This is a genomic window from Prosthecobacter vanneervenii (genome assembly GCF_014203095.1).
Lineage (GTDB): Bacteria > Verrucomicrobiota > Verrucomicrobiia > Verrucomicrobiales > Verrucomicrobiaceae > Prosthecobacter > Prosthecobacter vanneervenii.
Genome location: NZ_JACHIG010000006.1, coordinates 1 through 57,671, shown reverse-complemented (window position 1 = coordinate 57,671; position 57,671 = coordinate 1). Strand labels below are relative to the sequence as shown.

Sequence of the window (57,671 nt, the reverse complement as noted above, 5' to 3'; positions counted from 1 at the left end):
GCAAGTTTCAACTGACTTCTATTGGTCTTAATCAGACAACAACTGAAATTAAACAATGAAAAAGTTTCTATTTTTAGTTAGTAGCGCACTAGTCTTCGCGGCTAGTTCGCATGCAGCGACAATTAACTGGGGGGCCCAGAACACCGTAGGTTTGGCAGATGCAAGTGGTGCAGCTCTAGCGCAAGGCAGTCTTGTTCGCCTTGGATACTTCACAATCACGGATTCGGCAATCTCAACCGCTGTAGCTTCAGGTAACATGAGCACACTGACTTCTTCATGGGTTTCCGTTGCTGACACCACAGTAGGCACTGGAACTGGGGTTGCAGGTTCATTCACTCTCACCTCCACTCCAAGTTTGTCTGGAGCTAGTTTGGGTCACCAGATTTATCTTTGGGCGCTAAACGCAGCAACTGTAGGCTCTGCAACGCAGCAGGCTATTTTTTACGAACCCTCAACAACAAATTCCAGCTGGAATTTTCCAGGCACAAATCTTACAAGCACATCGATAGATATTGAACAAGCCAAGGCCTCTCTGGGAGGAACATATTTGGCCGGCAGCTTCCAAACAAGTAATGCAGCACTCACCGCTCTTTTCAGTGCTCCAACAGGCGCTGTTCAGCTCCAGTCTATCTCAGTCGCTCCTGAACCTTCACGCATGTTTCTCATCTTCGCTGGTGCAGGAGCTTTCCTGATTCGTCGTAGAAGGCTCTAAGCGATAGCCACAGATTTGAATTTACTGAAAGCGGCTGCTATGCAGCCGCTTTTTTGATATCAGGCAGCAGGTTATTGAATCGATTACGCACAATTCCCCGCTGTATGACTAAATGTGCAGATTTTCAAACAGACTTAGTTATGCCATTTGACAGCACGTTCACATTTTCACAGGCGCTTGCTTTGAGCTGAAATTTTTAGGCGCCGTAACAGCACAGCGAGCGTCCCCTTGGATGCTGAGCCAACCAAATAATAAAAAAGCATCTATCCTAACCGCCATAGAATTTAGGATGCAAACACTCTCACATCAAAACGCCAGCTTCAAAAGTACTTCTTCTTCTGGCAGCAACACCTGAGACGGTACTTTTTCAGCGATTGGAAAGGCACGAATTTGATCCCCTTGGAAAGCAAGCAATCCGGCACACACAGCCCTTTCCCCCAGCGTAAATCCCTCTAATGTTTTGATTCTGCAGAGATTGGCAGCGACTTGAGCCTTGTCATTGAGACGATAAGCTTTCAGAGCACAAAGCAGTTCATAAACATTGCCGGGCCTGTTTCCCAGATCGTTCTTGGCCGCGGTCAGAAGGGTGGTTTCAATCTGCTCCCCCCTCAATAACCGAAGATAGTCGTATCTCTGGGCAAGAATTTGATTCGCTGGTCGAAGGCTCACAAGCCGTTCGGCGACTCTCAAAAGTTGCCCGGAATCTTTGAGGATTTCAGCCATTTTCCAGCATTTGTCCATCATCTCGAATTCACGCCCAAACTCAGGAGCCGCCAGAAACTGATAAGCTTGAAAGGCCAGATCAGACATGTTCCCCTCCTCCGCCATTCGGGCCACCAGGTTCAACACAAAAACATCTTTGCTGATCTTTGCCTCCCGAAAGGCCTCTTCCAAATGAGCCCTCGGCTCCAGTGCATCGGATGGATTGAGATGGCTGGCCGCCAGAGCCCGCCATGTACATGCCAGCCCATTGGCTACCGGCAGTTTTTTACCTTTCGGAATCAGAGCCAGCATTTCTTTCCATCGGCTTTCCGCAGCCAAGCCCTGGATAGTCATGGTAAAAACCTCCGGTGAACGCATCAAAGCTTCCTTGGAGACCGCAGGAGCAGACATGACGAGTTCCATAGCTCGTCGATGTTCCTTCTCTTGCGCGAGCCACAAAGCCAGTTGCACGGCCGTCTGGGCACCATCCTGACGATATTGATCGACTGCTTTCTTCAGAATGACTTCGCGCTGTTCTGGATCAAGCCGCAGGATCATCGAAACAATTTGCAGCTTATCCGTGGTGCCAACGCCAGACTTGTCAGCAAGCTCGAGCAGACGCCTGGCCTCGTTCAAGGTGAGCTTTGACTTACCAAGAAGCACAATGGCTTTTTGCCCATATTCACCCTTTTCTCCGGCAAGCTTCCAGAGCTTCTCCATGGCGGCAGTTTGCAGCTCTGGAAACGATGCCTGCAGGTCGGCGGAGGCTTGGAGCAAAATCACCTCCGGATTGCCCGGAAACATCTGCGCCATGTGATGTTCTTCCATCTTGGCTTCACGCATGTGACCTTCCTCTTTGAGAGTCTCGATGTTGAGCCTCATGTACTCCACGGTTTCACGTTTCGCCGCAGGAATACTCTCCAGTGCTCTGCGAGCTGCAGCTACATTGCCCACAGCCAAACGCATTCTTGACCGCCAAAGATAATCCACAGGCTGCATTAATCCTTTTGCATCCAGTTTGTCCAAAGTACTGTCCAGCAATGCTGGCTCTACACGGGCACCTTCCAGAAAGTCTGCCACCACACGCAGATACTCAGCCTTGTCCTGATCCTTAGCATTCACATGTCTCAGAGCCTCGACGGCAGCCGGCCAGTCTTTGGCGGAAATGGCCTGCCGGGCCTTGCCGATCCAGTGGTCTGATCCGCGCAGGCGGGAGAAGTCAAACTTGAGGGCAACCATGGAAATGACTCCGATAAACACCGCGACGATGGAAAACCAAGTCAGCATCGCGAAGGGGGAGATCACCCCATGCTTTGGGGGCACCAGTGAATCGCTGTGGTATTCAGGCATTGAAGTATTAGCTGGAGGAGGGAGGCTATCAGAACCTTCAGTCAGGCACGTCGGCAGTATTATGTAGCCGAAAGCCGGGCTGTTATCAACGACCGCCCTTGCGTATGCTGGGCTATGATGAGTGGCCCTCAGCCCCCAGTGTTGTCTATCGCCGTTCATCTCGATGCGGAATCTCAGAGTATCGCCAGCTCGGAGCTGTCGTGTGCAGCCCCCCTGGCACACGGCAAGCTCGGTCTGACCATCGCTGCAGGTTCGGTCCTTTGGCCCGCCGCCAACGTCACCATTGGCTCGAATTCCAACACCAGCGGATGCGGAACGACAGCATGCCGTGTTGGAAACCTCAAGACCGCCCAACGGGGAGCCTGCCAACCTCACCAAAACACAGGAACCCGGCACTGATGTATCAACATGGCCTGTTGCATGCCGCCCGGCTCCGCCTTCCATGAGGCAACCATGGAACCCACCATCAAGATCGCCCTTGTCGGCGCCGGCATGTTCGGCGGAGATGTGCACGCACGTGCTTACGCAGACCTTCAGCGCTTTGGCATCGCCGGCCAGCTCGCCCGCGTGGGACTGGACAAATACTCCCGCGAACTCGCCGGAGTGAAGTTTGACCTCGTGGCTGTGGCCACCCGCAGCGAGAAATCCGCCCGCAAAGCCGCCGCCGCCTTCAAGGATATCACCGGACACGAGCCACAGGCATTCCACGGCGATGAACCTTGGAACGACATCCTGGCCGCCTTCCCCGATCTGGATGTGATGGCTGTGGCCACGCCTGACCACTTGCACACCCAGCCCATCCTCGCCGCCCTGGCCAGAGGCGTACACGTGCTGACGGAGAAGCCCATGTGCCTCTCCATTCAGGAGTCCGACGAGATCATCGAGGCAGCCAAGGCCAAAAACCTGATCGTGGCCGTGGACATGCACAAGCGCTACGACCCGGACCACCTGCGCATCCGTGATGACATTCAGAACCGCATCGGCGCACCGCTCTACGGCACCGCCTATCTTGAAGAGCCGCTCGAGGTCAGCACCAGCACCTTCAAGTGGGTGGAAAGCAGCGACCCCTTCAGCTATGTGGGCCCGCATTGGACGGACCTCATCTGGAGCTACTACAAGAGCAAGCCCGTCTCCCTCACCGCCGTGGGTCAGAAAAAGCGTCTGGTACGCGACGGCATCAACGCCTTCGACGCCGTTCAGGTGCGCGTGGACTTCGACAACGGCATGTCTATCAACTTCCACAACAACTGGGTGACGCCCGCCGACTTTGAAGGCCCGGTCAATCAGGGCCACGAGATCGTAGGCGCAGACGGCAAGGTGGAAAGCGACCAGCAGTACCGTGGATTCCGCTGGTGGAATCAAGGCGGCGGCTCCCGCACCAGCAACAACCACTTTACCCGCGAAGTACTCCGCCCGGACGGCAGCAAAGGCTACATCGGATATGGTGTGGATAGTCTCACAGTCGGCCTGGTCGCTATCTGCCGGGTCAAGTTTGCCAAGGAATCGCGGGATGCTGTGGCGGAGCTCTATCCTACCGCTGAAGAAGCTCGAATTACCTGTGCCATTGTGGATGCAGCAGCCCGTGTAAGGGACCTGAACTGGAAATACATGCAGGAGGGCAAAGGCGCCACAGTCACAGCACGTTTCGGGAAAGACGGCATCACTGTTATTGATCCTAACTCATCTGAAGTCTTCCAAAGTATCTATGACAAAGCACTCTAAATGCTTATGTAATAGGCATTTGACTATATGTTCTTTACTTGACTTCATGCTAAGCCTTTTATAAACAAGCCTTTGCAATCCAACAATTAAAAAAAATCATGCTCTCCTCCTCCCAACTGCGCCGCGCCGCCAAGCTGCAGGAAAAAATCGAATCTATGCAGCAGGAACTGGCCAGCCTGCTTGGCGGTTCTTTTTCTGCCGGATCTTCTGAGGCCAAACCTGCCCGCAAGAAGCGCGAAATGTCCGCCGCCGCCCGCAAAAAGATCGCTGATGCTCAGCGCAAGCGCTGGGCCAAGCAGAAGGGCGAAACCCCCGCTGATAAAAAGGCCAAGTAATTTCCTGCTACGACTTTCATCGTAGATAACAAAAAAGCTCCAGTTCGGAAGAACTGGAGCTTTTGTTTTTCAGATTAGCATTGCCGCTTACTTGGCAAACATGGGATCCTCAGGATTGCCCTTGCTGAGAAGATAAGCCAGCAGATCGAGGATATCATCTTCCTTGAGCATGAAGAGAAGCCCCATGGGCATCATGCTGATCTTGCTCTCCTCCGTTTTCACCACCTTGCGGGCATCGACATTGGTAAAGTTGTTGGGGTCCATCATGTTGGTGCAAACCATCATGGTGTTTTCCTTCATGTTGGCGATTCGGCCCACCACCGTGCTTCCATCCTGCAAAGTGAAGACTGTGCTGCCGTACTGGTCGCTGATCTCCTTGCTCGGGTTGAGGATATGCTCCAGCAGATCGCGCGGGCTGTACTTGCCGGCCACACTGGTCAGGTCCGGCCCCACGGCACCTCCTTCATTGTTGAAGCGATGGCAGGCAAAGCAGGTGGCAGCCCCAAACATGTTGCGGCCGTTGGCAAAGTTGCGGTTGCCCTCCAGCCCGACGCCGAGCGACTTGCTCAGCTCCTCCAGCGTCCAGGCTTTCACGAACTGCATCGGCTTGGCCGTAAAGGTCGGAGCCTTGGCCTCCGGCTTGGCATCCAGCACATCCTTGATGGCCAGCTTTTCCTCCTCAGACATCGTGGAGAGGGCATTGGTCTTGATCTCGCCAATGAAGAGGTCAAATGAGGCACCACCTTTATAGTTCGCCGCACGCAGGAACCAGTTGAAGTAGTCGGCTCGCAGCTCCTTCGTCCAGCCAGCTTTGGCAAAGCGAAGGATACGTGCGTAGTCGATCTGCTCCTCTTGGGTGGGAGAGCCATTCACCAGCGGCTCGGCTTTGGCCACGATGCTGGAGTCTCCCAGATAGACGAGCACCTCGCAGAGATCACGGTTCAGGGCAGGATCATTGGTGGGAAAGAGCGGGCTCAGGTGCTTGACCAGAGCCTCCTTCGTCGCTGCATCCGGCTCGCCCATGCGGGTAAAGGCCAGCATGTAATCACGGATCAATGTCACACGGTCGAGGCCCTTCAGCGCTTTGAAGTCGATCTTGTTGAGCGCGGCCAGGATGGGCTGCTGCAGCGCCTTGTCTCCACCACTGCTGCGCGCCAATGCCATGAGCGCCGTCAGAGCAGCACGCGGATTGGATTCGCCCAGCGCCTTGTCTTTCCACGTGGCGATTGGCTGATGCTCCAGCGCGATGCGGGCTGCGAAACGAAGACTGCGGTCTGAAGAGGCAAGATGCGGCCAGGCAGCCTCAACAGCTTTGGGATCTTGTGTGCCGTGAAATGCTTCGAGTCCGGAGCGGACCAGCGGCTTTTCTTCAGGCTGCACTGCAGGGGTCAAGGAGTCATTACCCGTATAAGTCACGCGGTAGAGTCCGGACTGCACCTTGCGACCGCCCACACTCACATACATGGCCCCGTCCTTTTTCGAGACTTCGATGTCCGTCAGCGGCAGCGGCGAGGCGCTCATAAACTCCTCGGCAACTCCAGTATAACCACCGCCGTTGGGTGAAAGATGCACGGCATACATTTTGCCATAGCTCCAGTCGCAGATGTAAAGCGCCTCCTGATACTTGGCGGGAAACTTGGCTCCATAGCCAAACGCCACACCCGTGGGCGAGCCTGGGCCGATATCCACCACAGGCGGCAGGCTGTCCTCCCAGCGTACGGGCCATTTCTTGCTGCAGGTGCGCCAGCCGAATTCGCCACCGCTCTGCATGAAGCACACACGGGTGGGGCGGTACCAAGGCATGCCGGTGTCCCACTCCATGTCCGCATCAAAGCCAAAGATGTCGCCCTTATGATTCATGGCGATGTCGTAGGTGTTGCGGGTGCCTGTGTTCACCAGCTCCCACTTCTTGCCATCGAGATCCGTCTTGGCCATCCAGCCGCCGGGAGCCAGCACATCACGCATAAAGCCACGGCCGAGCAACATGGGGTAAAGCTGGTCTTCAGCCCAGTGGCGCGGCACCCTGCTCGTCTCGCAGCTTGGTTCAGGCGTCTGGTTGCCACACATCACATAGAGGCTCTTGCCGTCTTGGGAGGCAATCACGCCATGAGGGCCATGCTCGCCGGCTTTACCGGGGAAGGAGCGAAGCTGCTCCACCGTGTCAAACTGGTCATCCCCATTCGTGTCCTTGCAGCGGTAGAGGCCGCGGCCCTGATAGGCTTCGTCATTCACCACACCGTAAAGCGCTCCCGCATGGTAGAGCAGCCCCTGGCAGTGCCCGAAATCCACGGCCAGCTTTTCCACCTTGGTTTCCCTAGGGCTGCCATTCAGCGCCGGCGGAGTGATGCGGTAGAGCGCGCCATACTGATCGCTGCAAATCATGCGGCCTTTGTCATCCTGCGTCATGGATACCCAGGAGCCTTCCTGCTCCTTGGGCACGGAGTAGAGAAGCTCCACCTTGAAGCCTTTCGCTATTTTAACCTTGTCCGCCGGTGTGGCCTGGTCAGCCATCTGGGCGAATGACGCGGCCGCAGTGAGCAGCAGAGGAATGAGAGTGTATTTCATGGTTCGGAAAAAAGAACGGACAGCAAGGCGAGTGAATTGCGCAGGGCGTGGGAAAAAGAAAAAGCGGGGACACCCAGTCCCCGCTTTCCTTTGTTATGTTTACTTCATGAGTTCTTTGACCTTGCTCTCGATGGCATCGGCCCAGAGCTGGTAACCTTTGGCGTTGAGATGGAGCAGGTCGGGCATGATCTCCTTGGGCAGGGTGCCGTCTGGCTGCAGGAAGGTGCTGCCAATGTCCATGTAGGAGATGCGTTTGCCGTCAGCAAAGCCGGAGATGAGGTTGTTGGTGGCGGCGTTCTGCTTGCGCATCGGATCGTCCTTGGTGGCTCCACGGGGGAAGATGCCCAGCAGCAGCACCTTGGTCTGTGGCATTTTTTTGCCCAGGATGTCGAGGATCATCTTCACCCCCTCGGCGGTCTGCTCAGCGCTGCTGACATAGGCCACGTTGCCATGCTCCTTGGCCGGGCGGCCCTGATGGCCGGTGTTGTTGGTGCCGATCATGAGCACGATGAGCTTGGGATTCAGGCCGTCAAAGTTGCCGTTCTGCAGGCGCCAGATCACGTGCTCGGTGCGGTCGCCTCCGATGCCGAAATTGGCAGCCTTGTGAGGTGCCCAGGTCTTGGCCCAGACTTCCTTGCCATTGCCTTCCCAGCCCTGAGTGATGGAGTCTCCCAGAAACACCAGCTGGGCCTCGCCCTTCTTGGAGATTTCGTTGAAGCTCTCGTGGCGTTTCACCCAGCCGCCTTCACGGGGCTTGGGGTCGATGGCAAGATTCTTGGCCTCGTCAGCAAAGCTGGCGGTGGCAACACAGAGGGTGGCAAGCAGAAGGGTGTGCAGTTTCATGGTCGGAGGCGGCGATGATGCCGGGAAGCCATGAAACAGGCAAGTCGTGATTCTTATTTCACGCCTTCAGTGCCCAGTCCAGCAGCGCCTGCGCGTCACGCCAGACACCCTCGTGGCTGTCGTTGAGAATGACTACAATTCGGCGGCGGCCATTGCGCTCTCCGGTGGCCACGAGGCAGTAGCCGGCGGCTTCGGTAAAGCCAGTCTTCATCCCATCGCAGTAGCTGGCGGTGCGCAGCACGCGGTTGGTGTTGGCCAGGTCAATGGATTTGCCATCCGGCTTCACAAACTTGTAGCTCTGCAGCTTCACGATGGCTCGAATGTCCGGCAGCTTGTCAGCCGCCTTGGCGATCACTGCCAGATCTCGCGCGGTCGAGTAGGGATCTTCGTCAGTGAGAGATGGAAGTCCGTGCGGATTGACGAAATGGGTGTTTTGCAGACCGAGCTGACGTGCGCGATCATCCATCTTCTGGGCAAAGGCGGCCACGCTGCCAGCGTTGTCACGCGCCAGCGCCTGCGCGATGTCGTTGGAGCTTTTCACCAGCATGGCGGTCAAGAGCTGGCGGCGCGTGTACTGCTCGCCCACCTTGAGGCCGATACGCACCGGGGCACACTGCGTATCCGCAAGCTCCACCGTGACCACCTTGTCCAGATCCCCCGCCTCGACGACGAGCAGGCCGGTCATGATCTTTGTGGTGCTGGCAATGGCGCCACGTTGGTCGGGGTTCTTTTCAAAAAGCACGTCGTCTGTTTCAGGATCGATGACAATGCAGCGCCCTGCGGTGATCTGGGGGATGGAGCCACGCAGGTTTTTGATCTCGATTTCGCGACGGACTTTCTTGGTCTTTTCGATCTCATCGGCCAACTGCGTCTCGAGCTTTTTCTTCAGCTGCTCCACAGCGGCCTCACGCGCGGCGATGTCCGCCTTGGCCTGGGCGAGCATCTGCTTCTCGGCGGCAAATTCCTTCTCCCGCTTGGAGATGGCAGCCGACTTAGCCTCCACCTCCTCCTCGCGCCACTGCAACTGCTGCTCACGTTTGGGATCGTCGCAGCCGGTGATAGATGCGCAGAAAAGGCCGGCCAGCATGGCGCGGCGGAGATAGGGGGGCTGGCAGCGGAAGATCATTTCAAATTTTAAAGTTCAGCGAGGAGTTCCTTCAGGCGGGCGACAGGCCACTGGCCAGGAGCATTTGAGACACCAATAAAGCCGTAATTCAAGAGGCTGCCACATTTAGCCAGCACCAGACGTGAAACACGCCCCCACGGCCCCATGCCCATGGCGGAGAGCCGCAGGCGGTGGGTCTCCCCTGCCAGCTTCATGAGGCGCGCCAGATCGTCCTGGGAGTTCAGGTAGGTGGCTATTTTGACGGCATCCACCCCGGCCTGCTGGGCGAAGTTCACCGCCCCACGCAGCACCTCGTCGGCGGGCGTGGCCTGAAAGTCATGGAAGGAGCCCACCACCGGCACACCGGCGGCCCGCGCCTTCTGGATGGTGCCCTGCATCTGCGCGGCGCTGCGCAGCTCCAGATCGATCAGCGTGGCCAGATCCAGCAGGGGTTCTATCATCGCCGCGCGGGCCTTGGGGTCCTCAGGCCCCTGACCTCCCTCGGCGGGGTGACGGGCCGTCAGCAGCAACGGCAGGCTGTTTCCAGCCAAGGCGGCGCGCAGCTCATCTGCGGGCACCTTCAGCTGATCGAGACGCAGTTCGGCCAGATCGCACAGGTTGGCACGGGCGGCATTGTCCAGAGAGAGCAGATGCTCCAAGGCAGCCGCATCAGACACCACTCCAACCGCGAGGGGCTTGGTGGAGAAAAGCAGGTTTTTAGAGGAAACGAGTTGAGCCATTGACTAGGCGGAGTATATTTTTAATAAATGTAAAGAAGTTTTATCGTTCTACGCGCCATTATGCTGGGCCGGAAGCAAGAAATCAATTTGCAGCTTACTGAACTGCTCGACAGCGCCTTGCTGGCTTTCTGCCTGTGGTTTGGTCACTTCCTGCGTGCAGACTTGGTTCCAGTGTTTTTCCCTGACGCGGTGACCATCCCGGCGATGGACAAATTTTACTGGGTGGTGGCTGTAGTGGCCCCCTTCACTCCTATCGTGCTGGAAGCTCGCGGCTTTTACTCAAACATCCACAACAAGACGCTCGGGCGCTCCATCCGCCAGCTGATCGAGGCACTGACCATCATCGGCATGTGCATCGCCTTCTGCATTGTGTTCTTCAAATGGGCGGTGGAAAGCCGTGCGGTGGTGGTCTTCTCCGTGGCGCTCGGTGCGCTCGCCCTGCTGCTGCGCGAATCCTGGCAGCGGGATATCATCCGGCGGCAGATGGCCTCTGGGAAAGGCCGCGAGCGCGTGCTCATCGCTGGCGCACAGGCGGACATCGAATCCTTCATGACTGGCATGACCACCGAGCAGCGTGCCGAAGTGGAGGTGCTGGGACAGATCGACATCATGCAGCGTCCCATTTCAGATCTCGTCGCTGCTCTGCACGAGCACAGCATCAGCCGCGTGCTTTTTGCCGCTCAGCATGTGCATTTCAGCAAGATCGAGGAAGCCGTGCAGGCCTGTGAGATGGAAGGCGTTGAGGCGTGGATTGCGGCGGATTTCTTCCAGACCGCCATCGCACGGCCCACTTTTGATGTGCTGGGCGGCCGCCTCATGCTGGTCTTCCATTCCACGCCGCAGGCCTCCTGGGAGCTGCTTTTCAAAGGCATCGTGGACCGCGTGGGGGCGCTCATCCTGCTGCTGCTCTCCCTGCCTCTGTGGCTCGTCGCGGTCATCGGCATTCGAATGGGTTCTCGCGGGCCAGTCTTCTTCAAACAGGAGCGCGCAGGCCTCTACGGCAAGCCCTTCACCATGTGGAAATTCCGCACCATGCACCAGGGAGCCGAGGCCAAACGTGGCGAACTGGAGGCGCATAATGAAATGGCCGGCCCCGTGTTCAAGATCACCAACGATCCACGCATCTTCGCCTTTGGCCGCTGGCTGCGCCGCACCAGCATCGACGAACTGCCGCAGCTCATCAATGTGCTGCGCGGCGAGATGAGTCTGGTAGGGCCGCGACCTCTGCCGGTATACGAAATCCAGCGCATCGAAAAGCATGCCCAGCGCCGCCGCCTTAGCGTGAAGCCCGGGCTGACCTGCCTCTGGCAGATCACGGGCCGCAACGGCATCAAGAACTTTGAGGAGTGGGTGGCGCTGGATCTCAAGTATATCGACAACTGGTCCCTCTGGCTGGACCTGCAGATCCTCGCGCAGACCCTCCCCGCCGTGATCCGCGGCATCGGTGCGAGCTGAGTATCAGGATTGGTGTCTTTTGCACCGCATGAGTGTGAAACGTGCCATGCACAGAGCCCGTAGTGGCTTGATGCGCCACGCTCTTTTACTTCTCCTGACCGCCTGCGCCTCCCTGCACGCCGCCACTCCTGCCAAGATCGACTTCGGTCCTGTGCGCGAGGAGCATCTCATGATCCCGATGCGGGATGGCAAGAAGCTCTCCGCCTATGTGTTCTTCCCACCAGGAGAGGGCAAATGGCCCGCCATCTTTGAGCAGCGCTATGCAGACATCAGCAGCGCGGGATCGCGCAAGGCAGCGGCCAAGTTTGCCGAGGGCGGCTTTGTCATCGCGCTGGTGAACTACCGTGGCACGCATGAGAGCGAGGGCGTGTACCGTGGCTATCGAGGCCTGCAATGGGGCCCGCTGAAGGACGGCTACGATGTGTGCGAGTGGCTGGCGGCACAGCCCTGGTGTACGGGCAAGATCGGCACCTATGGCGGCTCACAGGCTGGCTATGCGCAGAACTACCTGGCCGTGACACAACCACCGCACCTCGTGGCTCAGTACATGACTGACACCGGCCTGAGCCTCTATCAGGAGGGCTACCGTATCGGCGGAGCTACCAAACCGCAGCGTTTCATCAAAGGCGGTGCGGTGGCTCGCGAACTGAAGGATAACGAAGACATGCTGCGCGAGTGGGACCAGCATCCGGACTACGATGACTATTGGAAGGACGAGGACGCCTCGTTGCATTTCGACAAGATGAACTTCCCCTGCTTCACGATCGGGAGCTGGTTTGACTTCATGTGCCAGGGCAGCGTGGCTAGCTTCATTGGTCGCAATCAACATGGCGGCACCAATTCACGCGGCCAGCAACAGCTCATCATCGGCCCCTGGCTGCATGGCGGCTATCCAAAGTCGAACAAGATCGGCGAACTCGTCTTCCCTGAGAACGCCATGTTTGACGTGTACATGCACATGACCAAGTGGTTCAACCACTACCTCAAAGGCGAGAACAACGGCATCGAGAAGGACACCCCGGTGAAGTATTACGTCATGGGGGCCACCGGCGAGGAAGGTGCACCCGGCAATGTATGGCGCGAGGCCAAAGACTTCCCGCCCGCCAGCAAGGCCGCCGACTGGTTCCTGCAGCCCGATGGCAAGCTGGCCCCCGCCAAGCCCGCTGCAGCTAAGGCCAGCACCTCGTATCTGAGCGATCCTGTGCATCCCATGAGCCTGCCCTATGCTGGATTTCCCGGAGCCAAAGATGCGCGCGGCTTTGAAGAGCAGGCCGAGGTGCGCACCTGGACCACCGAGGTGCTGAGCCAGCCTCTGGAAGTCACCGGCCGCATCAAAGGCGAGGTCTTCGTGTCCTCCACCGCCAAGGACACCGACTTCTTCCTGCGCGTGACGGATGTGTATCCCGATGGCCGCTCGATCCTGCTCGTGGACTACCCGCTGCGCGCCCGCTATCACGAAGGCTTTGACCATCAGAAGCTGCTCGTGCCTGGAGAGGTGACCAAGCTCTCGTGGGACATCGGCTGGGTCAGCATCATCTTCAACAAAGGGCACCGCATCCGCGTCACCATCGCCAGCACCGGCGCTCCGTATTATGAGCCGAATCCGCAGACCGGCGCACCCATCAGCCATTTCATCACCGAGCCCGGCGTGCCTGCCATCAATACCATCTGGCATGACTCTGCGCATGCCTCCAAAGTCATCCTGCCAGTGCTGCCCTGATCTCTCCCCTTCCCCATCTTCATGCAAACACACGCTTCATCCCTTTCCCGCCGCTCTTTTCTCAGCACCGCACTCGCTGCAGGAGCGGCTTTTTCAGCGCAGGCCAAAGATCAGGCTCCGCTCATCGCTTACGTGGGCACCTTCACCTCACCGCTGCAAAACATGAAGGCTACGCAGGTGGACCTCCCTCCCGGAAACGGTCAGGGCATCCACCTCTTCGAAGTGAATCGTGAGACAGGGGCCATGACCCCTTGCGGGCTGTACAAGTCAGGCAGCAGCCCCAACTGCCTGGCCTTCAACGCCACGCGTACGGTGCTGTATTCCACCAACGAAACCGATGCCAACGGCAGCCACGAGGCAGGCACGGTGAGCTCCTTTGCCATCAATCCCAAGAACGGCGAACTGACACTGATGAACACCGTCAGCTCCGGTGGCAAGGGCCCCACCTACATCAGCCTGCATCCCTCCGGCCGCTTCCTGCTGGTGGCCAATTACTTCGGGGGGTCATGCTCGGTGCTGCCGGTCAAACCCGACGGCACCCTGGGCGAAGCCACAGACTTCAAGCAGGACACTGGCACCATCGGCCCCCGCAAGGCCACCAACGCACCTCCCGGCAGCTTTGCCTTCAGCGGGCACGATGGCACGCACTCCCACATGATCCAGGCCGATGCTTCGGGCCGTTACGTCCTGTCCGTGGATCTCGGACTGGACCAGATCCTGGTATGGAAGTTCGATGACCAAAAAGGCACGCTCACGCCAAACGATCCGCCCCATGTCTCCTTTCCTCCAGGAGACGGGCCGCGCCACTTTGCCTTTCATCCCAACAACCACTGGCTCTACTCCCTGCAGGAGGAAGGCTCCACGGTGGTGCTGTTTGACTATGACATCGAGAAAGGCCGCCTCACCTCCCGCCAGACCATCTCCAGCCTGCCGCCTGGATTTGCCGGCAGCAATTTCTGCTCCGAGATTCTCGTCTCAGCGGACGGACGCTTCGTCTATGTGGGCAACCGCCTGCACGACAGCATAGGCATCTTCGCCATCGGCAAAGACGGCACGCTCACCTTTGTGGCTGAGGAGTGGACGCACGGCGACTACCCGCGCAGCTTCAACTTCGACCCCACCGGCGAGTTTTTCTACAGCCTCAATCAGCGCGGCGACAACGTGGCCATCTTCCGCGTAAACCGGAAAACCGGCGTCCTCACCTTCACCGGCCACTACGCAGCCGTCGGCAATCCCTCGAGCATCGTGTTTCTGGATCTGGCGGAAGGCAAGTGAGCCGCAAGTTCTTCATGGAAGGGGATCACCTTGATCCCCTTCCCATCACTCGCACTCGGCCAGCACGCGCTCAATGCGGCGGTCTGGGATGAGCCATACGAGCGCTGCCGCCACGTACAAAAAGGCAGAAATCCAAGCCTGATAAAAGGCGGCAACCATGGCGGCGAGATAGACCAAAGGAGAAAGCTTGCCTTTGAGATCGCTACCCAAGGCGGCGGCCAGTTTGGAATCCCCCTGCCCTTTGAGGATGCAGCCCTGCAGGATGTAGTAGGCGATAGCGGCGCACAGCAGCACCGCACCGTAGATGGCCGTGGGCAGCGGTGCGAGGTGGTTCTCCCCCATCCAGCCCGTGGCAAAAGGGAAGAGGGAGAGCCAGAAGAGCAGGTGCAGATTGGCCCACATGATGGGGCCGGTGACCTTGCGGCAGGCCTTCAGCAGATGGTGGTGGTTGTTCCAGTAGATGCCCACATAGATGAAGCTCAGCACATAGCTGAGAAACACCGGGAGCAGCGGCTTGAGCGCCTCCAGATCGGCGCCATGCGGCACCTTCAGCTCCAGCACCATGATGGTGATGATGATGGCCAGAACGCCATCGCTGAAAGCCTCAAGCCGGTTGGGTTCCATGATCGGGAATTAGGCCAGTGAAGGCACGCCAATGCTGACATCCACCTCGGCATTGTAGTCCACGCCGTCCAAGCCAAAGCCGAAAAGACGCAGGAAGCTGGTCTGGTAGCCTTCAAAGTCGCCCAGCTGCGCCAGGTTTTCGGTGTTCACCTCGGCCCAGCGTTTGCCGACAAGCTCCTGCAGCGCAGGCTTCATTTCCCAGTCGTCCACGCGGATGCGTCCGGCTTCGTCTGGCTGCGGGTTGCCGTTGTAAAGGCGCTCGCGGAAAAGGCGGTCCATCTGCTCAATGCAATCTTCGTGGGAGCCCTCGGCCTTCATGGCCTTATAGAGCAGAGAGATGTACAGCGGCACCACAGGAATCGCAGAGCTGGCCTGCGTGACGAGCGCCTTGTTCACAGAGACCCAGGCCTTGCCCTTCAGGGAGGCCAGCTTGCCATCCAGCACACGCTGCACGCGCTCCAGGTCTTCCTTGGCACGGCCAATGGTGCCGTTCTTGTAGATGGGCCAGGTCACTTCCGGCCCGATGTAGCTGTAGGCCACGGTCTGCACTCCTTCGGCCAGCACGCCAGCGCTCTGAAGCGCATCGATCCACATTTCCCAGTCCTCACCGCCCATGACGGCCACCGTCTGCGCGATCTCGTCTTCGTTGGCGGGCTCGATGGTCACTTCATTGACCACGCCGTTGCCGGTATTGAGGTTCTTGTTGGTGTAGGAAGCGGAGCCAATGGGCTTGAGCACGGACTTGAAGACTTCGCCACTCTTCGGGTGCGTACGGCGCGGGGAGGCGAGGCTGTAGATGACGCAGTCTACCTGACCCAGATCCGCCTTGATGGCTTCGATAACGGTTGCCTTCATGGCATCGGAGAAAGCGTCGCCATTGAAAGAGCGGGCATACAGGCCTGCGGCCTTGGCCTCGGTCTCAAACGCCGCGGAGTTGTACCAGCCTGCGGTGCCGCAGCGCTCGGGCTCGCCGGGCTTTTCAAAAAACACGCCCATGGTAGCCGCACCGGAGCCAAACGCCGCCGCAATACGGGAGGACAGGCCATAACCGGTCGAGGCCCCCACCACGAGCACCTTCTTGGGCCCGTTGGCGATGGGGCCGCGAGACTTCACGACGGCGATCTGTTCAGCGACATGTTTGGCACAGCCGGTGGGGTGGGCGGTGGTGCAGATGAATCCACGGATTTTGGGTGCGACGATCATAGGTAGTTAGTGCGCTGAGCGTTAGCAGCCACAGGGGGGCTGGCAACTTGTTTTCCCACCCGACCTCTGCCACCTTGGGCCATGCCAGCCGCCTCCTCAGCCCCCGAGCAGCGCTTTTCCGACCGTGTGGAAAACTACGTGCGCTACCGCCCCGGCTACCCGCAGGAGATCATTCCTCTGCTGCAGCGCGAGGCCGGGCTCACACCGCAGTCTGTCATCGCCGACATCGGCTCCGGCACCGGCATTTCCGCCGAGCTTTTTCTGAAAGCCGGCTTCAGCGTGCATGCGGTGGAACCCAATGGCGACATGCGCGCCGCAGCGGAGCGGCTGCTGGCACCTTTTCCAAACTTCCACAGCGTAAACGCCAGCGCACAGGCCACCACGTTGCCGGATCACAGCATCGATCTCATCGTGGCCGCACAGGCCTTTCATTGGTTCAACTCGCCTGAGACGCGTTCGGAATTCAACCGCATCCTCAAACCAGGCGGCCACATCGCGCTCATCTGGAACGAGCGCAAACTCGACTCTACCCCCTTTCTTCGCGTTTTCGAGCAGCTGCTTCTCACCTTTGGCACGGACTACACGGCTATCCGCCATGAGAATGTGAATGCTGCTGCACTCGCCTCCTTTTTCAGCGGTCCGTATGCCACGCACACCTTTGCGAATGAGCAACGCTTTGATTTTGAGGGGCTCAAAGGCCGCCTGCTTTCCAGCTCCTACGCACCCGCTGAAGGCCAGCCACGCCATGAGGAAATGATCGCCGAGCTGCGCCGCATCTTCGACGCGCATCAGGTGGCCGGGCAGGTCTGCTTTGAGTATGACACGAGGGTGCATCTGGGACACTGAAGCGCATGAAGATCCCCTTGTTCATCTGCACTCTGCTTCTGACCGCAGTCTCACTGGTGGCACAGCCAAAGGTCGTGGCCTATGTGCCCAACTGGATCGACCTCAAAACCTTCGCGCCACAGATCGACTACGCGAAGCTCACGCACATCAACATCGCCTTCGAAAATCCGGCAAATGCAGAAGGCGCGCTCTCATTCCATGCAGAGAACGATCAGCTCATCCGTCACGCCCGTGAGCATGGAGTGAAAGTCCTCGCCTCCCTCGGCGGCGGGTCCGCTTCAGAAAATAAGTCCATGCGCGAACGCTGGTTTGATCTCATCAGCAACGCCAAACGCGCCCGCTTCGTGACCCGCCTGGCCGAATACACCGGCACCCATGACCTCGACGGCCTGGACATCGACCTCGAAGGCCCGGCCATCAATCACGACTACACTGCCTTCATCCAGGAGCTTTCCGCTGCATTGAAACAGAAAAACAAGCTCCTCACCGCCGCACTCTCCAAAGGCTACGGCGGCAAAGATGTGCCTGATGCTGCACTGACCTGCTTCGATTTCATCAATGTCATGGCCTACGACGCCACCGGCCCCTGGCAGCCGAAGAAACCCGGCCAGCATTCGTCGCTGGAGTTTGCTCAGGCGAATGTGGACTACTGGCTGCAGCGCGGTCTGCCAAAAGCAAAACTCATCCTCGGCGTTCCCTTCTACGGCTGGGGTTTTGGTAAAGCCTTCCGCGACAGCGAGTATCGCTATGCTGACCTGGTCCAGGCCTATCCTGAAGCAGCCACCGCAGATCAGATCGGCGACACCATCTGGTTCAACGGCATTCCAACGATGAAGACCAAGGCCAGGCTCGTGCGCGAGCAAGGTCTCGGAGGCATGATGATCTGGTCGCTGAATTCAGATGCGGCAGGCGCAGACTCTCTTCTCTCTGCGATGCATGCGGAGCTGCAAAGCGTGAAATAAAAACTCATGCCGCGAAGAAAAACCCGCCCCGGCTGCGATGAGCCGAAGCGGGTGCGGTTTTGGGGTGGGAAATCAGCGCCAGTTCAAGCTCAGCGATGGAGGTCAAACCGGTCCAGCTCCATGACCTTGGTCCATGCGGCGACGAAGTCTTTGACGAACTTCTCTCCAGCATCACCACCGGCGTAAACCTCTGCGATGGCGCGCAGCTGGGAGTTGGAGCCGAAGACAAGATCCACAGAGGTTGCCGTCCATTTCACTTCACCGCTCTCACGATCACGGCCTTCGTAAAAGTGCTCGCACATCTTCGACTTGCTCCACTCCGTGCCCATGCCGAGCAGGTTCACAAAGAAGTCGTTGGTCAGCGCACCACGGCGCTTGGTGAAGACACCGAGGTCAGGAAACCCGACGTTGGTCCCAAGTACCCGCATGCCGCCCACCAGCACCGTCATCTCCGGAGCAGAAAGCGTGAGAAGTTGCGCACGGTCCAGCAGCGTCTCCGGCGCCGGGCGGTCAAGCTCGTGGCCGAGGTAGTTGCGGAAGCCGTCCTGCTTTGGCTCCAGCACGGCAAAGGACGCAGCGTCTGTCATCTCCTGGGTGGCGTCGGTGCGGCCAGGGCTGAAGGGCACTTGCACCTCGTGCCCGCCTTTCTTGGCCGCGTCCTCCACAGCCGCACATCCACCGAGCACGATGAGGTCTGCGAGAGACACTTTTTTGCCACCTTTCTGCGCGGCGTTGAAGTCCTTCTGGATCTTTTCCAGCACAGTCAGCACCTTCAGCAGCTGCTCCGGCTGATTCACCGCCCAGTCTTTCTGCGGAGCCAGGCGGATGCGTGCACCATTGGCGCCACCACGCTTGTCACTGCCGCGGAAGGTGGCTGCGGAAGCCCAAGCCGTGGAGACGAGCTGGCCGGTGGTCAGGCCTGAGCCCAGGATGTCTGCCTTGAGACGGGCGATGTCCTGCGTGCCGATGAGTTCGTGGTCCACTTTAGGAACAGGGTCCTGCCAAAGCTGCGGCGGTGCCACCTCGGCCCCCAGCAGACGGGACACTGGCCCCATGTCGCGATGAGTCAGCTTGTACCAGGCTTTGGCAAAAGCGTCGGCAAATTCATCTGGATGCTCCAGAAAGCGCCTGGAGATCTTCTCATACGCCGGGTCTTCACGCAGCGCGATGTCAGTGGTGAACATCATCGGGGCATGGCGTTTGGCGGCGTCGTGCGCATCCGGCACCGCCCCGGCTCCCGCGCCTTTTTTGGGCTTCCACTGCTGCGCTCCCGCCGGGCTCTTGGTCAGCTCCCAATCGTAGGCAAAGAGGTTGGTGAAGTAACCATGGGACCACGCCATGGGGGTGGAGGTCCAGGCACCCTCCAGACCGCTGGTGATGGTGTCTCCGGCGTTGCCTGTGCCATGCTTGTTCTTCCAGCCTAGGCCCTGCTCTTCGAGAGGTGCGCCCTCAGGCTCCGGCCCCACATGGTCGGCGCTTGCGGCTCCGTGTGCCTTGCCAAAGGTGTGACCTCCTGCAATGAGCGCCACCGTTTCCTCATCATTCATGGCCATGCGCGCAAAGGTCTCGCGAATGTCTTTCGCTGCAGCGATAGGATCAGGCTTGCCGTTGGGGCCTTCGGGATTGACGTAGATCAGTCCCATCTGCACTGCGGCCAGGGGCTTTTCCAGTTCGCGCTCGCCCTTGTAGCGTGCGTCTCCCAGCCACTTGCTTTCAGGGCCCCAGTAGATGTCCTCCTGCGGCTCCCACACGTCCTCGCGCCCGCCCGCGAATCCCATCGTCTTGAATCCCATGGATTCGAGCGAGACATTGCCCGCGAGCACCATCAGATCGGCCCAGGAGATTTTCTCGCCATACTTCTGCTTGATGGGCCAGAGAAGGCGGCGTGCCTTGTCCAGATTGGCGTTGTCCGGCCAGCTGTTGAGCGGCGCAAAGCGCTGCGTGCCATAGCCCGCGCCACCACGGCCGTCACTCACGCGATAGGTGCCAGCGCTGTGCCAGGCCATGCGGATAAAAAGCGGGCCATAGGTGCCGTAGTCCGCCGGCCACCACTTCTGCGAGGTGGTGATCACTTCCTTGAGCTCCTTCTTCAAGGCAGCCAGATCAAGCTTCTTGAACTCCTCCGCGTAGCTGAAGCCCGCGCCCATGGGATTTCCCCGGGGCGAGTTCTGGTGGAGGATTTTGAGATTGAGCTGGTTAGGCCACCAGTCTCCGTTGGACATGGCTCCTGCGGCGGTGGTGCGGTTGGGGCCTGCGGCGGCCCCCATGACGGGGCATTGATTCATATCGGGTTTGGGTTGGGTTGCTTTTTCCTGGGCCGTTGCTGGGATGACAGGCGTCAGCATCAGCGCGGCCATCAGGGCCTTGTGTTGCGGTGTTTTCATGGCTTGATGGTTGGGTTCAGGTTCAGTTTCACAAACAAGCGGGAGTCGTAACGCCCTCACAGTGGCCTCCATCAACGAATGCATCCAATGCATTGTCTGAATGCTTGCGATGCACCCTACACATAGCTAATTTGTTCTCATGCGAAGCGAACTAAACCTGCACCTGCTGGAGCAATTCGTGGCTCTGGCTCGCACCAAAAACTTCACCCGGGCAGCGGATGAGCTGCATCTCTCCCAGCCCGCGCTCAGCCGCGCCATCCAAAAGCTGGAGGACCAGCTGGGTGCCCCTTTGTTTGAGCGCAAACCACGTGAGGTGGTGCTGACCGATCTCGGAGAGCTGCTGCTGGAGCGCGCCAAAGAGATCCTCCAGCTCATGGAGGACACCATCTCGGAGCTTTCAGAGGCAGGCCGTCGCGGGCGCATCCGGCTCGGCGCCATTCCCACCATAGCCCCCTACTTTCTGCCTGGGCTGCTGCATACGTTTGCCAAAAAACATCCGGACATCCTGGTGGTCGTTCAGGAGGACACCACGGAAAGCCTCATCAGGCGCTGCAGCCATGGGGAGATCGACCTCGCCATCCTCGCCCAGCCGGTGATCGCGCGGCACCTGGAGGTGGAGCCTTTGTTTGATGAAGAGCTGCTGCTGGTGGTGCCCGTGGACCATCCTCTGGCCTCCGCCAAGAGCGTGAAGATAGAGGCTTTGGAGGGCTTTCCTTTTGTCACCCTCAACGAAGCTCACTGCCTCTCCGAAAACATCGCCTCCTTCTGCCGCAAGCAGTCCGTGCAGCCGGTGATGGTCGAACGCACCAGCCAGCTGGCCACCGTTCAGGAGCTCGTGGCGCTGGACCACGGCGTCTCCATCGTGCCAGAGATGGCGCGCAAGATCGACTCCAGCGACAGGCGCATCTACCGCTCCTTTGCCGGAGAGAAGCCGACGCGGACACTGGCCATGATGTGGAATGCGAGCCGCTTCCAGGGCAAAGCGGTCAAACTGCTGATGGAAGAGCTGCGCAGACTGACGCGGACCCCATCGGCCCCGGTAAACCCGAAGAGCCGTTGAGGCCGCCTTTTCTCATGGTCAGCCCGCCCTAAGACGCGCTCAGGTCCTTGTTATAGTACACCTTCACGTACTTCATGCCCTTGTTGTCGTCGTAGCCACGCTCCAGCTGCGGGTCGGTTTCGCTGACCGCCGGCTTGATGTGGATCTCCACGCCCGTGTCCAGCTTGAGCACGGCTGCAATCTTCTTCTTGGCCTTGGTAAGATCCTTCTTGGAAATCTCAAAACTCTTCTCCAGCGGCTGGCCCTGCTCCTCCTCGATGCGGGCGCGGTGCTCGTCGAACTTGGCGATGACGTCGGGAGATTTGAGCACGGTCTGGCCGAACTCTTCGAGGTCGAATTTCTCGCGGTCTTCAAAGTAGTCGAGCGCATCCTTGGCGGCGGTGGCGGTTTCCCATGGCGGAGTGTCGTCATCAGCGGGCTGCTGCTCTTCCAGGAAGGAAACGGCCATCTTGGCATACGCGTTGGTCAGGAATGCGGAGTCTGGAACGGCCTCCACACCGAGGAATTCGCGCACCCAGAAGCGGGTGTCTCCGCCGCTGCGGTCAAAGGTCAGCACATAGTAGCCCTTCTCCGCCCAGTAGTTCAGGATGAGGCAGCCCTTGTCGATCTTGTCCGGATTGATGCCGTGCTCCGTGCTGAGCTGCAGGTCGCCATTGCGCGGAGTGATGGTGAGGAAGGGCACCACGCTGTCGCTCTTCAGGATGCAGAGCGCATTCACCAGCTCTCCCTCGATGTGCACCTCTTTGAGCATGCTGATGCAGAGATCCCCGGCCTTGATGTTCGGGTGGTTGGACTTGGCGTAGAGGCGCTGGGCGATCTCGACCCCCTTGGGCAATAGCTGATCCTCGTCAGCAAAGATGGCCTTCGCACAGTTGTTAAGCTCATGCTGCTGCAGCGAGGCATGATGCGTGAAGCGGTGGGCGATGCAGGCCTTGAAGGGTTTCAGGAAAAGCCCGGTGAGAGTCTCCTGGTCTCCTTCGGCGATCTGGAACACCTCGCGTGAGGTTTGCAGCGGCTCCTCACGCAGAGGATTGCCGATCTTGGCGAGGACGACTTTGGTGGCGGTGGCGGTGTTAAGGCGGAGTTTGACGGACATGCGGGGCGCGGAGAGTAGAAAGGGAATGCGTTTGGCAAAGGATTAAAAAGAAGAGCGCCATCTGCCATGGCGGACGAGGCATCTTCTATGAAAATAAATAGAAATTTTGTGCCACGACAACTTCCTCGGGGATTCCCCGATGTCACGAACAGGGAGCGGCCAATTGCACTAAAAATTCGTCTGTTCAGAATGCGTGGAAGAGCAAACACGCCCGCTCAGCAGTTCATCAACATCTTAACCTTGAAAAGCCATGAATGCTACAGTGTTCTCATCACCATGCGAGACGTTCAGCTACGGCTCGCACCCTTCGGACAAGGAAATAGCTCTTCTTGCCTTCAAAAATTGGAAAAAAGAGGGCAGCACGCACCTGCGGCCGGAACACTGGATCAAGGCCGAGAGAGAGCTCATGGCTGTTTATGCGTCCCGTAGCGATGACACCGCCAGCGAAGAGTCGGGCCACCTCGATGAATTTTGGGAACGCGAGATGGAGGCCATAGCCTTCCGCTCCACGGACAGCGAAATCGCGCTCACAACAGGAGGCTGGGTATGAGCGAGTCTCTTGCACACCCGGAGAAGCCCTCCCCCGTCAGAGCTGCGCCGGCATCAGCTCCCTACGTGCCCGCTGAAGCTCCACGTGTGCAGCCTCCAGAGGCAGACAGCCGCACCGCGAGCGATGAAATCGCCAGGAGGATAATGCGGCTCACCGGAAACGTGAGGCTGGTTTCACGTGCTGCCCATAGCTGGCACCACTGCGGCATCAACGAATAACTCCAGCAACCGCCACGTTCAGGAGGCAGGCATGAAAAAAAATTTCAGCGCTCCCCGCACTCTCTCAGGAGATTCGCGACATCGCCATTCTCTGCAGGATGCAAGGTATCGCCTGGCCAGGCATGAACGTCGGCGCACACGACGTGCGGCGTCCCAGCAGGGCACTGCAGACTTCAGCCTTTGGATCGAGGAGCCAGTGCGTTTTCATCGGCAGCGCTATCGTCATTTGATTCATCCTCTGCATGGCAAATTCCACCAGACAGCCGCCGTGGTTACCTGCCTGGTGCTGATCCTGCTGGGCTGGCGGGCCGGAGGTGCGTCCTCCATCTCCTCGGAGCGCTGGCTCTACGGCCTCTTCTCAGGCTGGTTCATTGTAGCCATGCTGCGTCTGGGGCTTTTCACCTGCCTCGCGGCGCCTCGCTGCATCAGCTACGCCCAGGGCAGGCTGCACCTCTCAGGCCTGGGCACTCTGCATGCCGGGCAGATCCTGCACTGGAGCATGACACATGGAGTGCGGAGCAGCCCCTGCGCCAGACCAGCACTGCGTCTTGATATCAACTGCCGCTGGCTAGGCTGTGAACGGCACTGGAGCATGCTGCTGGAAGAAGACACGGAGTCAGCTCGTCTGCAGCAGCTCCTTGAGGAGCACTGCCCAGGCCGCGCCGATGCCGCCGCCCATTCGCTTCACGGGGCGATTCAGTTTGAAGCCGGAGTGCTGAGTCACTAGCTTGTTGCATGGCGCGCTCCCCATCCACGCAGTACCAGCAAGCCGCCCCCCCGGGGGAAAAGCCACGCAGCAAAACTGCGCCCATGACCAGCGAGCGCAAAAGATCAGCGGCAGCGCTGAAACCCAAGGTGAGATCTAAGTCTAAAAAGCGGATTGCACCGCCTGAAAACGCGCCAGCCCCCCTTGATGAGATGCCCTTCCGCATGCTCATGGATCATGCCCCAGTGCTGGCCTGGGTGAGCAACACTCAGCAGCAGTGCGTCTGGTTTAACAAATGCTGGCTCGCTTTCACCGGGCACAGCCTTGAGCACGAGATGCTCTGCGGCTGGGAGGACCGGGTGCATCCGGAGGATCTGGCTCGCTGCCACAGGATCCGCCAGATCTCCCACGCCAGGCACGTGCCCTATGCCATGGCATACCGCAGGCGCCGCCATGATGGCGTATACCGCTGGCTGCTCAGCAAAGCCACCCCCTACTTCGACACCGCAGACCACTTTGCAGGCTTCATCGGCATCTGCACGGACATCACCGACTGGAAGCTGGCCGAAGCAGCGGCCCATGACAAAGAGACCCAGCTCAAGCTCATCGCGGACAACACCCCCGCCATGCTGGTGCAGTGCAGCAGGGACCTGCGCTATACATTCGCAAACCGGGCCTATGCCAGCATGCTGGGACTGGAGCCGGAGCAAATCACAGGCAGGCACATCAAGGACGTGCTCGGCCTGGAGGCGTTTGAAATCATCCGCCCAAAGATCAACCAGGTGCTGCGCGGCCGCCGCATCGAATACGAGGACTTGGTGCCCTACCCGCACTCAGGCCGGCGCACAGTGCATGTGGTCTATGTTCCCGAGCGAGACGCCGCAGGCCGCGTCACCGGCTGGCTGGGCTCCATCACCGACATCACCGACCGCCGCTTGATCGAAGACGAACTGCAGCGGGAGCGCGCTTTCCTGCGCCAGGTGATTGATGCCACCCCCAGCCTGGTCTTTGTCAAAGATCAGGACGGACGCTTCCTGCTGGGTAATGCCGCACTGGCCTTAAGCTGCGGCACCACGGTGGAAAAAATCATCGGCAGGACAGACGCCGACTTCCGCCGCACGCCGGAGCAGATTGCACATTTTCAAGCGATCGACCACGAGGTCATGGCGGGTGGCAAGGCACGGCGCATCTCCGAGGAGGAGATCACCCAGGCAGACGGCCAGGTGCGCTGGTTTAGCACGAGCAAGGTGCCGTTGTTCAATGATGCTGGCATGTGCGACAAGATTCTCGGTGTGGCCACAGACATCACTGAACTGCGACAGACGCAGAAGGAGCTGGAGCAGCGCGTGGCAGAGCGTACTGCGGAGCTGGTGGCCGCCAATGAAAAGCTCACGTTACAGATGGAGGAGCGCACCCGGCTGGAAAATGCCCTGCTTGAAATCACCGAGCAGGAGCAGCGCCGCCTGGGCCAGGATCTGCATGACGGCCTCTGCCAGTCGCTCACCGGGCTTGCCTTCATGTCGCGCTCACTGACAAAGAAGCTGGAGGCACAAGGCCTCGAAGGACACGCCGCAGAGGCAGCACGGCTGGCCGAACTGATCCACCAGTCCGTGGAGGAGTCCCGAGACATCGCCAAAGGGCTGCACCCTGTGGTCATGGATTCCGAGGGCCTCGTCTCTGCGCTGCATGAACTGGCGGCGCGCAGCAGCAGCATCATCCCCTGCCGGCTGCGCTGCGAGCAGAAAGTGCCCATCACTGACAATGGTGTGGCGCTGCATCTCTACCGCATTGCGCAGGAGGCGGTGACCAATGCGCTCAAGCACTCTGCGGCAAACTCCATCACCGTGAGCCTGCGCATGCGGCAAAATGTTCTCTCCCTCAGCGTGGCGGATGATGGCTGCGGCCTGCCCGGATCGGATTTTTCCACCAAGGGAATGGGCGTCAGGCTGATGAAGTACCGCGCGGATGTGATCGGAGCGGACTTCGCCATCGGGCCACGCAAAAATCACGGCACGCGCATGACCTGTGTGCTAAAAATGGCTGCCTCAGGACCGTTACAGCAGCAGCCATCCTCCAGCAGCAGTCTCGGATGAAAGCCACCACCTCCCAGCAGGAAAAGCAGCAGCGCATCCTCATTGTGGATGATCATCCCATTTTCAGAAAGGGCATCGTCATGCTGCTGGAGCACGAGGATGACATCGTGATCTGCGGTGAAGCGGAGACCGCCGCAGAGGCTCTCCGGCTGGTGGAGCACCACGACTTTGACCTCGTGATCTCTGACATCTCCCTGGAGGAAACCAACGGCATCGAGCTGGTAAAGTCTCTCAAGGCGCTCAGACCTCACCTGCCGGTATTGGTGCTCTCCATGCACGATGAATCTCTCTACGCCGAGCGCGCGCTGCGTGCCGGGGCACGCGGCTACCTCATGAAACAGGCGCCGCCAGATCAAGTGGTGGCCGCCATCCGGCAGGTGCTGCGAGGAGAGCTGTACCTCAGCGCTGCTGCCAATCTCCTGATGCTGAACAGCTTTGTCTCAGGCAAGGATCATGGCTCCAAAAGCATGGTGGAAAAGCTCAGCGACCGTGAGCTGGAAATCTTTGAGCTCCTCGGCAAAGGGCGCGGCACCAGCATGATCGCGCATGATCTGCGGCTGAGCGTCAAAACCGTGGAGGCCCACCGCTCTCACATCAAGGCCAAGCTCGGCATCAGCACAGCTCCGGAGCTGGTGCGCGCCGCCGTCGAGTGGGTTACGCGCCAGCAGGCGCGCTGAGCACTTGCAGTCCATGCAATGCCGGGCGAGTTGCAGAATAATCACCGATGCCAGAAAGTCCCCCGCAAGACACCACCCCAGCCCTCCAGCCCTGGCTGGCGCGAATCCCTGAAATTTTCGAAGGAATCGCTGAGGAGGTCTTGCTCGGGATCGGCGCTGCATCCAACACACGCCTGGGGCAGGATTATTATCTCATCAAGACCACCGCACCTGCCGCCATCCGGCAGTCCGAGACAGGTAAATTTGTCCGCTGGAACCTGCCCATGGAGCACACCTGGCCCTGCAATCCGCAGAAAATGGAGGGCTTCATTGAGAAAGCTGCACAGACACTGCTGAGAAAATTTGGAGAGCGCCGCCCGCAGGGCATCTTCATCGGCACGCTGCATCCCACCTCTCCGGACAAGTATTACCGCAGCCTGGCGTCCAACCTGCGCGGCCGCGTGCTGCAGCTTTTTCCCAAACTGCCTGCTGACACGGTGGAGGAGCAGAATCCGGAAGCGGAGACCCTTTTCTGCCTGGTTGGGAAAGAGGGCCTCTTCTGTGGCATGCAGAGCCCGCGTGCCTGCAACGGACTCTACCCAGGTGGCAGCAAATACATCGACCAGGATGCACCGGACACCATCAGCCGAGCCGGAGCCAAGATCGCCGAAGCGCTGCACTATCTGCTGCTCTACCGCCCGCCGCTCAAAGAGGGCAGCCACTGGATCGAGCTGGGGGCCTGCCCCGGCGGCATGACCTCCGAGCTGCTGGCCCGAAACTTTCGAGTCACAGCCATTGACCGCGCTCCGCTGGACAAGCGCCTCAACGGGCGTCCAGGCCTGCGATTTTTTCTGGAGGACGTGGCAGCCTTCCAGCCCAAGGCAGGCACCTCCTATGACGCCCTGCTCTGCGACATGAACGGCCCGCCTGAGGAATCCATCGAGCAGGTCATCCGCCTCTCACGTTTCCTCAAAACGGGCGGTCTGGTCGTTTTTACGCTCAAAGTGCCACGCATCGATAACGTGGAGGAGCCCAACGAGCTCTTCCGGCTCATCGTCTCCATGGCCACGGCGGCGGGTCTGCGGCTCTTTGCCCAGACACACCTGACCTACAACCGGCACGAGTTCACTCTTCTTCTGGAGCGGGAATAGCCTCAGCCTCTGTTTGGGAAAGGCCTCCCGGCCCTAGCAGTTCGGCTCCTTTGATCAGGCGGCAAAACTCCTTCTTGGTCACCGTGTGCAGCGTTCCCTGCTTGGTGGCAGGGTCCTTCATCGCCTTGTACTCGATTGAAAGACGCGCCCATTTCACGATGCGGTAATACTCTTCCCCCTGCCTCCAGATCTGACCTTGTGCCAACTTCATGTGCTCCCTTAGCCGCACCACGGCTGTATGCCACGACAATTTGTGGCCGTGGCTGCCGCAGACTGGCTGACAGCCCCCCCTGAACGCCCCCAGCCTGCGAAAAAGCCACCCTGAGCGCTTAAGAAAACGGCAGATGGCACCAAAAGCCGCTGAGAAAGTAAAGATTTCCAAAATAAATGGTAATTCAGGCTTGAGAGTCGGCTTTACTGTTATTATAATTATAATATACCTGATACGTCAGAAGCCAGATCTTCACTGCTGCTCCCGTGGGGATGCCCTTCTCCACCCAAAACCCCCTCCCTGCCTCCTCCGAACAGCCAAGAAAACCCCTGCATGAAAACGCCCCTCAAACTCCCCAAACTCCTCTGCCTAGCCTTGGCACTGGCTTGGATTCCAGGTGCCCAGGCCAGCACGTTTTTCTGGAGCAGTGCCTTCAACGACAATCTTTTCGACAGTGCCGGAAACGCCCTGGACTCCACCTACAGCTTCGAGATTGGCACCTTCGGCTCTTTTGTGCCCACCTACCAGAACGTGGATCAATGGGCGGCCAACTGGCACGTGATTGACCGTGCTTATGACCCGGACCTGAACGGCTGGAACAGCGCCCAGCAGTTCTTCACTGCCACGGTGGACCTGCTGTCTGACAACAGCTCCAATTCTCCTGATGCCGACCCTGCTTATCAATTCAACAAGGACGACATCGCCTATCTCTGGGCCTACAACTCCAAGGACATCGTTCCCACCAGTGAATGGGCCTTGGTTTCCTATGCGGCCGATCCAAGCAACACCGGAGACCCGTGGATCATTCCAGCCCCCTCTGACAGCAACCCTTACAACTGGAACCTGAGTGATGCCCACGTGACTGTCGTCGGCGGTGCTAACAACGTGCAGGGCCCGGGGACCTACTCCGCCAATCCGGGAACCTTCAGCCTGCAGACCACTGTGGTGCCAGAGCCCGGCTCCGCCGTCCTGCTCCTGGCAGCTGCCGCCACCCACCTGATCCGCCGCGCCCGCCGTCTGAACCGCTCGACCCTGCTTTGAGAAGCACCCCATGAGGGAATCCGCATCACGATTGCACCACCTGACGTGCCGCCTCACAGCGGCGCGTCTGATCGTTTTCATGACCAGCGTGCTGCTGGTGGCTGCAACGACCGCCGGTGCGGCGACGGATTTTAGCGACTACTCCTTGTTTGGCAGCGCTGGCAGCACGCAGATCAGCAGCATCAAAATCGGCGCCAGCACCGACACGGAGTCTGTAATCACGGCCAACGCCACCGCCACCGGTGACGACACCACAGGCAATGATGACGAAGATGGTGTCACCCTGCCAGCCAGCATCGTGGCGGGCACCTCTGGCTCGATGACCATCAACGTGTCCAACAGCAGCGGAGCCACGGTTTTTCTCAACGTGTGGATCGACTACAATCGTAATGGCGTCCTGACAGACTCCGGCGAGCAGGTGGCCTCCAATACCACCATCGCCACCGGCACCTCCGCAGCCAACAGAACCGTCAACTTCACCGTGCCCGCGACGGCCTCCATCGGCGTGGCTGGTGTGCGTGTGCGTCTGACCTCCACCAGCAGCCCAGGCCCAACTGGCACCGTGGGAAATGGAGAGGTGGAGGACAACGTCATGACCATCGCGTGCCCCACGGTCACGCTCAGTCCCACCACGGTGACCACCCCGACCGTAGGCACTTCGTACTCTCAGACTCTGACGGCTTCGGGATCTTCCACCACTTTCAGCTATGCGGTGACTTCAGGCACGCTGCCCGCCGGTCTTTCCCTGAGCAGCGCAGGGGTGCTTTCCGGCACTCCCACCAGCAGTGCCTCCGCCACATTCACAGTCACCGCCACCGGAGCCAACACCTGCGCAGGATCTCAGGCCTACACGATCACACCCGTGTGCCCCACCATCAGCCTCAGCCCTTCCACGATCCCAGACGCCTTTGTTGGCAGCAGTTTCAGCCAGACATTCACCTCTTCAGGCGGCACCGGATCCTACAGCTACGCAGTCACCAGCGGCACACTGCCTTCAGGCCTGAGCCTCAGCTCTGCCGGTGTGCTGAGCGGAACGCCGACGACGAGCAACGGCGCTGGCACCAATGTCACGATCCAAGCCACCGACGCCAATGGCTGCAGGGGATCACAGACCTATACCGTGCAGGTTTGCCCGGTCATTACGATCAGCCCTGCCACGCTGCCGGCCACCAGCATCAACGCACCCTACACTCAAAGTGTATCAGGCTCCGGCGGAGCCACGCCATACACCTATGCCATCGCCAGTGGCAGCCTGCCTTCTGGACTCTCGCTGAATCCAAGCACAGGCCTCATCAATGGCACCGTATCCAGCACTGCCGCCGCCACATTCACCGTGAGTGCCACCGATGCCAACGGCTGTGTGGCCACTCGTAGCTACACCCTGACTCCGCCCACCACGGACTTCGGGGACTTTGCCAGCTTTGGCAGTGTCAGCAGCAACTACAACTCCAACCTCAAGCTCGGCATGGTGCTGGACACGGAGTCTGTCGCAGTCACCAACTCCACCGCCACCGGTGACGACATCACCGGTGCAGATGATGAAGATGGTGTGACCCTGCCTGCCTACGTCGTGCAGGGCACCTCAGGCAGCATGACGGTGAACGTGACCAACAACACTGGCGCCACCGCCTATCTCAACGCCTGGATCGACTACAACAACAACGGCGTGCTTACCGACAGTGGCGAACAGATCGCGGCAAACACCACCATCGCCACCGGCACCACCGCAGCAAACAGGGCCCTCTCCTTCACCGTGCCCGCCACCGCAGCCCAGGCCACCGTGGGCGTGCGTGTGCGCCTCACCTCCACCAGCAGCCCGGGTCCCACCGGCGCCAGTGGAAACGGCGAAGTGGAAGACTACGTGGTCAGCATCCTGCCCGCGACGGATTTTGGCGATGACTCAGCCTTTGGGATTGCGGGCAGCACGCTGTCCACCTCCCTCAGAATGGGCGCACAGGTGGACAGTGAATCCTCGGGGCTGGGAAATGCCGCAGCCACAGGTGACGACACCAACGGAGTGGATGACGAAGACGGTGTGACAGTGCCCACGTCAGTCGTTCAAGGTCAGACCGGGGTCACGGTCACAGTGAATCTGACCAACTCCACTGGAGCAGACGCCTACCTCAACGGCTGGATCGACTTCAACAACAACGGCGTGCTCACCGATGTCGGAGAGCAGATCGTCGTCAATGACGTGGTTGCCACCGGCACGAGCGGTGCCAGCAGGTCCTACACCTTCACCGTTCCAGCCTCGGCAGCCCCAGGTGTCATCGGTGTCAGATTCAGGCTCACATCCAGCGCCTCACCGGGAAACAGCGGCATCAGCGGCACAGGCGAGGTGGAAGACTACGCGATCACCGTGGTGCCAGGCTCTGACCGTGGGGACTTCTCAATGTTTGCAGACGCCAGCAGCTACAACACCAGCACTCTCAGCATCGGTGACCTGGAAGACACAGAAATCACAGCTGTGACCAACCTTGCCGCAACAGGAGATGACATCACCAACATCTCCGATGAAGACGGTGTGACATTGCAGGCCATCCTCGTGCAGGGCCAGGCCGGGGTGGCTGTGACGGTGAAGCTCAACAATACCAGCGGTGCACCCGCTTATCTGAACGGCTGGCTGGACTTCAACAACAACGGCTCGCTCACGGACGCAGATGATCAAGTGATCACCAACGTCGTGGTGGATGATGGCACCGTCGGCGACTATCAGACCTTTTACTTTGATGTGCCCAGCAACGCCACCCTCGGCTCGGTGGGTGCACGCTTTCGTCTGACCTCCGCCGCCTCGCCCGGCCCCACTGGCGCCAGCAGCTACGGGGAAGTGGAAGACTACACCACCACCATCGTGGCCCCCTCCTCCAATTTCCGCGACTACTTCTACACGATACGCTCCGCCGGCGGCCGCTTCTACCTGGATGAGATCTCAGTTTACAATCCCAACTCCTCATCCCCCACGGTTTCCGTCACGCCTGGTATTCTGGACCTGACCACAGCCTCTACGGGCTTCAATGCGAGCGCCACGGATGCCTACATGAACGGCCTGGCGCTGGACTGGCTGAACCGCCGCTTCTACTGGCTGGCTACTTCCACCGGCTCCAGCGGCTACAATGCAAATCTTTACACGGCTGCCTACGACAACGTGAGCAAGACGTGGAGCTACCAGTTGGTGACGGGCTCGTCTCTCTCCAACATCCCTCTGAACACCGGCTCACCGGTTTCCGGCTCCGCCAGTTCCGGGGCATTCCCGCGTGCTGCTTACTACAACGGTGCCTACTACGCCGGGGGCCAGCTCAGCAATAACGTGGCGGTCTGGAACCTCAGTGCCAACGGCCTTTCACTCAACTCCCCGGCCATCACGGACTACACTTCCTTCTTCCACACCAGCCAGACCTTCAATGGCGGTGACTTTGTGATCCGCCCTCAGGACGGACTGCTGGTGACCTCCACCGTGATCAACAGCGCCAACACACTTTTCACCCAATTCATCGACAACGGCATCAACCCATCCGGCAGCGCCGCCACCTCGGTGAATTTTGACGCCCAAATCCCCTATTCCACCAACAGCTCGGTCCAGATCGCCGGTGTGGGCGGTGTCTCCCGCCTCTACGCACTCGGTGCCACGGGGACAAACATTTACCGAATCGACAACTATGACACAAGCTCTCCTGTGGGGGTGCGAGTTGGCCCGCTGCCCACTGCCTCCTACACGGATCTTTCCGAAGGCATCTCCTCCTCCGTCACTTCCCTGGGGGTCAAAGGCATCGTTTACAATGACATCAACGGACTGAGCGACGGCATCCTCAGCGGCACAGGCACCAATGCTGGAGGCACTCTCTATGCCATGCTGGTGGATGGGTCAGGTAATCTCGTGGACTCCTTCCCAGTGAAGAGTGACGGCACCTTCATTCTCGGCGGTGCCACGGCCAACACCACTTACAGAGTCGTCCTGAGCACCTCCTACGGCAGCCTGGGATCCACCGCACCTGCCGCAGCTCTTCCCAAAGGCTGGCTCAATGCGGGCGAATTTCTCGGTTCCGGTGCGGGCAGTGACGGCACGGTGGATGGCAGGCTCACTGTGGCAGTCGGCAGCGTCGGGGTGGTCAATGCGACCTTTGGCCTCTCGCAGACCCTCAGCATCGGCGACACTGTTTGGAACGACGTGAACAACAACGGCCTGTTCGACAGCGGTGAAAGCGGCATCGGCAGCGTTACGGTCCAGCTCTGGAGCCCTGGGACAGACAACGCCATCGGCGGCACGGGCACGGCTGCCGACACACTGATCACCACCTCCACCACCGATGCCACGGGTTCCTACAGCTTTGCAGGTCTCGCCGCCGGGAGATACTTTGTGACCGTCACGCCGCCGACCTTGTACTCCTTTGTGAGCAGCACGGTCGCTGGCGACAACGGGGTGGACAATGACAACAACGGCTCGCAGCCCGGCGGCCGCGCCACGACGGTTTATAGTCCGGTCATCACCCTGGCCCAGGCCACCGAGCCCGGCAACCTCACGGCTGGATCTGGAGACAATACGGAAGACACCATCGACTTCGGCCTGCTGACGGCCTACGACTACGGTGACTACTCCTCTTTTGGCAGCGCAGGCAGTGCGCTGGTCAGCAATCTCTTCATCGGCTCGCAGACAGACGCCGAATACTCCGCCGTCACCAACACCACAGCCACAGGGGACGACATCACAGGCGTGGATGATGAAGATGGCGTCACTGTGCCAGCGGCGCTCGTGCAGGGCACCTCTGGCACGCTAAGCGTGACCATGACCAACACGAGCGGTGCATCCGCCTTCCTGAACGCCTGGGTGGACTTCAACGGCAACGGTGTCCTGACAGATTCTGGAGAGCAGGTGGCCAGCAACACGGTCATCGCCAACGGCACCAACGCCGCCACCCGCAACATCACCTTCACCGTCCCCAGTGGTGCCACCACTGGCACGGCAGGTGTACGCGTGCGCCTCACCTCCGTCAGCACGCCCGGTTCCGTCGGCACATCTGGCAACGGCGAGGTGGAGGATTACACCGTCAGCATCTGCCCCTCCATCACACTCTCTCCCACCACGGCAGCAGCAGCCGCAGTGGGCACTGCTTATTCACAGACCATCAGCGCCAATGGCGGCACTTCGCCCTACACGTACTCCGTCTCCAGCGGCACGCTGCCCGCCTGGGCCACGCTCAGCTCCGGCGGTGTGCTCAGCGGCACGCCGACCACCACCACCTCCGCCACCTTCACGGTCAGAGCCACAGATGCCCGAGGCTGCTCCGGCACCGTGAGCTACACCATCACGCCGGTTTGCTCCACCGTCACCATCGCTCAGACCTCGCTGCCGCAGGGCACCATGGGTGTGGCCTACTCCACCACTCTCACAGCAGGCGGTGGCCTGGCCCCGTATGGCTCCTGGAGCATCACCAGCGGCACGCTGCCATCCGGTCTGTCACTGGCCACGGGCACCGGCGTCATCAGCGGCACGCCCACGGCCACGGCTTCACCTGCCACCACACTCACCGTGCGTGTGGTCGATGCCAACGGCTGCCCGGGTACGCAGAACGTCACTCTGCAGATCTGCCCGGTCGTCACTCTTACTCCTGCCACGCTGTCCGCAGCCACCGTGGGCACGGCCTACTCGCAGACGATCACCGCCAGCGGCGGCACCGCTCCCTACAGCTACACGGTTTCTTCCGGCACGCTGCCCACCTGGGCCACGCTGACCTCTGCAGGCGCGCTCAGCGGCACTCCGAACAGCACCACCTCCGCCACCTTTACCGTCAGAGCGACCGATGCCAATGGCTGTGCTGGCACCCTGAGCTACACACTGGCTCCCATTTGCCCCACCATCACCATCGGCCAGTCCACGCTGCCTCAGGGCATCGTGGGCACGGCCTACTCCACCACTCTCACCGCCACCGGCGGTACTTCACCTTACTCCAGTTGGACGATCACCAGCGGCACCCTGCCCGCAGGCCTCACCCTCGCAGCCAGCACCGGCATCATCTCCGGCACGCCCACGGCCTCCGCATCTCCTTCCACCACCCTGACCGTGCGTGTGAATGACACCTATGGCTGCCAGGGCTCCAAATCCATCACGCTGCAAATCTGCCCGGTCCTGACGATCTCCCCCACCACACTGTCCACGCCCACCGTTGGCACGTCCTACTCGCAGACCCTCACCACCAGCGGCGGTGCTTCGCCCTACACCTACACCGTCACCAGTGGTGCGCTGCCCACCTGGGCCACGCTGAGCTCATCAGGCGTGCTCAGCGGCACCCCCAACAGCACCACCTCCGCCACCTTCACGGTGAAAGCAACAGATGCCAACAACTGCTCCAGCACGCTGAGCTACACCGTCATCCCAGTCTGCCCCACCATCACCATCGGCCAGTCCTCGCTGCCACAGGGCACCGTGGGCACAGCCTACTCTACAACCCTCAGCGCCACTGGCGGCACGGCACCCTACTCCAGCTGGACCATCACCAGTGGCAATCTGCCTGCAGGCCTCACACTCAATGCCAGCACCGGCGTCATCTCCGGCACGCCCACAGCCTCTGCTTCTCCTTCCACCACCATCACGGTGCGGGTGAATGACACCTACGGCTGCCAGGGCTCCAAATCCATCACGCTGCAGATCTGCCCCGTCATCACACTTTCTCCTGCCACACCTGCCGCCGGCATGGTCGGCTCTGCATACTCGCAGAGCTTCAGCGCCAATGGCGGCTCCTCGGCTTACACCTACGCTGTGGCCAGCGGCACACTGCCTGCGGGCCTCACGCTCAATTCCAGCACCGGAGTCGTCAGTGGCACGCCCACCACCCAGGTCAGCAGCAATGTGACTCTGCGCGTCACCGATGCGAATGGATGCGTCGGCACCCTGGCTGTCACCTTTGCCATCAGCTGCCCCGTCATCACCCTCACACCGGCCACGCTTTCACCCGGCATCGTGGGCACCGCCTATTCGCAGACAGTTAGTGCCAGCGGCGGCTCATCCTCCTACACCTACGCAGTCTCCAGCGGCACGCTGCCCTCCGGCCTGTCGCTCAATGCCAGCACCGGCATCATCAGCGGCACCCCCACTCTCAGCAATGGCGCAGGCTCCACCTTCACCATCAGCGCCACGGACAGCTTCAACTGCGCAGGCACCAAGAGCTACACCGTGCAGGTCTGCCCGGCCATGTCCCTTCTGCCTGCCACTCTGCCTGTCGCTACAGTGGGCACGGCATTCTCCCAGACCATCACCACCAGCAGCGGTGCATCTCCGTTCACTTACACCATCCCCAGTGGCACGCTCCCGCCATGGGCCACGCTTTCCTCCGCTGGTGTGCTCAGCGGCACTCCCACCAGCACAGCCAGCTATACTTTCACCATCAAATCCACGGACACCTACGGCTGCTCCACCACCCGCACCTACATTCTTGCGCCGGCCTGTCCCAATGTCACCATCGCGCCCACATCACTCAATGGTGGCATCGTGGGCAGCGCATACTCAGCCACACTGAGCGCCACCCCTTCGGCCACGTATTCATGGACCGTTGCTTCCGGTGCTCTGCCTGCCGGACTCTCCCTCAACTCCAGCACGGGCGTCGTCTCCGGCAGTCCCACCACGGGGGGCACGGCAAGTTTCACCGTCAGCGCAAGCACGGGTCCGGTGGCCGTGCCGCAGCTCAAATTCTCCACTTACAATCTCGACCTCAATCCGGGAGATTCCTTCAACATCCGCGATTATGTGCTGCCCAGTGACGGCTCCAGCAGCCCCATCGACTGGAGCAAGGTCAGCTTTACCTACACCAGCGCCGGAGCCAATGATCCGACCACACCGGCGGACTGGAACCTCACCAGCTTCAATGCCGGCCAGCTCGTCACCGTGACCAGCGCAGACGCAGCCGCCGGTGGCAACTCTGGCACGGGCAGGTTCCGCATCTACATCGTCCGTGCTGGGCAGTCCACTTATGACGACCACATGGAGATCCGCGTGGATCCCACCGTCACCAGCCTGGTAAACTCCGCCAAGGTTTCCCCGCCCATCCCCATGGCCTGCAGCGGTACGCGCGCCTACACCGTCAAAATCTGTCCGGTGATCACCATGACGCCGTCCACGCTGCCAAACGGCACCATCAACAGCGCCTACTCGCAGACGATCTCCGCCAGCGGTGGAGCCACCCCGTATGTCTATGCTGTTTCCAGCGGCACGCTTCCCGCAGGCCTCACGCTGAATACCAGCACCGGGGTGCTCAGCGGCACGCCCACCTCCGTCACTTCAACCACCTTCGTCATCTCCGCTACTGATGCCAACGGCTGCGCGGTGACGCAAAGCTACACCGTCGCTCCTGCACCCGATACCGACTACGGCGACTACAGCGTTTTTGGCAGCGTGGGCAGCCGCATGAACTCCACCCTGCGCCTCGGTGCCACCACCGATGCGGAAGCCACCGCCACCACCAACACCTCCGCCACGGGGGATGACATCACCGGCATCGATGACGAAGACGGTGTCGTCATCGCCTCCAGCATCACCCAGGGCGCTGCCGCATCCATGACGGTGACCATGACCAATACCAGCGGTGCCTCGGCCTATCTCAATGTGTGGATCGACTTCAATGGCAATGGACTGCTCACCGACTCCGGCGAGCAGATCGCCACCAACATTCTCGTCGCCACCGGTACCACAAACAGCCCGCGCATCGTCAGCTTCTTCACGCCGGTAAATGCCACTCTCGGCACCGTGGGTGTCCGCACGCGCCTCACCTCCACCAGCAGCCCGGGAGCCACGGGTATCAGCGGCAACGGGGAAGTGGAGGACTTCGTGACCACCATCACCGCACCGACGACGGACTTTGGCGACTTCTCGCTCTTTGCCGATGCTTCCAGCACCGGCAGCACTAACCTGCGCATCGGCGCGCTGGTGGACCTCGAAGGCACCTCCACGCTGAATGCCGCAGCCACAGGCGATGACATCACCAATCAGGACGACGAAGACGGCGTCACCTTCCCCTCCATGACCGCAGGCCAGCCGATCACGCTGCCCGTCACCGTGACCAACAACACCGGTGCCGTGGCCTACCTCAATGCGTGGATCGACTTCAACAACAACGGCGCGCTCACCGATGCTGGCGAACAGATCGCCACCAACGTGAGCGTGGCCACCGGCCTGACCAACAGCACGGTGAACGTCAGCTTCACCGTGCCCACCAATGCCGTGACTGCCGCCGCCACGATCGGCACACGTTTCCGCCTCACCAGCGTGAGCAGCCCCGGCTCCATCGGTGCCGCAGGCACGGGTGAAGTGGAAGACCACGGCGTGACCATCCTGGCCCCGCTCACCGACTTTGGCGACTTCAGCGGAGCACCCACCGTCTCCAACACCGCCAGCACCAACCTGCGCCTCGGTGCGCTGGTGGACACCGAATACGCTGCCACCACCGACGCCACCGCCACAGGTGACGACATCACCGGCGTGGATGACGAAGACGGTGTCACGCTTCCGGCCATGACCGCTGGTGCTCCGGCCACGATCCCCGTCACCGCCACCAATGCCACCGGATCTCCGGCTTATCTGAATGTCTGGATCGACTACAACAACAACGGCGTCTTCACCGATGCCGGAGAGCAGATCGCCACCAATACCGGCGTGCCCACCGGCACCAACAACGCCACGTTCAACATCAGCATCACCGTGCCGGCGGCTGCAGTCACCGGCACCAATCTGGGGGTGCGTGCGCGCATCTCCACCGATATCTCTCCAGGCTCCACGGGCGCGGGTGGTGTCGGCGAAGTGGAAGACTATGTGGTCAATATCGCCCAGCCCACCACAGACTTTGGCGACTACTCGCTCTTCACCCTGGCCAGCAGCACTGCCAGCAGTGCACTCCGCCTCGGTGCGCTGACAGACACCGAATACAACGCCACCACCAATACCACGGCCACCGGCGACGACATCACCGGCGTGGATGATGAAGATGGCGTCACGCTTCCTTCCATGATCGCGGGTGGACCGGCCGTCATCCCTGTCGTGGTCACCAACACCTCGGGCACAACCGCCTACTTCAATGCCTGGATCGACTTCAATGGCAACGGCGTGCTCACCGATCCAGGCGAGCAGATCGTGACCAATGTGACCGTGGCCACCGGCACCAGCAACAGCACGCAAAATCTAAGCATCACCGTGCCGGCCACCACCCTGACAGGTGTGAACATCGGCGTTCGCACCATGCTGACCTCCTCCGCCTCTCCGAGCAGCACCGGCTACGTGGGCACGGGCGAGATCGAAGACTACGTGGTCAACATCACCGCACCGACGACGGACTTTGGTGACTTCAGCGGCTTTGCAGACGCCTCCCAGGGCATCAGCCCCAGCCTGCAGATGGGCGCCAGCGTGGATGCCGAATACGCCTCCACCCGCAACGCCACCGCCACAGGAGATGACACCACCGGCATTGACGACGAAGACGGCGTCACCCTGCCCTCCATGACCGCAGGACAGACAGTGACGATCCCGGTGGTCATCACCAACAGCACCGGCGCGCTCGGTTACCTCAACGCCTGGATCGACTACAACAACAACGGTGTGCTCACAGACGCTGGCGAACAGATCGCCACCAACATCAACATCCCCACCGGCAGCAGCGGCACCACCTTCAACATCACCCTCACCGTGCCCACCACGGCGGTGACCGGCACCAATGTGGGCGCACGCTTCCGCCTCTCCGCCCCGACCTCTCCCGGCTCCACGGGTGCCAATGCCGCCGTGGGCGAGATCGAAGACTACGTCATCAACATCGCCGCCCCGACGCTGGACTACAGCGACTTCAACGGCTTCGGCAATGCCTCCAGCACGGCCAGCACCGCGCTGCGCATGGGCGCGCTGGTGGATGCAGAATACAACCCCACGGTGAATGCGGCGGCAACAGGTGACGACATCACCGGCAGCGATGACGAAGACGGCGTCACGATGCCTTCCCTCAGCGCAGGCGTGGCAGCCACCATCCCGGTCGTGGTGACAAACACCAGCGGTGCCTCCGCCTTCCTCAACGCCTGGATCGACTACAATAACAACGGCGTCCTGACCGACTCCGGCGAGCAGATCGCCACCAACATCATCATCGCCACCGGCACCTCCGCCGCCACCCGAAACATTGCCATCACTGTTCCCAACACCGCCACGACCGGCACCAATCTGGGCGTGCGCTTCCGTCTCACCTCCGTGTCCAGCCCCGGCCCCACAGGCACCTCCGGCACGGGCGAAGTGGAAGACTACTTGGTCAACATCGTGGGCCCCACCATCGACTACGGCGACTGGAGCGGTGCTGCGGACGCCTCCAACACGATCGTCTCCTCCCTCAAGCTCGGCTCTTTGATCGACGCCGAATTCAGCTCCACAAAAAACGCCACCGCCACCGGAGATGACATCACCTACCTGGCTGACGAAGACGGCGTGGCCCTGCCCGCGATGACCGCTGGCGGCTCCTATTCCATTCCGGTGATCGTCACAAACACCAGCGGCGCGACGGCTTATCTCAATGCGTGGATCGACTACAACAACAATGGTGTCTTCACCGACACCGGAGAGCAGATCCTCACCAATGTGAGCGTGGCCAACGGCTCCAGCGGCACCACGCTCAATCAAAACATCACCGTGCCTGCCACCGCCACCACCGGCACCAGCCTCGGCGTGCGCTTCCGTCTCACCTCCGCCATCTCTCCAGGCTCCACCGGCACAGGCGGCGGCAATGGCGAAGTGGAGGACTACGTGACCACCATCGCCGTGCCCACCACGGACTTTGGCGACTTGACCAAGTTTGGCAGCGCCTCCAGCACCATGAACAGCAACCTGCGCCTCGGTCTGCTGGAAGACACCGAATTCACCGCCACCACCAACACCACCGCCACCGGCGATGACATCACCAATCAGGCTGACGAAGACGGCGTGACTCTGCCTGTGATGACCGCAGGCGCTCCCGCCACCATCCCTGTGGTGGTGACGAACAACACGGGCTCCGCCGCTTATCTCAATGCCTGGATCGACTACAACAACAACGGCGTGCTCACCGACAGCGGCGAGCAGATCGCCACGAATGTGAGCATCCCCACCGGCAGCAGCGGCATCACGCAAAATCTCAGCATCACCATCCCTGCCAATGCACTGACAGGCACCAGCCTCGGTGTGCGTGTGCGCCTCACCTCCGTCACATCCCCCGGCTCCACGGGTGCCTCTGGCAGCGGCGAGGTGGAGGACTACGTGACCACCATCGCGGCACCGCTGCTCGATTATGGAGACCTCAGCACCATGGCGGATGCGGCTTCCACCTCTCTCAGCGGCCTGCGCCTCGGTGCGCTGATCGACACCGAGTACGTCTCCACCAAAAACGCCACCGCCACGGGCGATGACATCACCAACCTCGCTGACGAAGACGGCGTGGTCCTGCCCTCCATGATTGCAGGCGCTCCTGCCACGATCCCCGTGACCGTGACCAACACCACGGGCTCCACCGCCTATCTCAACGTCTGGATCGACTACAACAACAACGCCTCCTTTGCCGACAGCAGCGAGCAGATCGCCACGAATGTCAGCATCCCCACCGGCAGCAGCAATGCCACGCAGAACCTCAGCATCACCGTCCCGGCCAATGCCATCACGGGCTCCAATGTCGGCGTGCGTGTTCGCCTCACGGATGTGCTCACGCCCGGAGCCACCGGCAACATCGGCAATGGTGAAGTGGAAGACTACGTGACTGTGATCGCGGTGCCCACGACGGACTTTGGCGACTGGAACGGCGCTCTGGATGCCTCCAGCATCGCCAGCTCCAACCTGCGCATGGGTGCTCTGGCAGACACCGAATACGTCTCCACCCGCAACTCCACCGCCACGGGCGACGACATCACCAATCTCGCTGACGAAGACGGCGTCACTCTGGGCAGCCAGACACCCGGCACCGCCGGCAACGCCACTGTGGTGGTCACCAACAACAGCGGAGCCACCGGCTATCTCAACGCCTGGATCGACTACAACAACAACGGCTCCTTCACCGACAGCGGCGAGCAGATCGCCACCAACATCGCCATCGCCACCGGCACCAATGGAGCGGTGCAGACGGTAAACTTCATCGTGCCCATCACCGCCATCCCCGGCCAGCGTGGTGCGCGCTTCCGCCTCACCAGCACGCAGAATCCCACGCCGGTGGGCGCCAGCGGCATCGGTGAAGTGGAGGACTACATGGCCGCCATCACCTGCCTGCCCATCGCACTCTCTCCCACCACGCTGACCACGCCGACGGTTGGCACCGCCTACTCACAAAGTGTGACCGCCAGCGGCAGCCAGGGCACGCCTTACACCTACAGCATCGGCAGCGGCTCGCTGCCTGCGGGGCTCACCATGAGCAGCACGGGTGTCATCTCCGGCACGCCCACCAGCAGTGCTGCGGCCACCTTCACCGTGGTGGCTGCAGACATTTATAGCTGCACCGGCACGGCCAGCTACACCCTCACTCCGGCCTGCCCTGCCATTGTCGTTAGCCCCACCACGCTTCCCAGCGGCAGCATCAATACGGCTTACTCTCAGACGATCTCCGCCAGCGGCGGCAACGGCACCTATACCTACTCCGTGAGCAGCGGCACGCTGCCTGCGGGCCTTTCGTTGAATTCGAGCACCGGTGTGGTCTCCGGCACTCCCACCTCCAGCAACGGCGCAGGCGTCAGCGTCACCTTCAAGGCCACGGACATCTACGGCTGCTTTGGCACACGCACCGCCACCTTCATCATCTGCCCGGTCGTCACACTCACCCCTGCCACGCTGCCTGCGCCGGTGGTGGGCACGGCGTATTCACAGACGCTCGCTGGCTCCGGCGGTGCCACGCCTTACACCTTCTCACTGGCCAGCGGCACCCTGCCCACCTGGGCTACCCTGAGCAGTTCCGGAGTGCTGAGCGGTACACCGACCAGCACCACCGCCGCCACCTTCTCCGTCAAAGCCACCGATGCCAATGGCTGCTCTGGCACGCTGAGCTACACCATCACCCCCGTCTGTCCCACCATCAGCATCACTCAGTCCACGCTGCCGCAGGGCACCATCGGCACGGCCTACTCCACCACGCTGAGCGCCACCGGAGGCACCGCACCGTATGGCTCATGGACGATCACCAGCGGCACGCTGCCTGCGGGTCTGAACCTCAGTGCGGCGGGGGTCATCTCCGGCACCCCGACAGCGACCGCTTCTCCGGCCACCACCATCACCGTGCGCACCACGGATACCTACGGCTGTCAGGGCTCCAAATCCATCACGCTACAGATCTGCCCCATCGTCACGCTCGCTCCCACCACGCTCACCACACCGGTGGTCGGCACGGCCTATTCTCAGACCATCACCGCCAGCGGCGGCACGGCCCCCTACACCTACACTCTGGCCAGCGGCAGCCTTCCAGCCTGGGCCTCACTTTCTTCCGCCGGTGTCATCACTGGCACGCCGACCAGCACCACCGCCGCCACCTTCTCCGTGAAGGCCACCGATGCGAATGGCTGCGCTGGCACGCTGAGCTACACGCTCACCCCGAACTGCCCTGCCATCAGCATCACGCCAGTCACGAGCGCCCAGGGCATCGTGGGCACGGCCTACTCACAGACGCTCACCGCCAGCGGCGGCACTGCCCCCTACAGTTCATGGACCGTCACCAGCGGCACGCTGCCTGCAGGTCTGAGCCTCAGCACTGGCGGTGTGATCTCCGGCACACCCACCACCAGCAACGGCGCCGGAGTCAGCGTCACGCTTCGTGTCACGGACAACTACGGCTGCCAGGGCACGCAGGTCATCCTCATCCAGGTCTGCCCGGTCATCACAGTCAGCCCTGCCACGCTTGCCACAGCGACGGTCAGCACCGCCTACTCGCAGACCATCACCGCCACCGGCGGCGCCAGCCCCTATACCTACACGGTCTCCAGCGGCACGCTGCCCACCTGGGCCACGCTCAGCAGCAGCGGCGTGCTCAGCGGCACGCCTGACAGCCCAAACAGCGCCACCTTCACCGTGAAGGCTACAGATGCGAATGGCTGCTTTGGCACCCAGAGCTACACCCTCACACCGGTGTGCCCCACGCTCACCATTTCCCCCACCACGGCCACCACCGGCACCGTAGGCACGGCTTACTCTCAAACCCTCAGCGGCAGCGGCGGCACGGGCCCCTATGCCTCCTGGACGGTCACCAGCGGCAGTCTGCCAGCAGGGCTCAGCTTGAATGCAAGCACCGGCGTCATCTCCGGCACCCCCACGGCCTCCACGGGTGCGGCCACCAGCTTCGTCGTGCGCACCACAGATGCACGCGGCTGCCAGGTTACGGCCACTATTTCGCTGAAAATCTGCCCCGTCGTGACCCTCGCTCCCACCACGCTGGCCACGGCCACCGCTGGTGCCAGCTACTCACAGACGATCAGCGCCTCGGGTGGTGTCTCGCCCTACGTGTATGCGGTTGCCAGCGGCACTCTGCCTGCGGGCCTGACCTTCAACACCAGCACCGGCGTGCTCTCCGGCACTCCGACCGCCGTTGCCAGCGCCACCTTCACCATCAGCGCCACCGATGCCAATGGCTGCCCCGGCACCCGCAGCTACACGCTCACTCCGGCCTGCCAGACCATCACCGTCACTCCTGCCACACTGCCTGCAGCCACCGTCAACACCGCCTACTCGCAGACCGTCTCCTCCAGCGGCGGTCTTGGTACCGTGACCTACTCCATCAGCAGCGGTGCCTTGCCAGCGGGCCTCAGCCTCAACAGCACCACCGGCGTCATCTCCGGCACGCCCACCAGCACGGCGGCAGCCACCTTCACCGTGCGTGCCACGGATGGCAATGCCTGCACCGGCACCCTCAGCTACACCGTCACTCCGGCCTGCCCGGTCATCACCGTCACTCCCGCCACGCTGACCACCGGCGGCGTGGGTGTGGCCTACTCGCAGACGATGACGGCATCGGGCGGCATCGCCCCCTACGGCTCATGGACCGTCACCAGCGGCACGCTGCCTGCGGGCCTCACCCTGAATGCCAGCACGGGTGTCATCAGCGGCACGCCCACCACATCGAATGGCACCGGCGTGAATGTGACCATCCGCGCCACGGATGCGAATGGCTGCCAGGGCAGCGCCGTGGCCTCCATCAAGATCTGCCCCGTCATCACTCAGTCGCCTGCCACGCTCACCGCTCCAGTCGTTGGCACGGCCTATTCACAGACGATCAGCGGCTCTGGTGGTGTCTCGCCCTACACCTTCACCATCACCAGCGGCACGCTGCCGGCAGGCCTCACGCTGAGCAGCAGCGGCGTGCTCTCCGGCACCGCCACCAGCACCACGACGGCCACCTTCACCGTCAAAGCCACCGCCTCTGACGGCTGCTCCGGCACTGCAAACTACACCGTCACTCCGGTCTGCCCCGCGCTCTCCCTCACGCCCTCCGGAGCGCTGCCGCTCGCCTACCTGGGCACCTCCTACACGCAGACGCTCACCGCCTCAGGCGGCACCGCGCCCTACACCTACACCCTGCAGAGCGGGGACCTGCCCAGCGGCGTGCTCCTCTCCTCCACCGGCATCATCAGCGGCACACCAGCGGCCAAGGGCACCTTCCCGGTGAATGTGAAGGCCACAGACACTTACGGCTGCTCTCAGACCTTCAGCCTCAGCATCCAGGTGCTCACGCTCTCCATCGGCAACCTCGTCTTTGAAGACTCCAACAACAACGGCCTCAAGGACAGCGGCGAGCCCGGCGTGGCTGGTGCCACCGTGCAGCTCTTCACCACCGGAGATGACAACGCCATCGGCGGCACCGGCACCGCTGCAGACACGCAGGTGGGCAGCAGCCTCACCACTGACTCCACCGGCGCCTACCTCTTCAATTCCCTGCCCTCCGGCAACTACTACGTCAAAGTCACCCCGCCTGCCGACTACCTCTACACCGGCGGCACACCGGACACCGCTGATGACAATGTGGACAACAACAACGACGGCGCGCAGCCCGGCGGCGCTGGCACACCTGTCTTCAGTCCTGTCGTCAATCTCTCCGGCGGCGCTGAATCCATCACCGATGGCGACACCGACCCCAACACCAACCTGACCGTGGACTTTGGACTCTGGTCCAGCGTGACCGTGGGCAATTTCGTCTTCCTCGACATCAATGGCGACGGCCGCCGCAATGAAGGTGAAAGCCTTGGCAACATCTACGTGGAGCTCTACGCCCAGGGTGCCACCCCGGGTGTGGACACACCAGTCAGCGTGGGCAGCTCAGGCTGCAGCTGCAAAGGCCGCTACTACCTCGATGGCCTGAATCCGGGCACCTACTTCCTGCACATCCCGGCTTCCCAGTTCTCCACTGGCATGCCTCTGGAAGGCCTGCTGCCCATGTCCTCCGTCGTCGCTGGAGACGATGACGTGGGCCAGGATCTGATCTTTAACAACAGCCCCGCCACCAACGGAGCCAGCACCGCCGCCTTCACCCTCCGCCCCGGATTCTGCCCGGTAGGCACAGCGGAATCCGGCGCTGAAGGCAGCACTGATGACGCCATCGACGCCCGTGTGGATCTCACTCGCGACCTCGGCATCGTCGCACCTGCAGGCACCGGCTTCGCCGCCAGCGAGGTCATCCGCCGCTACATCGTCACCGGCGGCTTCGTCGCCAGCGTGCTGCCCGGTGCCTCCACCTTCGCCACCTGGAGCCAGGACAGCGCCATCGGCGGCCCTGCGGACGATCCGGATGAAGACGGCCTGCCCAACCTGCTGGAATACGCCCTGGGCACCGATCCCGCCAGCCCGCTGCAGCCGAACCGCTTTGCGCTCACGCACGACTCCACCGGCAGCCTCACCGCCCTGCTCACCGTGCCCTCCGCCACGCACGATGACCTCATCATCAGCCTGGAAACCCTCACCGACCTGACCCAGTCCGGCAAGGCCTCCGCCTGGAAGAAGCTCTCCATGGCCAGCACCACCACCATCAACGCCGACGGCACGCTCACCCGCGCCTATGGCACGCTGGAAAAGCTGCTCGTCTTCAAGGGCCTCGATGCCGGCTACCTCCACCTGCGCGTGGATCTCGACGCCAACCGCGATGGCGTCCCAGAAGCCACCGTGACCTCCGCCATCCAGGGCTGGGGCCGCCAGAGCTTTGCCACCGGCTCCCGCACCTTCAGCATGCCGCTGCTCAATGCCGCCTTCTTCACCGGACGCGCCGTCTCCGTGAGCGGCAGCGAGGTCATGCTCCCGGCCATCATCACCCTGCCCGCAGGCTCGCTCTACCTGGAGGCGCTCGACGGCCCGCTGGCAGGACAGCGTTTTGAAATCGATGCCACCGCCAGCTCCGGCAATACCGTGGTGCTCCTGGGCGGGCAGGATCTCAGTGGCCTGACCGGTGCACACATCTGCATCCGCCTGCACCACACCCTTTCAGTGCTTCTTCCTCCGGCCTCCTTCAGCAGCGAAGACCGCGTGCTCTTCTTTGACCCCGCTGCAGGCAACTACACCACCTGCACCAACACCAGCGGCTCCTGGATCAGCGACATCCTCAGCATGAATGCACGCCCCTTCGCCGCGCATGAAGCCGCCATGGTGCAGATCCGTGGTGCGGGCAATGTCCTCATGTTCACCGGTGAAGTCCGCCAGACCAGCCTCGCCACCGCGCTCGTGGCTGGCACCCAGCTCATCGCCCCCGGCTGGCCCGTCGTCACGCAGGCCCCCGTCAGCGGCCTGACCTCCGGCACCACTCCAGACAACGCCGACCGCCTCCGCATCTGGGACGGCGACACCACCCCGAGCGCCACCGACTACACCGGCTACTACCTCGATGGCACCACCAACCCGCCCGCGTGGAAGCCCCAGACCGCCCCGGCCCCCGACGCCAACCTCTTCCCCTTCCACGGCTACTTCCTCATCCGCACCGCCCCCGGCCTGCTGAAACAAGCGCAGCCTTGGTGAGGATGACGAAACCGCGCCCGCCGGAGCGTGAAATCATGGACATGAAATGCGCTCATTTTTGTTTCCTGTCTCCCGGCTTCGTTTCCACGCGCTTGCCGTCTCGTTTCCAAAGTCCCTGGGCAGCTGCGCCTTCGTTTCCATCTTCGTTTCCACCAGCGTCTGAAAAACCCCTTCGTTTCCCGTTTCCGCCTAGGGGGCACTTTTGGAGACACGAAGCGCGATCTTGGGCCAGGAGTGTGTCTGGCACACAGAAATCCCGCCCCCCCATGCACCTCCACCACGAGGCCCCAGGAAGCCCTACAATATATAGCCATTCGCAAAACTCATTTCCGTTTTAGCGGACTCTCGTGGCGAGAAATTCATGGGCTCCGACGGTGGCTGGCTGGGGACAGCCAGCCCTGCCTGCGCTGGGCATGCGCGCACCCGGCGCGAGGTAGGGAGGCTTGTCCTCAAGCCTCCGCCGGGTGTCTCCACCTATCCCTTTCGGAAGTCTGTTTTGCAATAGGCTATAGCCTCTGGAAAAGTTTCCGAGTTTCCACCTCTAGGGATGGAAACTTGGAAACTTTTTCAGCAGCGCACCCTGTGGCATCTGAGCGCACGAGTGATACCACGGTGCGACGAAAACGGGTCGATTTCGAAGCCACTGAAAATTCGGCTCTCAAGAAAAAACTTTGTGTTCAGCCGGAGGCTTCAAGGCAAGCCAGGCAGCCAGTGCGTGCATGCCCGCCATACGTAGGATGGGTGTGGCGACAGCCCGCCCGTCCACCAGCGTACGGCAAGCACCACGGCGTAGGAATGCGCCGATGGTCGGGCGGTTTGGCAGAGGGGCGGTCGAGCAGGCGTGTGCTCTCGATGCCAAACACACCCAACCTACGACCGGAGTGCCACGCACCCGTGCAAAGTGCCCAAGCCCGTACAGACCCGTTTTCAGCTGTTCATGGTATGAGCCAGGGCACAATGCCAACCACCACCCTCCTGGCATACCGTCAGCCAGTCATGAAGAAATCATGACATGCCCCACCCCCATGGATACCCATGCATCCATGCACGCCAGCTCTTGGTATATGATGTTATCATATAAAATACCACACACTACCCCTCTATGGCAACCAGCAAAAAGCCTGGCCCGCCAATGCCATCCAGTGCGGCCCGCCCCCTCCGCCGGATCCGTTTTCCACGGATCATCCCCCTGGCACCCCTCCACCATAACCTCTGGAAAAGTTTCCAAGTTTCCACCTCTAGGGATGGAAACATGGAAACTTTTTCAGACCATGCATCGGGTGGCACCACAGCGCACCCAGCGCCAGCCGCCCGTCCGCAGGATGGGTGTGGCGACAGCCCGTTAGCCCTTCGTAGCACGCAGTGCGAAGAATGGGCCCGTCCATCAGCGTGCGGCAGACACCCCGGCATTCGCCCCACTCCCAGCAGGGCACCTCCCAAACTGATGCCCCCCTGCCCGCCGAACACACCCCTGCCGGTGCTCCAAACACCCGCCAGCCACTCCATACCCATGGAAACGAAAAACCTCATTTTTCGTTTCCACTTTTTCAGCCTCGTTTCCCAGCCAGCTCCACCTCGTTTCCACACCGCCACAGCTTCCCCTGGGGAAAACAACTTCGTTTCCATCCTCTAACCGCTTCGTTTCCACAGCCTCGTTAAAATCCACCTTCGTTTCCACCAGCACTGCCCCCTGGGAAGGAAACGAGACACGAAGCAGATCAACACACCTCCACCTGCCATCCCCACTTGGCAGAACGAAATCAGACACCGAGACAGCACCGCCGCAGGCACATCCGCCCCCCATCAACGCGGGCACAGCATCCGATGGCGAAGCCATCAGCCCATAACTGGTAGCCAGAGCGCCCCCTTGTAAGCCACGCCCCGATGGCGTAGCCATCCCAGCCTGTAGCAAGGGGTTGAGCGAAGCGACACCCCTTGTAGGCCAAGCCCTGATGGCGGAGCCATCCCAGCCTGTAGCGAGGGGTTGAGCGAAGCGACACCCCTCGAACACGGCGCGACCCACCCCCATGAAGGTTCTCGCATCGCGGAGCGATGCCAGCGCTTGCAGCCCAGCTTCACCTCATGTCTCAAAATGCCACGTCATACCACCCCCTGCGATGACACAGGGGCGAGACCACGGCGCAGGGACACCCGCACTGGCATCGCTACGCGATGCATGCACCGGGCGGCGCGGGCACCCCGCATGAACGAGGGGGTGTCGCTCCGCCCCCCCTCGCTACAGGCTGCGATGGCTCCGCCATCCGTCGCCCCCATCACTGCGCCAGAAACTCATCCAGCGCGGCCTTGGTGATCCGGTACTGCGTGCCGATCTTCTTGGCTTTGATCTGTCCGCCTTCGATGCTGGAGATGACATCGGCCTCGGTGACGCCGAGGGTCTGGGCCACCTGGGCGGGGGTGAGGATTTCCACGGAGAGGGCGGGCGAGGCGGCTGCGGGAGCCGGGGCGGCAGAAGCTGCAGCGGGATTCATGTTAAAGGCACCCTGCGCCATCATGTTCTGCGCCATGCCAAAGCCCATGGCGATCTCGGCTGCTGAGCCTGCGGGATTGGCACCGCCTTTGCCCATGCCTTCGGCCATCTGAAACTTCACGTAGTCGTTCAGGTTCCCGATGGCGCTCATGCTGCTGCGCTTGTCGATGGCGGCCTCCACCTCCGGCGGCACGCTGGCGTTTTCCAGGATGAAGCTGGTGATCTCCAGACCGTACTTGCTCTGCGTGACGGGGTTGATGATAGGCAGCAGCGCCTCTCCCAGCTCGGAGTAGCGGGTGGCCAGGTCCAGCACCGGTACCTTGGCGGAGGCCATGGCATCCGTGAACACGCTGACGATGCGGCTGCGCATGGTGTCGGCAAATTCATCCAGACGGAAGTGATTGTCCGTTCCTGCCACCTCCTTCAGGAAAAGCTTGGGGTCGGTGATCTTGAAGTCGTAGGTGCCAAAGGCGCGCACACGCACGATGCCGAAGTCCGGATCCCGCATCATGATGGGGTTGCTGGTGCCCCATTTGTTGCCGGTAAAGAGGCGCGTGGTGACGAAGTACACATCCGCCTTAAAGGGAGACTCCAGGCCGTATTTCCACCCCTTGAGCGTGGAGAGGATGGGGATGTTGTCGGTGGTCAGCGTGTGCTTGCCGGGACCGAAGGTGTCGCCGTATTCACCGAGGTAAACAAACTGCGCCACCTGAGACTCGCGCACGATGAGCTGCGCGCCGCGCTTGATCTCCTTGTCCTCGTCCGGAAAGCGCCAGGAGAGCGTGTCGCGGGAGTCGTCGGTCCACTGGATGATTTCCAGAAACTGTCCTTTGAGGTAATCCATCAGGCCCATGGTCGTGTGGTGTGGGGTAAGGTTTTTTCGTTGGTCTGGCTGAGAACGAGGCCGATGTTAGAGAGCCGTCTTTGGCTTGGCGAGTGCAAATGCAGGCTCTGTTTTGTAAAGCATCCCTCATTTCCCACTGAGCGCTTTGCCGATTGATTCCTTAAATGGCTGGTTAACATTGATATTTCACACTTTATGTCCCTCGCTGACCAACTCCAAGCCGCCGCCGCCTCCGGGCAACTCCTCCCCGCCAGCCTCGACAACATCCGTGCCCTGCTCGCCGCCAGCGAAAATCCGCTCTACCGCGCGAGCATCGAGGAGCTGGCCAGCGCAGGCCAGTGGGCCGAGCTGAACGACCGCTTTTTCCAGGCACTGAAGTTTGGCACCGGCGGCCTGCGCGGACGCACGGTGGGCAAGGTGGTGACCAAGGCGGAGCGCGGCAGCGCCCCCGAAGACCAGCGCCCGGACGCCCCCTGCGTGGGCACCAATGCGATGAACTTTTACAACGTCAGCCGCGCCACCCGCGGGCTGGTGACTTACATCAAAAACTACCGCGCCAATGCCAAGCTGGGCGGCAAGCCGAGCATCGTCTTTGCACACGACACCCGCCACTTCTCCGCAGAATTCGCCAAGTTCTGCGCCAAGATCGCCACAGACTGCGGTGCCAATGTTTATCTCTTCGACGGCTGCCGTGCCACGCCCGAGATGTCCTTTGCCGTGCGCCAGCTGCGTGCCGATGCGGGCGTGATGCTGACCGCCTCCCACAACCCGCCGCATGACAACGGCTACAAGGTGAACTTCAACGACGGCGCAGGCATCGTGGAGCCCCACGCCACTGGCATCATCAAAGAGGTGAACGCCATCAAGGGAGAAGACTACGAGGCCCTGCCTGAGGCAGAGCGTGGCCAGATCACCACCCTGGGCGACGACATGGACCAGCAGTACCTCGCCCGTGTGGAAACGATGATGCTGCAGCCCGAGCTGCTGAAGAAGGAAGAAGCCAAGAAGCTCAAGATCGTCTTCACCGCACTGCATGGCACCGGCGGCGTGCTCGTCCCCGTGCTGCTCAAGAAGCTGGGCTTCACCTTCCTCACTGTGCCGGAGCAGGACGTGCGCGACGGCCGCTTCCCCACCGTGAAGTCTCCGAATCCGGAAAACGCCTCCGCTTTGAAAATGGCCGTGGATCTGGCCAACAAGGAAGGCGCGGACATCATCATCGGCACCGACCCCGACTGCGACCGCATGGGCGTGGGTGTGCGCGACTCCAAGGGCGAGATGGTTCTCCTGACCGGAAATCAGGTGGGCTCCCTCATGGCCTGGTACCGCACCAAGACCATGTTTGACCTCGGCATTCTCACCGCAGCCAACAAGGACCGCGCCGTGCTGCTCAAGACCTTTGTCACCAGCCCGCTGCAGGATGCCATCGCCGCCAAGTTTGGCGTGGGCTGCGTGAACACCCTCACCGGTTTCAAGTGGATCAGCTCCAAGCTGGCCAAATACGAAGCCGCACTGCCCGCAGACATCCAGGCCCGCTACCGCGACCTGAACAATGTGGAAAGCCGCGCCGCGCGCCTGCAGCACAGCAAGTTCCTCATCTTCGGCGGCGAGGAAAGCTACGGCTACATGGGCGATGACTTCAGCCGCGACAAGGACGGCAACGGCGCCGTGGTCATGTTTGCCGAGCTGGCCGCCTACGCCGCCAGCCTGGGTCTCACAGTGGCCGGTCTGCTGGACCAAGTGTACGCCGAGGTGGGCTACTTCCTGGAGCGCAATGAGAGCAAGGTCTTTGAAGGCGCCACCGGTGCCGCGCAGATCACCAGGCTGGCCGACAGCTACGGCAGCAATCCGCCCAAGGAGGTGGATGGCTCCGCCGTGGTCAACGTGCGCGACTTCCGCAAGGACGAGATCAAGGATGAAGAAGGCGATGTGGTGCTGAAGGAGAAGATGCTCTTCGTCGATCTCGCCGATGGCCGCAGCTTTGCGGTGCGCCCCTCCGGCACCGAGCCGAAGATCAAGTACTACATGTTTGGCCGCAGCCTGCCTGCCGCTGGCCAGAAGCTGAGCGCCGACGAGCTCGCCGCTGCGAAGGCCAAGGTCTCCGCCGGTCTCGCCTCCATGTGGGCCTGGCTGGACAAGGATATCGACGCCCGCCTGGCTGAATAAACCAGCCCGGCAACGGCCAACGCATATCACAATCCTCACGAAAGGCGGGAGCGGCGCACAGCCCTCCCGCCTTTCTGCGTCTTGGCAGCATTCATTTGGAGTGCGGTTGCAAAGGGAGGAACGACCGCAGCTACCACTTTCCGCAGGCCTGACGGCTGACGGATACCACAATAATACTCGCAGGCGCATTTCTGCGGCTCCCGTGAGGTCCATGGCTCCCGGGTGCCGACCTCCCACGCGCACCACGAAACGCTCGAAAGCGGCAGCTTCACTCGTTCCTCGTTGCGCAGCCGCACTCCAAATTTGCCCCGCTGTCTGCGTTTCCTTCCAAAAATCCGCATCATTCAATGAATGCGGCTGAACAAACTTCCGCCGCGTTCGTCTATCCAGAAACGACTCATTCCTGAGGCAGCAGGCCGGAAATTGTGGCTTGCAGTTCCCAGGAAGTTAAGAACTATTAACCATTATGAAATCTCGAACCCCTCTAAGGGAGCTGCTCAGCTCAATGAGATTGGGCTGGTGGTGCATCGCCGCTGTGATGACCTCGACGGCATCCGCACAGCAGCAGCGTTATTATCCGCAGCAGCAGCAGGGTGGCTATTCGCAGCCCTACGCGCAGCCGCCGTCCTCCTATTACCCGCAGCAGCAGCCGCAGGGGTACGCGTATCCACAGCAGCCCCAGGGAGGCTATGCCTACCCGCAGCAGCCACAGACGCAGTATGAGAGCCCCATGCAGTTTCTGCCCAAATTTGGCCAGCGCATGAGCCAGATGGTGCGCCGCCTCTTTTATGGACAGGACCCCACCGGCTACGACTACCCCCAGCAGGGCTACAACGGCAGCTATAGCCTCGACGGCACCCCGCAGCAGCCATCTGCGCCTGCCTATCCTCAGCAGCCCCCGGCCTACAATCAGCCTCCCGCCGCATATCAGCCCACCCCACAGCAGCCCAATTACCAGTATCCTCCCCAGCAGCAGACTCAGCCACAGGGGCAGCCGCGCTATAATTACCCGCCACAGCAACAGCCTTCGGCACCCCAGCAGCCGCAAAAACCATCCACGACCAACTCCACCAAGACCACGCCGCCAGCCAGTACTCAGAGCAAGTCCTCCACCCAAGGCAGCACCCACAAATACACGCCGCCCAAGGTGAACGACTCCCCTCCTGAAAAAACCACCAGCAAGAGCTCTGCCACCAAGTCCCGCAAGGAAACCACGCAGGAGACTCCGCCCCCTGCACCGACCCCGCGCCGCTCAGAGGCCAGCGCAGACTCTGGCAGCAAGGACTTCCCTGCCCCGAGCAAGTCCACCTCTTCCACCTCAAGCGGCGGTTCCTTCCTCAAAGGACGCAAGACCGCCAAGCCCGGACGTGTGATCAGCCCCTACCCGCCCTACAAGGAGCTGGACATCACCGGCCTGGAAAGCGGCTCCCTGGCGCTGGACCCCACGACGCAAAAAGTCTTTGAGGTGCCTTGAGTATCATACCCCCGGCCTTCATTCCTACCCCCCTCTGGAAATCCCGGCACTTGCCGGGATTTCTATTTTTATGCCAGCCGCAGCTCTTTTGCGAAATCTCGAAAATAAACGCGCCCCTGGCCTGATGTTTGCTTGCTTATCCGCTTGGATGGCGCTTGGCTGTCCACCAACCATTCATGGCCGACCACGGACTCCAGCAGTTACAGACACAAAAGCTCGCCATCGGGCCTCAGATGCAGCAGAGCCTGCAGATTTTGCAGGCCCCCACCCTGGAGTTGCGTCAGATCATCCAGCAGGAGATCGAGGTGAATCCCGTGCTCGAACTCGAAGCACCCGAGACCTCCATCCAGGACGCCATTCCCGACGATCCAGATGACCGCAGTACGGACGACAGCGACATCGACGCCCTGACGCAGATGGACGATGAGTGGCGCGAATACTGGCAGCAGAGCCGCCAGCAGACCGCCACTCGCCGCAGCGACGACCAGGAGCGCTGGCAGTTCCTCATGGACTCCATCGTGGCGCAGACCACGCTGCAGGAGCACCTGCTCTCCCAGCTCCACACCTCCGACGCCAAGCCCGCCGTGGCAGAGCAGGTGGAGTTTCTCATCGGCAATCTCGACGACCGCGGCTTCCTCAACACCCGCATCGACGACCTCAGCCTCCAGCACTCCATTCCCATCGACTCCCTGCAGACCGCCAAGAAGCTGCTGCAGAGCTTTGACCCCGTGGGCGTGGGCTCCGAGGACCTGCGCGAGTGCCTGCTCGTCCAGCTCGAGCGCCTCGGCAAAAAGCAGAGCCTCGCCTGGCGGCTGGTGGACCAGTACATCGACGACCTCGCCAACAAGCGCTACCCCATCCTGGCCCGCAAGCTGGGCGTGCCGCTGGAGCAGATCTCCCGCGCGGCGGACTTCATCAGCACGCTTGATCCCCGCCCCGCGCAGCGCTTCTCCGTCTCGTCCAACAACTACGTCACCCCCGACGTCGTGGTGGAGCGCCAGGGCGGCGAATGGGTGGCCGTGATGACCAACGACGACCTGCCGCACCTGCGCATCAGCAACACGTACAAGGACCTCCTCTCCCAGCCCAGCAACAACGGCGAGGTGCGCAACTACGTGCGCGACAAGATCCGCAGCGGCAAATTCCTCATCCGCTCCATCCATCAGCGCCAGCAGACGATCCACCGCATCGCCACGCAGATCCTCAAATATCAGCGCGAGTTTCTGGAAAAGGGCACCAATTTCCTCCGCCCCCTCAACATGGCCACCGTGGCCGATGAAGTGGGCGTGCATGAGACGACCGTGAGCCGCGCCATCGCCGGCAAGTACATCGCCACACCACATGGTGTGTTCGACATGAAGTTCTTCTTCTCCCACGGCGTGAAGACCGAATCCGGCGACGACCTCAGCAACACCAGCGTCAAAAACGCCATCGCCGAGCTCATCAAAAACGAGCCCAAGCACAAGCCCCTGAGCGACGACAAGCTCGCCAAAATGCTCGACGGCCAGGGCATCAAAGTCGCAAGACGCACCGTGGCCAAGTACCGCGAGGCACTCGGCATCCTGCCAAGTCATCTACGGAAGTCGTTTTCGTAACAACCCTCCATCGTCACCACCAAAAGCCGGTTAAAATTGGAGTTCCAGTGCAGGAGCCAGAGCCTAGCACAAGAGCAGCCAATCCATCACTCATGGAGCCGTGGGAGCTCGATAAATTCCACCCCCAAGATGTTTTTTACCCTCAATAACTCTGGCGTCAATTCGCGAGTAGAGACCAGCACCGTGCGCACCTCGCCAATTGCAAGTTTTGAGCGAAGCTCCGCCTCGAGAACCGCCTGATATTTCACACACTGAAAGAGGCCTCGCATCAAATCTGCCTCATCCGAGACGTGAGACTTTACCTCTACAGCCACAAGCAGGTCTTTATTACTGAAGAGCACATCCAACCTGTCTCCCGATATCAAGGGATGCTCAGTAGCAGAACGACAATTTCGATTTACGCTAATAACGTGCGGGTTGTTCTTCACAAACATCTTCAGCTTGCGGTGTTCTTCACTTTCACCAGCTCCTTTCCCGCGTTGCGCAGCCTGCTGCATAAGTTCAGCTAAATTCGGACTTATTTGAGGTGCCTTTTGCAACCCCAGTTCAGTCAGCACTTTTTCCCAGTATGGATATGCAGCTATCTGGGCAATGAGTGCATTGACCTTAGCTTTGCGCTGTTGTCTTGACAGTAATTTTCTTCCATCTTTGTCCATGAAAAAATCAAACCCAAGGCCCGGCATCCGAGTCCGCTTATTAATCACCAGACACTGCAACGGAGGAATGTCTTCTTTCCATTCCCGCCCTAGTATTGTGTTAGGTTAGTTTACCGCAAAACTTTTCAATCTTTTCGAAAATGCGTTCCGCAGTGGCGGTCCATACAAAAGGCTTGGGATCTT

At 60.8% G+C, this 57,671-nt stretch carries 32 protein-coding genes (1 of these 32 running past the window's edge); 20 read left to right on the top strand and 12 right to left on the bottom strand.

The genetic code is table 11. The features are described 5' to 3' along the window. Both HNQ65_RS14570 and HNQ65_RS14565 read left to right on the top strand, forming a co-directional pair. Window positions 1-15, top strand: the end of a protein-coding gene (locus HNQ65_RS14570; RefSeq protein WP_184340309.1) for a TIGR02597 family protein. It extends 1,038 nt beyond the left edge of the window; the window shows 15 of its 1,053 coding nt (coding positions 1,039-1,053); its start codon lies beyond the left edge, outside the window; the stop codon is at window positions 13-15. A gap of 40 nt (window positions 16-55) precedes the next feature. Then, window positions 56-712 carry a PEP-CTERM sorting domain-containing protein gene (locus HNQ65_RS14565; protein WP_184340308.1) on the top strand — a complete coding sequence of 219 codons (657 nt, stop codon included), beginning with the start codon at window positions 56-58 and terminating at the stop codon, window positions 710-712. A gap of 306 nt (window positions 713-1,018) precedes the next feature. Here HNQ65_RS14565 and HNQ65_RS14560 read toward each other — a convergent pair whose 3' ends face one another. Then, window positions 1,019-2,764 carry a hypothetical protein gene (locus tag HNQ65_RS14560; RefSeq protein ID WP_184340307.1) on the bottom strand — a complete coding sequence of 582 codons (1,746 nt, stop codon included), beginning with the start codon at window positions 2,762-2,764 and terminating at the stop codon, window positions 1,019-1,021. A gap of 453 nt (window positions 2,765-3,217) precedes the next feature. Here HNQ65_RS14560 and HNQ65_RS14555 point away from each other — a divergent pair, with 453 nt between their 5' ends. Then, window positions 3,218-4,486: a Gfo/Idh/MocA family protein gene (locus tag HNQ65_RS14555; RefSeq protein ID WP_184340306.1), complete on the top strand. Its 1,269-nt coding sequence runs from the start codon at window positions 3,218-3,220 to the stop codon at window positions 4,484-4,486. 98 nt (window positions 4,487-4,584) lie between these two features. Next, window positions 4,585-4,821 carry a hypothetical protein gene (locus tag HNQ65_RS14550; RefSeq protein ID WP_184340305.1) on the top strand — a complete coding sequence of 79 codons (237 nt, stop codon included), beginning with the start codon at window positions 4,585-4,587 and terminating at the stop codon, window positions 4,819-4,821. 87 nt (window positions 4,822-4,908) lie between these two features. On the opposite strand, the gene HNQ65_RS14545 is transcribed toward HNQ65_RS14550, so the two are convergent. From HNQ65_RS14545 to HNQ65_RS14530, 4 genes are all read right to left on the bottom strand, one after another. After that, window positions 4,909-7,386 carry a c-type cytochrome gene (locus tag HNQ65_RS14545; RefSeq protein ID WP_184340304.1) on the bottom strand — a complete coding sequence of 826 codons (2,478 nt, stop codon included), beginning with the start codon at window positions 7,384-7,386 and terminating at the stop codon, window positions 4,909-4,911. Between the two features lie 99 nt (window positions 7,387-7,485). Then, window positions 7,486-8,229 (bottom strand): platelet-activating factor acetylhydrolase IB subunit, encoded by a 744-nt coding sequence (locus HNQ65_RS14540; protein ID WP_184340303.1) that lies wholly within the window; start codon window positions 8,227-8,229, stop codon window positions 7,486-7,488. Between the two features lie 58 nt (window positions 8,230-8,287). Continuing rightward, a complete protein-coding gene (locus tag HNQ65_RS14535) occupies window positions 8,288-9,355 on the bottom strand; it encodes a D-alanyl-D-alanine carboxypeptidase family protein (RefSeq protein WP_184340302.1) in 1,068 nt (355 codons plus the stop codon). A gap of 8 nt (window positions 9,356-9,363) precedes the next feature. Beyond that, window positions 9,364-10,074, bottom strand: coding sequence for a type I 3-dehydroquinate dehydratase (locus HNQ65_RS14530; protein WP_184340301.1), 711 nt, complete (start codon window positions 10,072-10,074; stop codon window positions 9,364-9,366). Window positions 10,075-10,161: 87 nt separating this feature from the next. On the opposite strand from HNQ65_RS14530, the gene HNQ65_RS14525 reads away from it, so the two are divergent. The 3 genes from HNQ65_RS14525 to HNQ65_RS14515 all read left to right on the top strand — a co-directional run bounded on the left by HNQ65_RS14525 (window position 10,162) and on the right by HNQ65_RS14515 (window position 14,524). Continuing rightward, window positions 10,162-11,529 carry a sugar transferase gene (locus HNQ65_RS14525; RefSeq protein ID WP_246438272.1) on the top strand — a complete coding sequence of 456 codons (1,368 nt, stop codon included), beginning with the start codon at window positions 10,162-10,164 and terminating at the stop codon, window positions 11,527-11,529. 70 nt (window positions 11,530-11,599) lie between these two features. Further along, window positions 11,600-13,249, top strand: a complete 1,650-nt coding sequence (locus HNQ65_RS14520; protein ID WP_246438269.1) for a CocE/NonD family hydrolase — start codon at window positions 11,600-11,602, stop codon at window positions 13,247-13,249. A gap of 21 nt (window positions 13,250-13,270) precedes the next feature. Beyond that, a complete protein-coding gene (locus HNQ65_RS14515; RefSeq protein WP_184340299.1) occupies window positions 13,271-14,524 on the top strand; it encodes a lactonase family protein in 1,254 nt (417 codons plus the stop codon). A gap of 45 nt (window positions 14,525-14,569) precedes the next feature. Here HNQ65_RS14515 and HNQ65_RS14510 read toward each other — a convergent pair whose 3' ends face one another. Together HNQ65_RS14510 and fabV are read right to left on the bottom strand one after the other, a co-directional pair. Continuing rightward, on the bottom strand, window positions 14,570-15,148 hold the full coding sequence (locus HNQ65_RS14510) for a TMEM175 family protein (protein ID WP_184340298.1): 579 nt from the start codon (window positions 15,146-15,148) through the stop codon (window positions 14,570-14,572). Window positions 15,149-15,157: 9 nt separating this feature from the next. Next, window positions 15,158-16,351 (bottom strand): enoyl-ACP reductase FabV, encoded by a 1,194-nt coding sequence (gene fabV / locus HNQ65_RS14505; protein WP_184340297.1) that lies wholly within the window; start codon window positions 16,349-16,351, stop codon window positions 15,158-15,160. Window positions 16,352-16,432: 81 nt separating this feature from the next. On the opposite strand from fabV, the gene HNQ65_RS14500 reads away from it, so the two are divergent. Beyond that, window positions 16,433-17,197 (top strand): class I SAM-dependent methyltransferase, encoded by a 765-nt coding sequence (locus tag HNQ65_RS14500; RefSeq protein WP_184340296.1) that lies wholly within the window; start codon window positions 16,433-16,435, stop codon window positions 17,195-17,197. Between the two features lie 5 nt (window positions 17,198-17,202). Beyond that, a complete protein-coding gene (locus HNQ65_RS14495) occupies window positions 17,203-18,159 on the top strand; it encodes a glycosyl hydrolase family 18 protein (protein WP_184340295.1) in 957 nt (318 codons plus the stop codon). 89 nt (window positions 18,160-18,248) lie between these two features. Here the strand turns inward: HNQ65_RS14495 and katG are convergent, their stop codons facing one another. Then, window positions 18,249-20,444 (bottom strand): catalase/peroxidase HPI, encoded by a 2,196-nt coding sequence (gene katG, locus HNQ65_RS14490; RefSeq protein ID WP_184340692.1) that lies wholly within the window; start codon window positions 20,442-20,444, stop codon window positions 18,249-18,251. A 238-nt stretch (window positions 20,445-20,682) separates the two neighbouring features. On the opposite strand from katG, the gene HNQ65_RS14485 reads away from it, so the two are divergent. Next, window positions 20,683-21,603 (top strand): LysR family transcriptional regulator, encoded by a 921-nt coding sequence (locus HNQ65_RS14485; protein WP_184340294.1) that lies wholly within the window; start codon window positions 20,683-20,685, stop codon window positions 21,601-21,603. A gap of 28 nt (window positions 21,604-21,631) precedes the next feature. On the opposite strand, the gene HNQ65_RS14480 is transcribed toward HNQ65_RS14485, so the two are convergent. Beyond that, window positions 21,632-22,699, bottom strand: coding sequence for a nucleoid-associated protein (locus HNQ65_RS14480; protein WP_184340293.1), 1,068 nt, complete (start codon window positions 22,697-22,699; stop codon window positions 21,632-21,634). Between the two features lie 250 nt (window positions 22,700-22,949). On the opposite strand from HNQ65_RS14480, the gene HNQ65_RS14475 reads away from it, so the two are divergent. From HNQ65_RS14475 to HNQ65_RS14455, 5 genes are all read left to right on the top strand, one after another. Then, a complete protein-coding gene (locus HNQ65_RS14475) occupies window positions 22,950-23,249 on the top strand; it encodes a DUF2934 domain-containing protein (protein ID WP_184340292.1) in 300 nt (99 codons plus the stop codon). Window positions 23,250-23,498: 249 nt separating this feature from the next. Beyond that, on the top strand, window positions 23,499-24,194 hold the full coding sequence (locus HNQ65_RS14470) for a hypothetical protein (protein ID WP_184340291.1): 696 nt from the start codon (window positions 23,499-23,501) through the stop codon (window positions 24,192-24,194). Window positions 24,195-24,403: 209 nt separating this feature from the next. After that, complete coding sequence (locus tag HNQ65_RS14465; protein ID WP_184340290.1) at window positions 24,404-26,266, top strand: sensor histidine kinase; 1,863 nt, start codon at window positions 24,404-24,406, stop codon at window positions 26,264-26,266. Beyond that, entirely contained in the window at window positions 26,263-26,943 is a 681-nt protein-coding gene (locus tag HNQ65_RS14460; protein ID WP_184340289.1) for a response regulator transcription factor, read from the top strand. Before HNQ65_RS14465 ends, HNQ65_RS14460 begins: the two co-directional genes overlap by 4 nt. 47 nt (window positions 26,944-26,990) lie before the next feature. Then, window positions 26,991-28,073 (top strand): SAM-dependent methyltransferase, encoded by a 1,083-nt coding sequence (locus HNQ65_RS14455; protein ID WP_184340288.1) that lies wholly within the window; start codon window positions 26,991-26,993, stop codon window positions 28,071-28,073. Here the strand turns inward: HNQ65_RS14455 and HNQ65_RS14450 are convergent. Beyond that, a complete protein-coding gene (locus tag HNQ65_RS14450; RefSeq protein WP_184340287.1) occupies window positions 28,048-28,284 on the bottom strand; it encodes a hypothetical protein in 237 nt (78 codons plus the stop codon). The two genes, HNQ65_RS14455 and HNQ65_RS14450, sit on opposite strands and share 26 nt — an antisense overlap. A gap of 333 nt (window positions 28,285-28,617) precedes the next feature. Between HNQ65_RS14450 and HNQ65_RS14445 the strand changes: the two genes are divergently transcribed. Together HNQ65_RS14445 and HNQ65_RS14440 are read left to right on the top strand one after the other, a co-directional pair. Then, window positions 28,618-29,325: a hypothetical protein gene (locus tag HNQ65_RS14445; RefSeq protein ID WP_184340286.1), complete on the top strand. Its 708-nt coding sequence runs from the start codon at window positions 28,618-28,620 to the stop codon at window positions 29,323-29,325. Window positions 29,326-29,335: 10 nt separating this feature from the next. Further along, window positions 29,336-48,268 (top strand): putative Ig domain-containing protein, encoded by an 18,933-nt coding sequence (locus HNQ65_RS14440; RefSeq protein WP_184340285.1) that lies wholly within the window; start codon window positions 29,336-29,338, stop codon window positions 48,266-48,268. Window positions 48,269-50,541: 2,273 nt separating this feature from the next. On the opposite strand, the gene HNQ65_RS14435 is transcribed toward HNQ65_RS14440, so the two are convergent. Then, window positions 50,542-51,609, bottom strand: coding sequence for an SPFH and helix-turn-helix domain-containing protein (locus HNQ65_RS14435; protein WP_184340284.1), 1,068 nt, complete (start codon window positions 51,607-51,609; stop codon window positions 50,542-50,544). A 186-nt stretch (window positions 51,610-51,795) separates the two neighbouring features. Here HNQ65_RS14435 and HNQ65_RS14430 point away from each other — a divergent pair, with 186 nt between their 5' ends. From HNQ65_RS14430 to rpoN, 3 genes are all read left to right on the top strand, one after another. Then, the gene (locus tag HNQ65_RS14430) at window positions 51,796-53,763 is read left to right on the top strand and encodes a phospho-sugar mutase (protein ID WP_184340283.1); all 1,968 of its coding nucleotides are present in this window, start codon (window positions 51,796-51,798) and stop codon (window positions 53,761-53,763) included. Between the two features lie 466 nt (window positions 53,764-54,229). Continuing rightward, a complete protein-coding gene (locus HNQ65_RS14425; protein WP_184340282.1) occupies window positions 54,230-55,237 on the top strand; it encodes a hypothetical protein in 1,008 nt (335 codons plus the stop codon). A 176-nt stretch (window positions 55,238-55,413) separates the two neighbouring features. Further along, entirely contained in the window at window positions 55,414-56,832 is a 1,419-nt protein-coding gene (gene rpoN / locus HNQ65_RS14420) for an RNA polymerase factor sigma-54 (protein WP_184340281.1), read from the top strand. 86 nt (window positions 56,833-56,918) lie between these two features. On the opposite strand, the gene HNQ65_RS14415 is transcribed toward rpoN, so the two are convergent. Next, the gene (locus HNQ65_RS14415; RefSeq protein WP_184340280.1) at window positions 56,919-57,488 is read right to left on the bottom strand and encodes a hypothetical protein; all 570 of its coding nucleotides are present in this window, start codon (window positions 57,486-57,488) and stop codon (window positions 56,919-56,921) included. Window positions 57,489-57,671 lie beyond the last annotated feature (183 nt).

Bases quoted from the DNA above. Each gene is read 5' to 3' on its own strand.
- HNQ65_RS14565 (WP_184340308.1), top strand. From the start codon at position 56: ATGAAAAAGTTTCTATTTTTAGTTAGTAGCGCACTAGTCTTCGCGGCT.
- HNQ65_RS14560 (WP_184340307.1), bottom strand. From the start codon at position 2,764: ATGCCTGAATACCACAGCGATTCACTGGTGCCCCCAAAGCATGGGGTG.
- HNQ65_RS14555 (WP_184340306.1), top strand. From the start codon at position 3,218: ATGGAACCCACCATCAAGATCGCCCTTGTCGGCGCCGGCATGTTCGGC.
- HNQ65_RS14550 (WP_184340305.1), top strand. From the start codon at position 4,585: ATGCTCTCCTCCTCCCAACTGCGCCGCGCCGCCAAGCTGCAGGAAAAA.
- HNQ65_RS14545 (WP_184340304.1), bottom strand. From the start codon at position 7,386: ATGAAATACACTCTCATTCCTCTGCTGCTCACTGCGGCCGCGTCATTC.
- HNQ65_RS14540 (WP_184340303.1), bottom strand. From the start codon at position 8,229: ATGAAACTGCACACCCTTCTGCTTGCCACCCTCTGTGTTGCCACCGCC.
- HNQ65_RS14535 (WP_184340302.1), bottom strand. From the start codon at position 9,355: ATGATCTTCCGCTGCCAGCCCCCCTATCTCCGCCGCGCCATGCTGGCC.
- HNQ65_RS14530 (WP_184340301.1), bottom strand. From the start codon at position 10,074: ATGGCTCAACTCGTTTCCTCTAAAAACCTGCTTTTCTCCACCAAGCCC.
- HNQ65_RS14520 (WP_246438269.1), top strand. From the start codon at position 11,600: ATGCGCCACGCTCTTTTACTTCTCCTGACCGCCTGCGCCTCCCTGCAC.
- HNQ65_RS14515 (WP_184340299.1), top strand. From the start codon at position 13,271: ATGCAAACACACGCTTCATCCCTTTCCCGCCGCTCTTTTCTCAGCACC.
- HNQ65_RS14510 (WP_184340298.1), bottom strand. From the start codon at position 15,148: ATGGAACCCAACCGGCTTGAGGCTTTCAGCGATGGCGTTCTGGCCATC.
- fabV (WP_184340297.1), bottom strand. From the start codon at position 16,351: ATGATCGTCGCACCCAAAATCCGTGGATTCATCTGCACCACCGCCCAC.
- HNQ65_RS14500 (WP_184340296.1), top strand. From the start codon at position 16,433: ATGCCAGCCGCCTCCTCAGCCCCCGAGCAGCGCTTTTCCGACCGTGTG.
- HNQ65_RS14495 (WP_184340295.1), top strand. From the start codon at position 17,203: ATGAAGATCCCCTTGTTCATCTGCACTCTGCTTCTGACCGCAGTCTCA.
- katG (WP_184340692.1), bottom strand. From the start codon at position 20,444: ATGAATCAATGCCCCGTCATGGGGGCCGCCGCAGGCCCCAACCGCACC.
- HNQ65_RS14485 (WP_184340294.1), top strand. From the start codon at position 20,683: ATGCGAAGCGAACTAAACCTGCACCTGCTGGAGCAATTCGTGGCTCTG.
- HNQ65_RS14480 (WP_184340293.1), bottom strand. From the start codon at position 22,699: ATGTCCGTCAAACTCCGCCTTAACACCGCCACCGCCACCAAAGTCGTC.
- HNQ65_RS14475 (WP_184340292.1), top strand. From the start codon at position 22,950: ATGAATGCTACAGTGTTCTCATCACCATGCGAGACGTTCAGCTACGGC.
- HNQ65_RS14470 (WP_184340291.1), top strand. From the start codon at position 23,499: ATGAAAAAAAATTTCAGCGCTCCCCGCACTCTCTCAGGAGATTCGCGA.
- HNQ65_RS14465 (WP_184340290.1), top strand. From the start codon at position 24,404: ATGGATCATGCCCCAGTGCTGGCCTGGGTGAGCAACACTCAGCAGCAG.
- HNQ65_RS14460 (WP_184340289.1), top strand. From the start codon at position 26,263: ATGAAAGCCACCACCTCCCAGCAGGAAAAGCAGCAGCGCATCCTCATT.
- HNQ65_RS14455 (WP_184340288.1), top strand. From the start codon at position 26,991: ATGCCAGAAAGTCCCCCGCAAGACACCACCCCAGCCCTCCAGCCCTGG.
- HNQ65_RS14450 (WP_184340287.1), bottom strand. From the start codon at position 28,284: ATGAAGTTGGCACAAGGTCAGATCTGGAGGCAGGGGGAAGAGTATTAC.
- HNQ65_RS14445 (WP_184340286.1), top strand. From the start codon at position 28,618: ATGAAAACGCCCCTCAAACTCCCCAAACTCCTCTGCCTAGCCTTGGCA.
- HNQ65_RS14440 (WP_184340285.1), top strand. From the start codon at position 29,336: ATGAGGGAATCCGCATCACGATTGCACCACCTGACGTGCCGCCTCACA.
- HNQ65_RS14435 (WP_184340284.1), bottom strand. From the start codon at position 51,609: ATGGGCCTGATGGATTACCTCAAAGGACAGTTTCTGGAAATCATCCAG.
- HNQ65_RS14430 (WP_184340283.1), top strand. From the start codon at position 51,796: ATGTCCCTCGCTGACCAACTCCAAGCCGCCGCCGCCTCCGGGCAACTC.
- HNQ65_RS14425 (WP_184340282.1), top strand. From the start codon at position 54,230: ATGAAATCTCGAACCCCTCTAAGGGAGCTGCTCAGCTCAATGAGATTG.
- rpoN (WP_184340281.1), top strand. From the start codon at position 55,414: ATGGCCGACCACGGACTCCAGCAGTTACAGACACAAAAGCTCGCCATC.
- HNQ65_RS14415 (WP_184340280.1), bottom strand. From the start codon at position 57,488: ATGGACAAAGATGGAAGAAAATTACTGTCAAGACAACAGCGCAAAGCT.